Origin of the sequence: Streptomyces sp. NPDC016309, assembly GCF_043077235.1 — a bacterium.
Lineage (GTDB): Bacteria > Actinomycetota > Actinomycetes > Streptomycetales > Streptomycetaceae > Streptomyces.
In genome coordinates, this window is the sequence record NZ_JBIBSG010000002.1 from 509587 (window position 1) to 552617 (window position 43031).

The 43031-nt window shown below is 72.8% G+C and carries 46 protein-coding genes and 1 pseudogene (1 of these 47 running past the window's edge); 22 read left to right on the forward strand and 25 right to left on the reverse strand.

Translation table 11 applies throughout. The annotated features are described in order from the left end of the window. On the reverse strand, positions 1-907 hold the 5' portion of the coding sequence (locus ACF068_RS06970) for a hypothetical protein (protein ID WP_392273110.1). Its footprint begins 605 nt before the window's first position; only the first 907 of its 1512 coding nucleotides appear in the window; the start codon lies at positions 905-907; the stop codon falls past the left edge of the window. Between the two features lie 548 nt (positions 908-1455). Here ACF068_RS06970 and ACF068_RS06975 point away from each other — a divergent pair. Both ACF068_RS06975 and ACF068_RS06980 read left to right on the forward strand, forming a co-directional pair. After that, positions 1456-2046 carry a lytic polysaccharide monooxygenase gene (locus ACF068_RS06975; protein WP_392273111.1) on the forward strand — a complete coding sequence of 197 codons (591 nt, stop codon included), beginning with the start codon at positions 1456-1458 and terminating at the stop codon, positions 2044-2046. Between the two features lie 49 nt (positions 2047-2095). Beyond that, complete coding sequence (locus ACF068_RS06980; RefSeq protein ID WP_392273112.1) at positions 2096-3280, forward strand: chitinase; 1185 nt, start codon at positions 2096-2098, stop codon at positions 3278-3280. 84 nt (positions 3281-3364) lie between these two features. Here ACF068_RS06980 and ACF068_RS06985 read toward each other — a convergent pair whose 3' ends face one another. Next, positions 3365-4246: an NAD(P)-dependent oxidoreductase gene (locus tag ACF068_RS06985; protein ID WP_392273113.1), complete on the reverse strand. Its 882-nt coding sequence runs from the start codon at positions 4244-4246 to the stop codon at positions 3365-3367. Positions 4247-4342: 96 nt separating this feature from the next. Between ACF068_RS06985 and ACF068_RS06990 the strand changes: the two genes are divergently transcribed. Next, positions 4343-4705 (forward strand): winged helix-turn-helix transcriptional regulator, encoded by a 363-nt coding sequence (locus tag ACF068_RS06990; RefSeq protein ID WP_392273114.1) that lies wholly within the window; start codon positions 4343-4345, stop codon positions 4703-4705. An 84-nt stretch (positions 4706-4789) separates the two neighbouring features. On the opposite strand, the gene tap is transcribed toward ACF068_RS06990, so the two are convergent. From tap to ACF068_RS07005, 3 genes and pseudogenes are all read right to left on the reverse strand, one after another. Further along, positions 4790-7081, reverse strand: a complete 2292-nt coding sequence (gene tap / locus ACF068_RS06995; RefSeq protein WP_392273115.1) for a telomere-associated protein Tap — start codon at positions 7079-7081, stop codon at positions 4790-4792. Between the two features lie 159 nt (positions 7082-7240). Further along, positions 7241-7351, reverse strand: a pseudogene (locus ACF068_RS07000) (DUF4287 domain-containing protein); the annotation flags it as partial. A 2-nt stretch (positions 7352-7353) separates the two neighbouring features. Next, on the reverse strand, positions 7354-8160 hold the full coding sequence (locus tag ACF068_RS07005; RefSeq protein ID WP_392273116.1) for an alpha/beta fold hydrolase: 807 nt from the start codon (positions 8158-8160) through the stop codon (positions 7354-7356). Positions 8161-8303: 143 nt separating this feature from the next. Here ACF068_RS07005 and ACF068_RS07010 point away from each other — a divergent pair, with 143 nt between their 5' ends. After that, entirely contained in the window at positions 8304-8915 is a 612-nt protein-coding gene (locus ACF068_RS07010) for a TetR/AcrR family transcriptional regulator (protein ID WP_392273117.1), read from the forward strand. On the opposite strand, the gene ACF068_RS07015 is transcribed toward ACF068_RS07010, so the two are convergent. The 5 genes from ACF068_RS07015 to ACF068_RS07035 all read right to left on the reverse strand — a co-directional run bounded on the left by ACF068_RS07015 (position 8906) and on the right by ACF068_RS07035 (position 12583). Then, positions 8906-9919, reverse strand: a complete 1014-nt coding sequence (locus tag ACF068_RS07015) for a hypothetical protein (RefSeq protein WP_392273118.1) — start codon at positions 9917-9919, stop codon at positions 8906-8908. The two genes, ACF068_RS07010 and ACF068_RS07015, sit on opposite strands and share 10 nt — an antisense overlap. Continuing rightward, complete coding sequence (locus ACF068_RS07020; RefSeq protein ID WP_392273119.1) at positions 9916-10248, reverse strand: hypothetical protein; 333 nt, start codon at positions 10246-10248, stop codon at positions 9916-9918. Before ACF068_RS07020 ends, ACF068_RS07015 begins: the two co-directional genes overlap by 4 nt. Positions 10249-10954: 706 nt before the next feature. After that, positions 10955-11596 carry a DUF3618 domain-containing protein gene (locus tag ACF068_RS07025; protein ID WP_392273120.1) on the reverse strand — a complete coding sequence of 214 codons (642 nt, stop codon included), beginning with the start codon at positions 11594-11596 and terminating at the stop codon, positions 10955-10957. Continuing rightward, positions 11572-11979, reverse strand: coding sequence for a phage holin family protein (locus tag ACF068_RS07030; protein ID WP_392273121.1), 408 nt, complete (start codon positions 11977-11979; stop codon positions 11572-11574). Before ACF068_RS07030 ends, ACF068_RS07025 begins: the two co-directional genes overlap by 25 nt. A gap of 25 nt (positions 11980-12004) precedes the next feature. Beyond that, positions 12005-12583 carry a hypothetical protein gene (locus ACF068_RS07035; RefSeq protein WP_392273122.1) on the reverse strand — a complete coding sequence of 193 codons (579 nt, stop codon included), beginning with the start codon at positions 12581-12583 and terminating at the stop codon, positions 12005-12007. A gap of 437 nt (positions 12584-13020) precedes the next feature. On the opposite strand from ACF068_RS07035, the gene ACF068_RS07040 reads away from it, so the two are divergent. Beyond that, complete coding sequence (locus tag ACF068_RS07040; protein WP_392273123.1) at positions 13021-13557, forward strand: hypothetical protein; 537 nt, start codon at positions 13021-13023, stop codon at positions 13555-13557. Between the two features lie 86 nt (positions 13558-13643). Then, complete coding sequence (locus ACF068_RS07045; RefSeq protein ID WP_392273124.1) at positions 13644-14309, forward strand: response regulator; 666 nt, start codon at positions 13644-13646, stop codon at positions 14307-14309. A gap of 7 nt (positions 14310-14316) precedes the next feature. On the opposite strand, the gene ACF068_RS07050 is transcribed toward ACF068_RS07045, so the two are convergent. Genes ACF068_RS07050 through ACF068_RS07065 form a run of 4 tightly spaced genes read right to left on the reverse strand, consistent with a single transcriptional unit; the run spans position 14317 to position 18723 of the window. Next, complete coding sequence (locus tag ACF068_RS07050) at positions 14317-15696, reverse strand: sensor histidine kinase (protein ID WP_392273125.1); 1380 nt, start codon at positions 15694-15696, stop codon at positions 14317-14319. After that, positions 15689-17059 (reverse strand): FtsX-like permease family protein, encoded by a 1371-nt coding sequence (locus tag ACF068_RS07055; RefSeq protein ID WP_392273126.1) that lies wholly within the window; start codon positions 17057-17059, stop codon positions 15689-15691. The genes ACF068_RS07050 and ACF068_RS07055 overlap by 8 nt, the downstream gene beginning before the upstream one ends. Before the next feature lie 5 nt (positions 17060-17064). After that, entirely contained in the window at positions 17065-17817 is a 753-nt protein-coding gene (locus ACF068_RS07060) for an ABC transporter ATP-binding protein (RefSeq protein WP_392273127.1), read from the reverse strand. Positions 17818-17841: 24 nt separating this feature from the next. Further along, positions 17842-18723 carry a phytanoyl-CoA dioxygenase family protein gene (locus ACF068_RS07065; RefSeq protein WP_392273128.1) on the reverse strand — a complete coding sequence of 294 codons (882 nt, stop codon included), beginning with the start codon at positions 18721-18723 and terminating at the stop codon, positions 17842-17844. Positions 18724-18876: 153 nt separating this feature from the next. Here ACF068_RS07065 and ACF068_RS07070 point away from each other — a divergent pair, with 153 nt between their 5' ends. Next, the gene (locus ACF068_RS07070; protein ID WP_392273129.1) at positions 18877-19422 is read left to right on the forward strand and encodes a GNAT family N-acetyltransferase; all 546 of its coding nucleotides are present in this window, start codon (positions 18877-18879) and stop codon (positions 19420-19422) included. Here ACF068_RS07070 and ACF068_RS07075 read toward each other — a convergent pair. Continuing rightward, positions 19419-20069 carry a MazG-like family protein gene (locus tag ACF068_RS07075; protein ID WP_392273130.1) on the reverse strand — a complete coding sequence of 217 codons (651 nt, stop codon included), beginning with the start codon at positions 20067-20069 and terminating at the stop codon, positions 19419-19421. The two genes, ACF068_RS07070 and ACF068_RS07075, sit on opposite strands and share 4 nt — an antisense overlap. Before the next feature lie 126 nt (positions 20070-20195). Between ACF068_RS07075 and ACF068_RS07080 the strand changes: the two genes are divergently transcribed. Further along, complete coding sequence (locus tag ACF068_RS07080; RefSeq protein ID WP_392273131.1) at positions 20196-20843, forward strand: class I SAM-dependent methyltransferase; 648 nt, start codon at positions 20196-20198, stop codon at positions 20841-20843. Positions 20844-20855: 12 nt separating this feature from the next. On the opposite strand, the gene ACF068_RS07085 is transcribed toward ACF068_RS07080, so the two are convergent. The 4 genes from ACF068_RS07085 to ACF068_RS07100 form a co-directional block, all read right to left on the reverse strand. Continuing rightward, entirely contained in the window at positions 20856-21551 is a 696-nt protein-coding gene (locus ACF068_RS07085) for an alpha/beta fold hydrolase (RefSeq protein WP_392273132.1), read from the reverse strand. 137 nt (positions 21552-21688) lie between these two features. After that, on the reverse strand, positions 21689-22411 hold the full coding sequence (locus ACF068_RS07090; RefSeq protein ID WP_392273133.1) for a dienelactone hydrolase family protein: 723 nt from the start codon (positions 22409-22411) through the stop codon (positions 21689-21691). Between the two features lie 266 nt (positions 22412-22677). Beyond that, on the reverse strand, positions 22678-23061 hold the full coding sequence (locus ACF068_RS07095) for a hypothetical protein (RefSeq protein WP_392273134.1): 384 nt from the start codon (positions 23059-23061) through the stop codon (positions 22678-22680). A gap of 145 nt (positions 23062-23206) precedes the next feature. Beyond that, positions 23207-23968, reverse strand: coding sequence for a TetR/AcrR family transcriptional regulator (locus ACF068_RS07100; RefSeq protein ID WP_392273135.1), 762 nt, complete (start codon positions 23966-23968; stop codon positions 23207-23209). Positions 23969-24096: 128 nt separating this feature from the next. On the opposite strand from ACF068_RS07100, the gene ACF068_RS07105 reads away from it, so the two are divergent. The 4 genes from ACF068_RS07105 to ACF068_RS07120 all read left to right on the forward strand — a co-directional run bounded on the left by ACF068_RS07105 (position 24097) and on the right by ACF068_RS07120 (position 27739). Continuing rightward, positions 24097-25335 carry a DUF418 domain-containing protein gene (locus ACF068_RS07105; RefSeq protein WP_392273136.1) on the forward strand — a complete coding sequence of 413 codons (1239 nt, stop codon included), beginning with the start codon at positions 24097-24099 and terminating at the stop codon, positions 25333-25335. Positions 25336-25497: 162 nt separating this feature from the next. Continuing rightward, a complete protein-coding gene (locus ACF068_RS07110) occupies positions 25498-25902 on the forward strand; it encodes a nuclear transport factor 2 family protein (protein WP_392273137.1) in 405 nt (134 codons plus the stop codon). Positions 25903-25994: 92 nt separating this feature from the next. Continuing rightward, on the forward strand, positions 25995-26903 hold the full coding sequence (locus tag ACF068_RS07115) for an alpha/beta hydrolase (protein ID WP_392273138.1): 909 nt from the start codon (positions 25995-25997) through the stop codon (positions 26901-26903). After that, complete coding sequence (locus ACF068_RS07120; RefSeq protein ID WP_392273139.1) at positions 26900-27739, forward strand: NAD(P)H-binding protein; 840 nt, start codon at positions 26900-26902, stop codon at positions 27737-27739. The genes ACF068_RS07115 and ACF068_RS07120 overlap by 4 nt, the downstream gene beginning before the upstream one ends. A 162-nt stretch (positions 27740-27901) precedes the next feature. Here ACF068_RS07120 and ACF068_RS07125 read toward each other — a convergent pair whose 3' ends face one another. Beyond that, positions 27902-28906 carry an AraC family transcriptional regulator gene (locus ACF068_RS07125; protein ID WP_392273140.1) on the reverse strand — a complete coding sequence of 335 codons (1005 nt, stop codon included), beginning with the start codon at positions 28904-28906 and terminating at the stop codon, positions 27902-27904. Between the two features lie 655 nt (positions 28907-29561). Further along, on the reverse strand, positions 29562-29972 hold the full coding sequence (locus ACF068_RS07130) for a RidA family protein (RefSeq protein ID WP_392273141.1): 411 nt from the start codon (positions 29970-29972) through the stop codon (positions 29562-29564). A 348-nt stretch (positions 29973-30320) separates the two neighbouring features. On the opposite strand from ACF068_RS07130, the gene ACF068_RS07135 reads away from it, so the two are divergent. The 3 genes from ACF068_RS07135 to ACF068_RS07145 all read left to right on the forward strand — a co-directional run bounded on the left by ACF068_RS07135 (position 30321) and on the right by ACF068_RS07145 (position 33576). Further along, positions 30321-32633, forward strand: coding sequence for a FlgD immunoglobulin-like domain containing protein (locus tag ACF068_RS07135; protein WP_392273142.1), 2313 nt, complete (start codon positions 30321-30323; stop codon positions 32631-32633). A gap of 152 nt (positions 32634-32785) precedes the next feature. After that, complete coding sequence (locus ACF068_RS07140) at positions 32786-32944, forward strand: hypothetical protein (RefSeq protein WP_392273143.1); 159 nt, start codon at positions 32786-32788, stop codon at positions 32942-32944. A 17-nt stretch (positions 32945-32961) separates the two neighbouring features. Continuing rightward, positions 32962-33576 carry a DUF4865 family protein gene (locus ACF068_RS07145; RefSeq protein WP_392273144.1) on the forward strand — a complete coding sequence of 205 codons (615 nt, stop codon included), beginning with the start codon at positions 32962-32964 and terminating at the stop codon, positions 33574-33576. A 3-nt stretch (positions 33577-33579) separates the two neighbouring features. Here ACF068_RS07145 and ACF068_RS07150 read toward each other — a convergent pair whose 3' ends face one another. Beyond that, the gene (locus tag ACF068_RS07150; protein ID WP_392273145.1) at positions 33580-34773 is read right to left on the reverse strand and encodes an alpha/beta fold hydrolase; all 1194 of its coding nucleotides are present in this window, start codon (positions 34771-34773) and stop codon (positions 33580-33582) included. Positions 34774-34885: 112 nt separating this feature from the next. Between ACF068_RS07150 and ACF068_RS07155 the strand changes: the two genes are divergently transcribed. Next, positions 34886-35482, forward strand: coding sequence for a TetR/AcrR family transcriptional regulator (locus ACF068_RS07155; protein WP_392273146.1), 597 nt, complete (start codon positions 34886-34888; stop codon positions 35480-35482). Positions 35483-35537: 55 nt separating this feature from the next. Here ACF068_RS07155 and ACF068_RS07160 read toward each other — a convergent pair whose 3' ends face one another. Then, positions 35538-35945 carry an SMI1/KNR4 family protein gene (locus ACF068_RS07160; RefSeq protein WP_392273147.1) on the reverse strand — a complete coding sequence of 136 codons (408 nt, stop codon included), beginning with the start codon at positions 35943-35945 and terminating at the stop codon, positions 35538-35540. Positions 35946-36148: 203 nt separating this feature from the next. Beyond that, positions 36149-36757, reverse strand: coding sequence for a hypothetical protein (locus tag ACF068_RS07165; RefSeq protein WP_392273148.1), 609 nt, complete (start codon positions 36755-36757; stop codon positions 36149-36151). A 333-nt stretch (positions 36758-37090) separates the two neighbouring features. On the opposite strand from ACF068_RS07165, the gene ACF068_RS07170 reads away from it, so the two are divergent. From ACF068_RS07170 to ACF068_RS07195, 6 genes are all read left to right on the forward strand, one after another. Further along, on the forward strand, positions 37091-37975 hold the full coding sequence (locus tag ACF068_RS07170) for a LysR family transcriptional regulator (protein WP_392273149.1): 885 nt from the start codon (positions 37091-37093) through the stop codon (positions 37973-37975). Between the two features lie 132 nt (positions 37976-38107). Beyond that, a complete protein-coding gene (locus ACF068_RS07175) occupies positions 38108-38842 on the forward strand; it encodes an ArsR/SmtB family transcription factor (RefSeq protein WP_392273150.1) in 735 nt (244 codons plus the stop codon). An 86-nt stretch (positions 38843-38928) separates the two neighbouring features. Beyond that, positions 38929-39888, forward strand: a complete 960-nt coding sequence (locus tag ACF068_RS07180; protein ID WP_392273151.1) for a DMT family transporter — start codon at positions 38929-38931, stop codon at positions 39886-39888. Positions 39889-40114: 226 nt separating this feature from the next. Beyond that, positions 40115-41071: a hypothetical protein gene (locus ACF068_RS07185; RefSeq protein WP_392273152.1), complete on the forward strand. Its 957-nt coding sequence runs from the start codon at positions 40115-40117 to the stop codon at positions 41069-41071. Positions 41072-41421: 350 nt separating this feature from the next. Next, positions 41422-41700: a nuclear transport factor 2 family protein gene (locus ACF068_RS07190; RefSeq protein ID WP_392273153.1), complete on the forward strand. Its 279-nt coding sequence runs from the start codon at positions 41422-41424 to the stop codon at positions 41698-41700. Positions 41701-41870: 170 nt separating this feature from the next. Continuing rightward, positions 41871-42458: a hypothetical protein gene (locus tag ACF068_RS07195; protein ID WP_392273154.1), complete on the forward strand. Its 588-nt coding sequence runs from the start codon at positions 41871-41873 to the stop codon at positions 42456-42458. Between the two features lie 224 nt (positions 42459-42682). Here ACF068_RS07195 and ACF068_RS07200 read toward each other — a convergent pair. Then, the coding region (locus tag ACF068_RS07200) for an ArsR/SmtB family transcription factor (RefSeq protein ID WP_392273155.1) at positions 42683-43031 on the reverse strand (349 nt) is incomplete at its 5' end.

A 43031-nucleotide genomic window follows, 5' to 3' on the forward strand; every position in this document is an offset into this window, starting at 1 on the left:
CCCCTCCCCAGCCGGCGACCCGCACCGCCAGGTACGGCCGCGCGCGGCCCCTGCCGTCCTCGCGGAGCCCGCGCAGGAGGACCTCCGATACATGCGCCGCGGGCGGTCCGGCATCGTGGGGGAGCAGTTCGCCGCGTGTGCGGTCGTCCACTCCGAGCAGCAGGTCGGAGCCGTTGACCAGCAGTACCTCGGCCACGTCCAGGCCGGGCAGGCCGAGAGCCCTGACCCTGGCGGAAAGGTGCTGGTTCAGCTCGTGGACGGTGAACGGGAGGATCTCCTTGCCCTGCTCGGCGCGGGCGGTGTTCAGAGCGAAGGACCAGGTGCTGTACGTGTCGCCGTGCCCGACGAAGGGCGGGAAGAAGGAGGACGTCAGGACGTTGCCACGGTCACGGAGCTCGATGGTGTCCACGCGCGCGGCGTCCTTGGGGTTCGAGGGCCGGGGCGCCTGGTGGGGGTCGAAGTTCTCCCTCTTGAGCTGGTGGGAGACGACGCCGTAGTGCACCGAGACCAGTTCGGTGGCCACCACCGCCCAGGCCACGAGGAAGCCCGCGATGGCCACGGTGTAGCCCAGGCCCCGGCCCATGGCGAACGCGACCAACAGGGCGACCAGCCACGCGACCGCCAGGAACGAGAGCAGGACGTCCCGGCGCCGCTGGCGGCGGCGCGCCGCCACCGCGTGCCGGAGCACGCAACCCATGCTCACGCCGGGGGAGGACGCCACGGCGCGCCGCGGCTCCTTGATGATGCGGTCCACGGCGCTGCGGGCGAGCGTGACATCGGTGTACATGGCGGCACACAGGTACCGGGTGACGTCGTAACCGGCATACAGGGACGCCGATGCGGGCGGCGTCGGTGGAACGGGCGGGCCGAAGGACGGGCTGCCGCGCGGGTCGTTGGGAGGGGACATCGTGTCTCTGCCTCTGCATTCCACGGCTGCCGCGGTGGAGGGGCGCCGTAGAGGAAGTACGGAGTGGCGGTCGTGGCGGTCGTGCCATGCCGTCCCGCGGCGGCGACAGCCGCCCGGCCGCCGGGTGGTCCGAAGGGGACGCGTGCTCCGCGAGGGATCGCGTCCCTCCCGGCCGTGAGAAGAAGGGATGCAGCCCTTCCGGCAGGATCCGTCGGATCGTCGATACCGGTTTCCATTTTAGCTCGCATTCCGTTTGCTGGTACGGCGCAATGCACCCCTGGTAGCCCCGAATTCCTCGTAGCGGCCCACGCCTTGTTGACCCTTCAGTTACCGGCAGGTCATGTCTCCCCAGCGGCCGTATTGGTATGGACATGACCAAGCTTCCGGAGCTAGCCTCACACTTGGTCTAGACCGCAGCGGACGACCGTCCTCCGGACACCCCCTGCCCTGCCGCCCCCCACCCCCGCCGCTCCACCACCCGGCAGCGCACCCGAGGACGGACCACGTCCGTCCCCCTCCGAACCCAGGACAGGACCACGGGAGCGCACATGCAGCGCAAGCTCACCTCCTTACTCCTCGGCCTCGGGCTGCTCGGCGGCACCTTCCTCGCCACCGCCGGCACCGCCCAGGGCCACGGCTACACCGATTCGCCCGTCAGCCGGCAGCAACTCTGCGGCAACGGCACCGTCCGCGGCTGCGGGCAGATCCAGTGGGAGCCGCCCAGCGTAGAAGGGCCCAAGGGCTTCCCCACCCGGGGACCGGCCGACGGACGCATCTGCGCGGGCGGCAACGGCCGTTTCTCCGAACTGGACGACCCACGCGGCGGAGCATGGCCCGCCACCGCCCTGACCGGGGGCCGCGCCCACACCTTCGTCTGGCGGATCACCGCACGCCACGCCACCACCGACTTCCGGTACTACATCACCAGGGACGGCTGGGACCCCACCAAGCCGCTCACCCGGGCCGACCTCGACCCCCAGCCCTTCCTTATGGTTCCCTTCGGCGGCCGGCTCCCCGGGTCGACGGTCAGCCACACCGGTGTACTGCCGCACAAGACCGGCCGTCACCTCATCCTCGGCGTCTGGACCATCGCCGATACCGGCAACGCCTTCTACGCCTGCTCCGACGTGCGTTTCTGAACCGGACCCTGCGCACCCATCCCGCAGACCGCATTTCGGAAGGAGACCCATGTCCGGACCCCGACGCACCAGGCGGACACCGTCCCCGACGCCACGCACCGGTGGCACGGGCGGGCACACGGGCACCGCACGGCGGGCGGCCGCCGTGCTGGTGACCGCCCTGATCGCCCTCGGGTTGCTCGGCGCCGCCCCGGCCGAACCGACCGCCCCGACCACTCCGGCCGCCCCCACCGACCCGGCCGCCGCCGGGGCTCCGCCCGCCCCGGCCCCCACCGCCGCCACCTGCGCGACCAAGCCCCGTCCTCAGGGCAAGGTGCTCCAGGGATACTGGGAGAACTGGGACGGCGCCGCCAACGGCGTCCACCCGCCTTTCGGATGGACCCCGATCACCGACGCCCGCATCCGCACCCACGGCTACAACGTCGTCACCGCGGCCTTCCCGGTCATCCGGTCCGACGGCACCGTGCTGTGGGAGGACGGCATGGACGCCACCGTACGGGTCCCCACTCCGGCCGAGGTGTGCGAGGCCAAGGCGGCCGGACTGACCGTGCTGCTGTCCATCGGCGGGGCCACCGCCGGCATCGACCTCGGCTCGACCGCCGTCGCGGACCGGTTCGTGCAGACCGTCGTCCCCATCCTCGAGGCGCACAACTTCGACGGCATCGACATCGACATCGAGACCGGCCTGGTCGGCAGCGGCGACATCAAGCGGCTCTCGGCGTCCCAGACCAACCTGATCCGGATCATCGACGGCGTACTCGCCGCCATGCCCCCCGGCTTCGGCCTGACCATGGCTCCCGAGACGGCGTACGTGACCGGCGGCAGTGTCGTCTACGGCTCCATCTGGGGTGCCTACCTGCCCGTCATCAAGAAGTACGCCGACAACGGCCGGCTGTGGTGGCTCAACATGCAGTACTACAACGGCAGCATGTACGGGTGCTCCGGCGACTCCTACGAGGCGGGCACCGTACGGGGATTCACCGCCCAGACCGACTGCCTGGACCGTGGCCTCACCGTGCAAGGCACCACCATCAAGGTGCCCCTCGACAAACAGGTCCCCGGCCTGCCCGCTCAACCGGGGGCCGGCGGCGGGCACATGGCACCGTCCCAGGTCGCACAGGCCTGGAACACCTACGGCGGCAGGCTGAAGGGCCTGATGGCCTGGTCGATCAACTGGGACGGCTCCCGCGCCTGGACCTTCGGCGACAACGTCAAGGCGCTCCAGCACCGCTGAGCCCCCGCCCCGCCCCGCCCCGGGCCGGCCGGCGCGGTCGGCCCGGCGCGGTCGGCCCGGGGACGCAGCGGGTCACCGGGCCGGTCAGCGCACCAGCAGGTCCACCACGCCCGTGAGGTCCTCCTCGCCGCTGCCCTCGGCCAGGCGCCGGCGCATCAACGCGAAGTACGGCCCGAGCAGTTCCGGGCTGACACCCTGCTGCTCGGCGGTGCTCAGGAAGGTCGGCGTGCCGGCCACCTGCATCGCCAGGTTCGACGCGACCCCCTTGGTGTAGTCGCCGGTCCGCAACTGCTCGGCGGTCCGGTGGACCGACGGTGCCATCGCGACGAGCCAGTCGGCGAGGAGGGGGGCCAGCGACGCCGGGTCGATGTCCTCCTTGCGGATCAGGGCGAAGGCGTGCGCCACCCCCGCGAACATCCCGTACATGGCGCTGAGCAGGGCCACGTCGTGCAGGGCCGCGAAGCCCGCGTCCTCGCCGACGTAGGTGGTGCCGGCCGGAACGCCCAGCGTCTCCCGGTGCCGCTCGAACAGCTCGCGCGAGCCGCTGTAGAAGACGTAGCCACCGGCCTCGGGGACACCGATCATCGGAGGGACGGCCATGACGCCGCCGTCGAGGTAGCGGGCGCCGCGTTCACGGGCCCACGCGGCGCGCGTACGCGCCTGGGCGGGGGTACTGGTGGTCAGGTTGACCAGGTCCTTCCCCTCGAGTTCGGTGCCGGCCAGCACCTCCTCGACCGAGGCGTCGTCCAGCAGGCAGACCACGACCAGGGAGTGCGCCGCCACGGCCGCGGCGGCACTGTCCGCGACCCGCGCCCCTTCGGCGGCGAGCGCCGCGGCGCGGGCCGGGGTGCGGTTCCATACGGTGAGCGGGTGGCCGGCGGCGAGCCAGGCACGGGCCAGCGCGGCGCCCATCGCGCCGAGGCCCAGCAAGGTAACGGAGGTCTTCACAAGAGCGTCGTTCGTCATGCCGATTAGGCTGGCCGCAGGTGGAGCGGTGATCAAGTACGCACTTGCGAGTGGGTGGTTACCCCGGGGTGAGTGAGCAGGTGGGAGGGGTGGGGCATGACGACGCTGAACCGGCCGGGCACACCGGACGGGCACGTCTGCGGGATCGACACCGCGATGGAGGTGATCGGCGGCAAGTGGAAGGTGCTCATCCTCTGGGCGCTCCATGAGCACCCCTGCCGCCGCTTCGGCGAACTGCGGCGACTGCTTCCGGGCATCACCGAGAAGGTGCTGGCTTCCCACCTGCGCGAGATGGAGGCGGACGGCGTCGTGGACCGCGTGTCCTACGAGGAGGTGCCGCCCCGTGTCGAGTACACGCTGACCGAGGACGGCAGACGGCTCAACGACGCACTCCAGCCGCTGGCCGCCTGGGGCCGCGAACGGTCGAGCACCCGAGGAGTGCGGGAGGACGCGGGCTGAGGGCGCTCCTCGACGATCCCGGCGGACCGGCGGGGCGGTCCGCCGGCGCCTTGCCATTCCGGAGGCGTACGGGACGGGGGCGGCCTACTCGCCGGTGTCCTGCGCGCTGACGGCGCCGTCCTTGATGTAGCGGGCGAGGTTCAGGTCGGGGGCGTCGAACTGCTCCCGTACACCTTCCGCCCACAGGACGGTCTGGGTGCCTTCGTGCTTGACCAGGCCGGGGTTGACGCCCAGCTTGAAACCGCCGGGCAGCGGCTTGCCCGCGCGGTAGGGCAGGAAGTCCAGCGGTGAGGGCCCGTCGGAGGCGTAGACCGCGCAGTCGGACAGAATCGCCACCGGGTACTGACCGGTGAACGCGGCGTGCTTGACGACCTTGCGGTGCATGTTGATCCGGGTACGGGAGATGACCGCGGCCCTGATGTCCGGCCGCCAGGTGGGGCGGGACAGCGCCCGCCACGGCCGGCCGGGCTTCCACCCCTCGCCCCGGGGGCGTTCCCGCAGCTTGCCGATCCCGCCCTTGACGGTCGCCTTGACCGCCGAGACCACGATCGCCATCTCGGGGTCGCGCTCCCGGTAGCCGTCCATCGCCGCCAGGAACTCCTCCGGCCCCAGATCGGCACTCACTCCTAGGTCGGCCATCGTCGCCAGGTAGGCGTCACGGAGCCGGTTGTACCAGGCGTCCAGATAACGGCCGTTGTCATGGCGGACGTACGCCTCCGACGGCGCGACCTCGTAGCCCAGTTCCACGGCGTAGGCGACGGTCCGCGTCTCGTACCAGGCGGGCCCCTCCGGCCGCTCGCCGGAGGGGGTGAAGGGGTTGGGCAACAGCTCGGCGTCCAGACCCACCCACTCCTTGCCCGACCGGACCCTCGACAGGTCGACGTGGGAGAGGTCGACCAGCCACGAGCCGGGCAGCTTCGCGTCGAACGCGGGCTCCTTCACGTGCGTCGGCGCTCCCAGGCCCACGACCAGGCCGTTGGCTCCGGCGGCGAAGGCCATGTTGACGTCGATGCCGACCAGGAACCGCTTGGCGCACTCGTCGTCCGTCAGCGGCCGGGCCCAGTCGAAGGCCTCCTCGAACAGCTTTTCGTCCGGGCCGCGCACATGGAAGCGCGGCAGGCCGGCGAGCAGCGGGTGCCCGTCGGGTGCCTCGCACGGCGCACAGTCCACCGGGTCCTTCCCCAGCGAACCGGGGTTGTGCTCGGAATGCCGTTTCCCCTCCGCGTCGGGCTCGGAGGCGCGGGTCGGCGGACGCAGCGCGGTCATCAGCTCCAGACCGGTGACGGCCGTCGACCCGCGGGGCGTCATCACCCGTTCCGCGTACACGCCGAGCACCCGGGCCAGTGCCGCCGGCGGGAACGCCCCGGCCTCGCCCCAGTGGCGGGCGTCGAGCGCGTGCCACGACGGGACGCACAACTGGACGCACGCGCGCTCCGCACCCTGCGCGGGCCGGTAGATCCGCGCCCACGGGCCCAGACCCCGCTTGGTCAGCTTCCAGTCCGCGCGCGCCAGTTGCCTGACGACCCTGTGGTCCTCCGGCAGCCGTCCGGCGCGCCGCTCCTGGTCGGTGAGGCCGGCGGGGAGGCCGTAACGCTCCAGCGCGGACTCGGTGAGCACGAGGAGCGGGTCGCCGTCCTTGCCCGGTCCGGACAGCCTGGGCTGCCCCAGCCGGGCCTCCGTGAGCGTCCACTCCACCAGAGCCGGCAGGGACTTGGCCGGTACGTCCAGGACCAGGCCGCCCGTGCAGTACGCCAGCACCTGGCCGTCGGCGTCGGCGTCGACGACCGCGAGCGGCCCGTTCACGAAGCGCGGGTCGGCGCCCCCCGCCGGGGCCCCGGCCTGCCCTGCCCGCTCCGCGCCCGGCCGCCGCGCCGGGGAAGCGGCGGCGCGGCCGGCCGTGGGGCGGGACGCGGGGCTGGCCGCGGGGCGCGACCGCGGGGTGTCCTCGACCGGTCCGGGCGCGGCCTCCGCCGCTCCCGCCGCCTCGGCCGCCCCGGCCGTCGCCTCCGGGGCGGCGCCGGACCCGCCGGGGAGCCCGCCCGGCTCGACGTGGGCCGGTCCGGAGACGTCCGGGCCGGAGACGTCCGGGCCGGAGACGTCCGGGCCGGGAGCCGGGGCGGGTGCGGGGGAGTGGGGTGCGGGGTAGAGCTCCGCGAGCCGCTTGAGCAGCCGTGCGTACGCGTCGCGCTCCGGAGGCCGGGGCTCGGTCTTGCCGGCCTCCCACCCGCTGACCGTGGCCCGGCGCACCTGGAGGGCCGACGCCACCTCGTCCACGGTCAGCCCGTGTGCCTTGCGCAGCCGCCTGCGCTCCTCGGGCGGCGGCAGCACGGAACGGGACGCGACCAGGGCATCCACCGCGTCGAACAACTCGGACATGGCACACCTCCGGGCCCCATCCTATGCACGCCACCGTACGGATCCCGTACATCCACCGTACGTCGGCGCGGGGCGAACGTAGGAAGGTCCGCCGCGGAAGTGAAGCCCGAAGCCGGTCCGGCCCGGCGAGTAGTCGAAGCGGGCCCCGTGGGCCTGCGGTCAGGGGCGACTGTCCTCGGCCCGCGTGTGTGCGATGAGGGCGTTGGCATCCCCGTGGCCCAGACCGTGGGCGGTCTTGAGGTGGGCAACGAGTTCCATGGGTGTGGTCAGGCTCATGCCGTGTGCGCCCCGGTGAAGAACTCGGCGAGGGCCGGGGCCAGCACCTGCGCGTCGATGCTGTGCTCTTCACCCGGGAAGATCCGCAGGGTGAAGTTGTCGCCCGCGGCGGCGAGTTCCCGTGCGCCGGCCTCCATGTGCGGCGCGCCCGCGTCACCGCTGGCGACGAGGACGGGAACGGTCACGGAAGCCCACCGTTCGACCGGGAGGGGGCGGCCGGACATGGTGTCGCCCATGATGCGGCCGTCATAGGGCAGCGTGCGGGCGACGGCCTCCATGTCCGCCCAGAACGGGGCCTGTCGCATGCCCGCCACGGCCTCGTCCGGCAGGGCGATCGCTGCCGTCAGGAAGTAGGCGGCCGCGTCGCCGTACGCCTCGCGGGCCACGAGCTCCGTCAGGTGGTCCACGTAGTCGGCGGGCAGCGGCGGCCGGCTGTCGTCGGTGATGAACGGGGGCTCGTACAGCGCGAGACGCGAGACGGCGCTGCCGTGGGCGGTGGCCTCCAGGGCGAGGACCGCGCCCGACGACATGCCGAAGACCATGGCAGATCCGCCCCCGGGTCCGCCGATCAGTGCGTCGAGGTCCTCGATCTCGCGTCGCACCTCGTAGGCCGGTGCGTCCCCGCTGTCACCGCGGCCCCGACGGTCGTACGTGAGCACCGTGAACCGATCGGCCAGCAGCTCGGCGAGCTCGGCCGAGGCGCCGCGGGTCATGAACGCCCCGCCCACCAGGACGACCACCGGACCCGAGCCCCGACGCTCGAAGGCGATGGCCGTGCCGTCGGCGGAGAACACCTTCTCCATGCGTAACCCCCCAGTTGTCGCACGGCACAGGGCGGGTGCCCTGCCCGTGGATGTACGAACTCTGGAACTGGACGGTACAGTACTCATCTGAGTACTGGTCAGTCCAGTACGCGCCGGAAGGTGGAGAGGGAGGAAGGAAGCGGATGACGGACAGCCGGTCGGCACGCAAGCACCAGGCAATTCTTGACGCGGCGACCACCGTGTTCCTGAACAAGGGTTACGCCGGCACGAGCATGGACGACATCGCGAAGCTGGCCGCGGTGTCGAAGCAGACCGTCTACAAGCACTTCGCGGACAAGGAGAAGCTGTTCGCCGAGATCGTGCTGGCCACCACCGACGGCATCGACGCGATGGTGGACCTGGTGGCCGACGTCCCCGCCGACGCCGAAGCCCTGCACGAGAACCTGACCCGCCTCGCCCGCCGGCTGCTGGGCGCCCTCACCCGGCCCCAGGTGATCCAGCTCCGCCGTCTGGTCATCGCCAACGCCGATGCCTTCCCCGAACTGGGCGCGGCCTGGTACGAGCAGGGCTTCGAACGGGTCCTGGACACCCTGGCGGCCACCTTCCGGCGCCTTACCGGCCACGGACTGCTCAAGGCCGACGACCCGCTGCTGGCCGCCCACCACTTCGCCGGCCTGCTGCTGTGGATCCCGGTGAACCGGTCCATGTTCCACGGCACGTCCCGGCACGACGAGGCGGAACTCGACCGCTACGCCGAAGCCGGCACCCGTACGTTCCTCGCCGCCTACGGCTGACCCAGGGTGCCGGGCGCCAGCTCCACGCGGACTCCGTCGCGGACGTCGATCACGTACGTGGTACCGGTCTCGGGCGTCCAGCCCAGCGGCAGCAGGTAGTAACGGCCGCCCCGCTCGATGAGCCGCCGAAGGCCGGTGTAGCGGTAGCGGAAGTGCGTGTCCTTGCCGAGGTCTTCGACGCGTACGCCCGGCCCCGCCAGGCTGAGGCGGTCGGTGGTCAGGACGACGACGGCCGTACGGCTGACGACGTGGCGGCCCGTCAGACGTGCCTCCGCCACCCCCAGGCCGTCGGCGGCCAGCGTCACCGCCCACAGGACGAGGAGGCCGGTCACGGACGCGGCCGCCGCCCTGCCGGCGGCGGTGGCGGCAGGGCCGTCCCGGCGGGCGGCGGCGCGCCGGTGGGCGAGGGCGACACCCAGCGCCAGTGCCAGGGCCGCCGCCCAGCCGTACGGGTGGGTCCACCGCCAGAGGACCAGGGCGAGGAGGCCCGAGGGCACCAGGAGCAGATCGGCGCTGCGGGCCCATACGCCCGCGCGGCGCACGAACCGGGCGACGGGCCCGGGCCAGGCGCGTCCGCTCAGGAGGTCCGGGCGGAGGGCGGCGTACCCCATGACCGTGAGGGCGATGACGACGGGCCTGCGGACCAGGTTCAGTGCCTGGATGGCCAGTTCGGGGAAGCCGATGCCGAGCGTGAAGACGTCGAGACGGAAGTAGTGGTAGAAGGCGGTCAGGTAGACCGCGCCGAGGTAGAACATGACGGCCGCGACCAGGGATGCCTGCGCGGCCACCGCTCCGGCCAGCCCCGGTGCGGAGCGGTCGTCCGCTGCCGGTGTGGCCGCGGCGGGGGACCCCACCGGGTGCCGGAGGAGGGCGGCTCGCCGGGCGGTGGTGACGCGGGCGCGCCGGAGCCGTTCGAGGCGGGCGGCGCTGCGGGCGGTGCTGCGGGCGGCGCGGGGGTCGCGGCGCCGGGCGGGGACGGGACGGACCGCCGGGCGACCGGTCACGTTCCGCCCGTGCCCGCGCCGTCCGTTCCGCCCATGCCCGCGCCGTCCGCGCCCGTGGTGTCGCCGGGGCCGGGGTCGGGGCAGGGCGTGCCCGACGGGCTGGGCGAGGGTGAGGGGGAGGGGGAGGAGGGGGCGGTGCCGTCCGGCGCGGAGGGCCCGGGGGACGCGCCGGTGGCGGGAGGGCAGCCGGGCGCCGGCCCGTCGCCACCGCCCTCGCTCGTGCCCCCCACGTCACCGCCGCCGCCGTCGCCCCCACCGGTGGGGTCGATGCCGCCGCCCGGAGCGGGGTGCTGCCCGCCCAGGGTCGGGGGCGGCGGGGCGGGAGGCACGGGGTCGCCGCCGTACGGTGGGCTGCCCGTCCCCCCGCTCGCCGGGGCGTCGCCGGCCGGGGCGCCCGTCCGTGCGCCGGATCCGCCGCCGGTCACCGCGCCGAGGGCGTCGGACGAGCCGGAGCTCCGCGACGGCCCCGTACCGGACCCTCCGCCCCTGTCCGGGTCCGCCGCCGACGGGTCGCTCCCGGTCGCCGCAGCCCTGTCGCTCGACGGGGGTGCCGTCACCCGCGACCCGGAGGGACCGGGACCGGAGGTCGGTCGGGAGGCGCTCTCGCTCGCCCGGCCGCAGGCCACGACGAGCAGCAGGACCCCGCAGCAGAGGGCCCCCGACCCGGCGTACCGCCGTACAGCCCTCGCCAAGTTCCGTTCCCCCATGCGCCGTTCCCCCATCCGGCGATGGTAGGAGCACGACGAGCCCGCCGTCCCGCCCAGGACCGGCCAATGTGCGGCGGCTTCGTCCCGTGCACCTCCCGAAGCGACCTCCCCCGAAGCGGCCGCGCCGCCCGCTCGCAACGGGCTGTCATGCCCAGCGCCGTGGAGGTGGTCCGGGCCCGGCACGAGAGTCACCCCCCGCTGGGCTCCGGGCCGATTTCAGGGCCGGTCACGCCTGTCGCGCCGGCCGGGGACGAACCCGGTCGGCGCGACGACGGTTGCGGACCTTCCCGGCGCCGGGCATCGCGCCGGTTGCCGAGGAAGGGTGGGGCTACCGGCCGCCGGGGCTCTGCCGGCGGACCTCGCCGGCCACCTGCTGCCCGGATTCGCGGGCCTGCTCGGTGACCTGCGTGGTCTGGTCGCGTGCTTCGTCCTGCGTGGTGCGGGCGGCGTCGGCGGCGGTTTCCTTCACCTGCTGCGCGGCCTGCTTCGCCGTCTCGGTGGCCTCCTCCTTCAGGTGCTGAGCGGACTCCAGCGCGGCCTGCTTCACCGGCTCGATGGCGTCGCTCCCGGCCACGCGGCTCGCCGCCCGCTGCTCGGCACCGGACTCCGGCAGGAGGGAGGCGGCCAGCAGGCCGGCACCGAAGGCGATCAGACCGGCCGCTAGCGGATTGCCCTGGGTCTGCCGTATCGCCTGCTCGGGAGCCTGCTTGACGGCTTCGCCCACCTGGCCGGCGCTCTCCTGGGCGGACCGGGTGGCATGCCGCGTCCGGTCCGCGGCCTGGCTGCCGGCGTCGGACGCGGTCCCCATGATCCGCTCCCGCAGGTCCGACGCCCGCGAGCGCGCCCGGTTGGTGCGCCGGCGCATCATCCGCTTGGGGCTGGTGCGATCGGTCAGGGCGTCGACGTTCTGCGAGAGCCTGTCGCGCGTGGCCTCGATGTCGGCCTTCACTTGGTCGGGTGACGTGCCCACTGTGCGTCCTCCTTGAGGGTCTGAACCGTCTTTTCCGGCTTGGGCGACACCTCTCGCATCCGAGAGCGACCCATCACGAACAACACGGCGGCGACGACCGCCCACACGGCGGTGACGATCAATGCCGCCCAGCCGGCGTCCATCACGTTGGCCAGCCCGAACACAGCGGCCAGCGACAGGAAGAGGGCCACCATGTAACCGGCGAAACCCGCCCCGCCGAACATCCCGGCCGCCTTGCCCGCCTTGGCCGCCTCCTCGCGGACCTCCGCCTTGGCGAGCTCCACCTCCTGCCGGAACAGCGTCTGCACGTCCGCGGTCACGGCGGACAGCAGCTCACCGGCCGAACGCTCCCGCCCGTGGCGGTCCATCTCCGTCGAACCCACGGACTGCTGTGAACCCGCCGTCATCTCACACCCCCGGGTAGCCGGGCAGCTCCGGCGGGGCCTGGCCGGCCGGGGGCAGGGCGTCGTCCCCGCCGCTCGTGGCCGGGCGCCCACTGTCCCCGCTCCGGACCGCCTTACCGGCCTTGGCGAGACGGCCGACCGCCAGACCTGCCAGTACCGCGCCGCCCAGGAACGCGCCCGGCCGCCGGCGTGCGAACTTCTGGAGGTCGCCCAGCAGGCCGTCGACACCGTTCTTGTCGAGGTAGTCGGCGGCCCGGTGCCCGCCGTCGGCGGCCTGGGTCACCAGGGTGCGTGCCGGGGACTCCCCGGGCGCGTTCTGCGCCATTCCCGCGAAGTCGTCCGCCCACTGCCGGACGGTGCCCGCCAGACGCTGCGCCTGCCCATGGCCCTCGTCCAGCACACGCTGCCTGAGGTCGCGCGCGGCGTTCCCGGCCTGCTGCCGAGCCTCGCCCGCCACCGCCCTGGCCTGCTCCGCGGCGGTCCCCGCCACATCACCGGCCGACTGCGCGGCTCGGGAGGCCGTCGCCGACGCCTGTTCCTTCGCCGCCTGCCCCGCTTGCTGAGCACGCCCGGCATCACTCATGAGCCACTCCTCCTTGGAACGCCGGATCCGACGGAACCAGCTCCTCCGGTTGTTGTCCGGCTGCGGGTACCACCGCATACCTGGGCGAAACGGGGCGTATGCGCCGCCGTCGATCCCGGCATGTGTGAGCGAGCGAAGGTCCGGGGGAGGGGCGGTCTCCCATCGGGGCGCACCGCCGGGACGCCGTGACGAGACGCTGCCGAGCCGTCGCTGTTGTGACACGGTGGAATCAGTCGGCAACCCGTTGTGGTGGACGCCGGGGCTGCCGGTTTTCCAGGGTTGCGGGTTTTGAGGGGAGCAGGCGGCCGCCGACACTGTCGGACCCGATGACCCCCACCGGGCGGAGGCACCGGTTTCGCTCGACTGCACCGTTTCCGGCGTCTGTTGCGTGCGGTGTCCGGGTGTCACACCGGTCGGGAGCGGCCTAGAGTGTCGCCATGTTCAAGTCAGGGGTGGGGTTCCTCGCGCTGTTCGGGGTCGGTTGGTGGCTGCTGGGCACGAGTGGCTTCGAGGCGCCGCTCCGGTGGGTCGCGGTCGCGGCGGGGTGTGTCCTCGCGCTCGGCTTGATGCTGGCGGCGCGCAGGTTCCTGCCCGCGTCGGAGGGCGGCCCTTTCCCTCCCGAACGCCGACGGCGCTTCAACCAGATCAACCTGCTCCAGTGGCTCCTCATCATCGCCACGGTGATCGTGTGCGCTCGCACCGGGCACCCCGTGCTGGTTCCGCCGCTGGTCGCGCTGATCGTCGGACTGCACTTCGTACCGCTCGCAGCGGTGTTCGCACAGCCACGCCTCCGCGTCCCGGCCGCCGCGCTCGTGCTGGCGGGTGCCACCGGTCTGGCGGTACGGATGAACGAGGGCGCGGACACGACCGTACGGCTCGTGGTCGGCATCATCGCCGCTCTGTCCCTCTGGGGCACGGCCGCATGGACCGTCGTCCGTCTCGGGTCCCTCTCCCGCAAGGCCCCGGCGGCCTGAACACCGAACGCCGCCCTCACGCAGGCGCGGGCCATCGCTGAACGGACCGTGGCGGCGCGGTACCGGCCCGGCCCGATAATGGTCTGGTGATCAACAGGGACCTGTGCGTGGTGCTGGCCGAGGACTCCGTCGTTCTGCGGGACGGGATGGTCGAGTTGCTCCGGGCCCGCGGATGCACGGTGGCGGCGACGGCCGGAACGGCACCCGAGCTGCTCGCCGCGGTGGCCGAGCATCGGCCGGACGTCGCCGTGGTGGACATCCGGATGCCGCCCACCCACACCGACGAAGGCATTCGCGCGGCCGTCGAGATCCGTGCGACCACACCCGAGGTCGGTGTGCTGGTCTTCTCCCAGCATGTCGAGACCGCCTGGGCCTCCCGGCTGCTGGCGGACGGCGCGGCGGGGATCGGGTACCTGCTGAAGGAACGCGTCGCCCGTACCTCCGAGTTCGTGGACGCGCTGCACCGGGTGGCCGACGGCGGCACCGCGCTCGACCCTGAGGTCGTCGGCCGGCTGCTGCGGGGTGGCAGGCACCGCCGCTTGGACACGCTGACGCCGCGCGAGCGCGAGGTGCTGGAGCTGGTGGCACAGGGCCACTCCAACCGTTCCGTCGCCGCGCTGCTCGCGGTGTCGGAGCGTGCGGTCGAGAAGCACGTCGCCGGCGTCTTCACCAAGTTCGGCCTGCGAGCGACGGACGCCGACAACCGGCGGGTGAAGGCCGTGCTGGCCTACTTGGAGGAGGGCGGCGGCTGACCGGTCGTCACAGGCGGTTCGGGAGCTCGGCGGTGACCGTCGTGGGCCCGCCCGGTGGGCTGTCGACGCGCAGGACACCGTCCACCGCTGCGAGCCGTTCGGCCAGACCGGTCAAGCCGGTGCCGACTCCGAGCGCCGCGCCGCCCCGGCCGTCGTCGCGCACGCTCAGGACGGTGCGGCCGTCGGCCACGCGCGCCGTGAGCGTCGCCGAGTGGGCACCGCTGTGCTTGGCGACGTTGGTGAGGAGCTCGGCGGCGCAGAAGTAGACGGCCCGTTCGACCACCGCGTGCGGGCGCTCCCGCACGTCCAGGTGCACCGTGACCGGTACCGGCGAGGTGGCGGTCAGGCCCGGCAGTGCCTCACCGAGGCCGCCGTCCAGGGCCACCGGGTGAATGCCCCGGGTGAGCCGCCGGAGCTCGGTGATGGTGTCGTCGGTCTGGCCGCGGGCGCGGTCCACCAGCGTACGCAGTCGTACGACATCGGGACCGGCGCCGGGATCGAGCGCGTCCTCGGCCAGGGAGAGGGTGATGGCCAGGGCGACCAGCCGGGCCTGGGTGCCGTCGTGCAGGTCCCGCTCCAGGCGGCGCAGTTGATCGGTGTTGTCCGTGATCAGGGTGGCGCGGGCCGCCTCCAGCTCCTGGACCCGCCGCTGGGCACGGGCCGGGCCGAGCAGCAGCCGGGCGAGCCGGCGGTTCGCCGCGCTCAGCGCCCGGACCGCCCCGGGCACCGCGGCCGGCAGGACCAGCCCCAGCGGGGCGGAGCCGGCGTCCAGCCAGGTGACCGGCTGGGGACCTTCGAGGAGGCGCCGCCAGAGCGGGAAACCTAGCAACCAGCCGCAGCCGAGGGGAAGGGCCACGGCGGCGACGAACCCGAGCACCCCCAGGGGCAACCGCAGCACCAGATAGAGCAGCGCCCGCCAGGCGACCGGATCGGTCAGCACCGCACGACCACGGGCGACCGCACCCGCCGGGAGGGCCGGCCTGACCGGTGCCTCGACCCGCTCGCCCAGCAACCGGCCCACCAGCCACCGGTGCAGCACACCGAACCCACGCGCGCCCAGCAGCGCGGCGACCACGAACGGCAGACCGAGCACGGTGAGCGAAAGCAGTGCCCCCGCGTACAGGACGGCGAGCGCGTAGACCCCGCCGGCCAGGGCGAGCGGCAGCCCGACGACGGCGAACGCCCAGTCGCCGCCCCGGACGGAGAAGTACCGCCTCGACCCGGCCGGCTTCGCACCCGGTCGCCCCGGCCCGCCTCCCGCGCCGGCCTCCCGCGCCGTCCCGGCGAGTGGCGCGGACGCCCCCACGCCGGCCGGCGGGCCCGTACGGGCCGGCACGCGCCCGGGGGACGTACGCCCGGCCACGGGGCCGTCGCCGCGCTCAGCCACGGCCACCGCCCACCAGCTCCGCCGCCGGGCCACGAACCGCGCGCAGGCCCGTGAGCAGGATGCCGGGGACGGTCAGCACCACCGCGCCCGCGACGATCCACCCACACGCGGCCACCGGGACGGACGGCACCGGCGAACCGGTCACCGCCGTACTGAACGCGGCCGACGCGGCACCCGCGACCACCGCACCGAGCAGGACACCGACCACTGTGGTCAGCACGGCCTCCACGGCCAGCATGCGCATCAGGTGCGACCGGGTCGCGCCGACCAGCCGCAGCAGCGCGAACTCACGGCGCCGTTCCGCGGTCACGGCGACCAGGGTGTTGACGGTGGAGACGGCGGCGAAGCAGGCCAGCATCGCCAGTTCGGCCTGGCGCAGCCACACGTCCGTGGGGGACGTGACACTGGTCGCCGTCGCGCCTCCGGCGTGTCCGGCGGTGCTTGTCATGATCACCATGGTGCCCGAGAGCCCCACCAGCAGCGCGACCGGGACCACGGCGGACGACAACCGCCGCGCGTACCCGCGCAGATTGGCGTCGGCCAGCCAGCCCGCACGGGGTGCCACCACCCGCACCGGCGCTCCCAGGGCCGCCGCCAGAAGACGCGCCAGCAGCGGCCCCATCAGAGCGACGGCGATCAGCAGCACCAGCGAACCGAGCAACGCCGCCTGCCCCGCCTTGTCCTCCTGCCCGGGCGGGCGCGTCGCCGCCAGTCGCAGCAGCAGACCACCGCCCACCAGCACACCGATGCCGGCGAGCAGACGCGGCGCACCCGCCCGCCCGTGCTCGGTCGCACTCGCGGTCAGCGCGGCGGCGGGCGCGATACGGGAGATCCGCCGGGCCGCGACGGCGGTGGCCGCCAGACCGACGGCGAGCGCGGCCACCAGCGCCACCAGAACCGGCACCGGAGTCAGCGGCACCCGCATCCCCGGCGGCGCCATCCCCAGGCGCTGGAGCTCGACCAGGAACCGGCGGGCCGCGGCCACCCCGAGGACCCAGCCCGGCACCGCCACCAGCACAGTGGTCCATGCCACCTGCGCACGGACCAGCCTTCGCGTCTGCCGGGGCGTCGCCGCGATCGTCCGCAGCAGCGCCAGCTCCTGGTGCTGCTGCCGGAGAGCGAAGCCCAGGGCGTTGACCACGACGAAGAACGCGACCAGCACGGCGATCTCCCCGAAGGCGCCGGCGATCACCACCAGTCCGGGCCCCTCGACCGTCCCGCGAGCGGCCGGAGGCGCGGTGACCTCGGCGGCGAGCAGCGAGCCGAACAGCGTCACGGTGGCGACGGCGAGAAAGAGCGCGACAGCCAGACCGGTGAAGGCGGCCGGACGCCGGCGCATCGGTCCCAGAGCGAGAGCGACCATCGCACTCACCGGCCCAGCCGGCTCAGACGCTCGCCGATCCGGCCGACGGTGGGCCGGTCGAGCTCGTCCACCACCAGACCGTCCGCGAGCAGCAGCACCCGGTCCGCGTACCCGGCGGCGACCGGGTCGTGGGTCACCATCACGCACGTCCGGCCGTCGTGGTCCACACCGGCACGCAGCAGCGCGAGGATCTCATGGCCGGTGGCCCGGTCGAGCGCGCCGGTCGGCTCGTCGGCGAACAGGACCTGCGGCCGGGACACCAGCGCCCGCGCTATCGCCACCCGCTGCTGCTGCCCGCCGGACAACTGCCCGGGCCGGTGGCGCTCACGCCCGGCCAGCCCCACCCGGGCCAGCGCGTCCAGCACCCGGCCCCGGTCGGGCCGCCGCCCGGCCAGCCGGCCGGGAAGCTCGACGTTCTGCGCCACCGTCATCGCCGGCATCAGGTTGAACGCCTGGAACACGAACCCGACCCGGCTGCGCCGCAGTTCCGCCAACCGCCGCTCGGACAGCCGGGACACCTCGGTGCCGCCCCACCACACGGAGCCCCGGGTGGGCCGGTCCATCCCCGCCAGACAATGCAGCAGGGTCGTCTTGCCGGAGCCGGACGGCCCCATCACCGCCGTGAACGTCCCCGGTGCCAGGGCCACCGACACCCCGCGCAACGCCCGTACGGTGGCGGCGCCGCGCCCGTACTCACGGTGCAGCCCCTCGGCCCGGGCGGCTGTTTCCGGCCCGGCATCACTCGTCATCTCGACCATGCCCTCATCCTCGGCGGACGGAGCTCAGCAATCGATCATGCCAGCCCCCGCTTCCGGGGTGGGGAAAACCGAACCGTCTGCCGTACGGCCCGTCTCCCGAGCGTCGCTCGCACCTTCTCCAAGGGCCGATGACGGGGCGTCCTCTCCCAGACCCCGGAGGATCGCGGTCTCGACGGGGGAGTGGGTGCCGTCGGCCCGCTCCAGGTCGTACGGCACGGCCGGCAGCAGCGGCGGCTGGGACATGAACCGCGGCCGCACCCCGTGGTGGGGTTGCGCGGCGTGCACCAGGAACGGGTGGCACAGGAAGACGTCCCCCGCGGACCCGGTGGCGAGGGCCTGTGGCCGGTGCGCGGAAGCCGCCTCCACATCGGGCGCGAGGTCCAGCCCGCTTGCTCCGTCCTCCCCGTACTTCGCCAGGACCCTGGGCACATCGAGGTGTGAACCGACCCGGATCCGGGTGGGGGCGTCCCGCTCACCGACCTCGCTGAACAGGAACAGCATCAACAACGCCCGGCCCCGGGAGCGCAGATTGGTGAAGTACCAGCTCTCGCCCTCGGGCAGAAAGCTTCCCTCGATGTGCCAGCCCGCGTCGTCCGGCTCCTCCTCGTGCGGGAAGCGCAGGGGGAAGGTGCCCAGCGAATAGCGTGGCTCCCAGCGCCCCGGCCCCACGAGCAGGTCGTAGGCGCGATGCAATGAGGGCGAGTTGGGCGCGGCCGCGAACGGCCCCTGCGCCATGCCGCCCACCCAGTGCACGGGCCGCGTCCATGTCGCCGGATCGTCCGGGTCACAGCCCGTCTCCCGCCACAGCAGCCGCGCACAGTCCGCGGCCACGCGCGGGGCGACGGCACCCTCCAACTTCACATAGCCGTCCCGGAGAAAGCTCGATACCAAGGTCGTGTCATCCATGCCCCCATCGTCCGGTGGCACCGCTCCCGCGCACCCGACAATCGCCGCACCGCCTTTGTCGGGTGCCCACGGGCCCTCCTCCGGGTCCGGCCGCGCCGATCAGCGCCGATCAGCGCCGATGAGCGCGCGTGCGAGCCGTGCGAGGATCGGACCGTGAACGATCTGCGCTTCCGCCGCGCCGAAGAGGCCGACCTCGCCACTCTCGTCCGGCTGCGTGACGATGCCGCCCACTGGATGCTCGCGCGGGGCATCACCGGTCAGTGGCAGCCCGGTCAGCTCGACGAGGACCACTTCCGCGGGGCCATGGCCGCCGGGGGAGAGGTCTGGCTCGCCGAGGCCGGTGGCCGCCCGGCCGGGGCCTGGGAACTGTGGTGGGAGGACGAGGACGCCTGGGGGCCTCAACCACCGGTGGCGGGCTACGTGCACCGGCTGATGGTGGACAGGGGCAACGCCCGGCCAGGGACGGGACGGCTCCTGCTGCACGCCGCGGAGCGCCGCATCGCCGCCACGGGACGGACGCTGGTCCGTCTGGACTGCCTGGCCGGCAATGCGCGCCTGACCTCCTACTACCTGGACGCCGGCTACCGGATCGTCGGCCACAAGGCGGGCAAACCACAGCCTGGTGGTGCTCCCAAGTCGTTCACCCTCCTGGAGAAGCCCTGCGGGCCGGGTCCCGAGGCCCAGCGGCCCCGGCCCTAAGGGCCAATCCGCTGAGGCGGAGCGCCGTCGGCCGTCTCCTCCGCCGCCGGTACGGCACCCAGTGCCCGCGCCACGAGGAAGCGGAGCCGGCCGTCCACCGTCTCCTGCGCGGCCCCGTTGACCGAGTCAAGGGCCTCCATCGCCGCCACGACGAGGTCGCCGAGCCCCCGCATCGCGTCGTCCCACGTGGACGTCGTGCCGGAGGCGTCGCCGCGCGGGTTCGCCCCGAGTGCGCCGAGGACCGTGACCGCGACGCCGCCCATGTCCCGGCTGATCCCCAACAGGCGCAGCAGCCGGGGGTCTCCGGCAGACGCCCCGTCGGCCGCCGCCCGGCCGGCGTTCGCCTCGGCCCGGGCCGTGAACCGGGAGGTGAGCACCGCGATCCCCTCCCCGCTGATGGTGTCCAGGGCGACCATCGCCGTCACGATGACGTCCGCCAGTTCCCGCGCCACGTCCTCCCAGGTGTGGGACGCGCCCTTCCTGGGGTTGGCCCCGAGCGCACCGTGCACCGCCTCCGCGACCTCCCCCAGCTCCTCGGACACCTTGATCACGCGCAGCAGCCGGGCATCGGCCGCGGTGGACGGTGCGGCCTCGGCGTCGAGCCATGCCCGCAGCCGCCGCACGTCGTGCCAGGTCCTGTCGTCCACGGTGTCCTCCTCGGGTGGTCGTGTCGTTCCCGGCGTACGAGCAGCCGGCGGGCCGCACGCACACTCACCCAGGGGCTTTCCCCGGCCCGGGACCCGCGAAGGGGCGTGAATGTTACCTTCGTTGCCGTGGTGGAGTACCAGGAGCAGACCAGGACGGCCTACGACGGGATCGTCGAGCTGTACGCGTCGATGTTCGCCGATCGGCTGGAGACGCAGCCCTTCTCGCGGAACATGATCAGCACCTTCGCCGAGCTGGTGCGCGCGACGGGTAACCCCCGCACGGCCGATGTCGGGTGCGGTCCCGGACACTTCACCGCCATGCTGCACGACCTGGGGCTGGACGCCTTCGGGCTCGACCTCTCCCCGGGCATGGTCGACCACGCCCGGCGGGCCCATCCCGCGCTGCGGTTCGACGTGGCGCGCATGGAGGCCCTGCCGGTCGGGGACGGTGCGCTCGGCGGACTGCTGGCCCACTACTCGATGATCCACACCCCGCCCGGGGAACTGCCCGAGCTGCTCGCCGAACAGGTGCGTGTCCTCGCGCCAGGAGGTCTGCTCCTGGTGTCGTTCTTCGCGACCGACGGTCCGGAGCCGGTCCGCTTCGACCACAAGGTGACGCCCGCCTACAGCTGGCCCGTGGACCGGTTCGCCGAGTTGCTGACCGCGGCCGGGCTGGTCTCCTTCGCCCGGCTGGTCCATGACCCGGCCTCCGAACGGGGCTTCCTGGACGCCCACTTGCTGGCCCGCCTTCCCCAGGTCCCCTCCGAGGAGTGACGACCGGTACGGTCAGTCCCCAGCCGCGTCGAGCAGGATCTGCGCCAGTTCACGCGGTGCGGAGAACATCGGCCAGTGACCGGTATCCATCTCGACCAACCGCCAGCTCTCGCTCTCGAGCAGCCCCGCGACGTCGTCGCTCGGCTCGGCCCCGTCCAGCAGGCACTTGATGTACGTCGCCGGAAGCCGGTCCAGCGGTCGCTCCAGGACTGCCGGCTCCGTGAGCGTCGCGCCGGGATGCGGCGTAGCGCCATCGAGAAAACCGGTGATCCGCGGGTCGCTGAGCCCCTGCCCCTCGAGGTCGGACGCCGGCGGCGGTGGCCAGAACCCGTCATCGGTGAGCGCCGCCTCGAAGGCCGCCTTCCCCTGCCACCAGGCGGATGCGAAGGACTCACCGTGTGTCGGCACGTTGGAGTCGACGAAGACGATCCGCCGCAACCGGTCGCCGATCCGCTCGGCGGCCTGCCCGACAGGGATGCCCGAGTAACTGTGCCCGACGAGAACGACGTTGCTCAGCCCCAGCCGCTCGACCTGCCACGCGATGTCCCGCACATGAGTCCGCTGCCCGGCGGGCACACCTCGCCGCTCCGCGAGCCCGGACAACGTCAAGGGGTGCGCGCCGTGCCCGGCTGCCCGGAGGTCCGGGACGACGTCGTCCCACGCCCACGCGCCCAGCCACGCGCCCGCCACCAGTACGAAGTCGGCCATGCGCGTACCATAACAGAGCAAGTCGAATTTTCGTTCGATTGGCGGAGGCCTGGAGGCATCGTCAATGGGGCGCCGCTCCGATCGCGGCGGTACCGCCGGCGGCCGGCGCCGCCGCGACCGGGGCGGCCGGCCCGGCCTCACCTCAAGTGCCGGCCGAAGAAGTGGTTCCCGTCGTCCACCTCGAACCACGGGGTGCCGGTGTGCCCGCCCATGTTGGCGTGCAGCGTCTTCTCCTTGCTGCCGAAGGCGTCGAACAGGTCCAGGGCCCGTTGCCGGGGGTTCCCCTCGTCGTCCCACTGCACCAGGAACAGCAGGGGGATGGTGAGCCGCCGGGCCTCCGCGCGCTGGGCCCGGGGCACGTACCCCCCGGCGAAGAAACCGGCGGCCGCGATGCGCGGCTCCACCAGCGCCAGCCGGATGCCGACGGCGGTCCACCCCGAGTAGCCGACGGGGCCGCCGATCTTGGGCAAGGAAAGCAGGGCGTCCAGGGTGGCCCGCCATTCCGGGACCGCCCTTTCGACCAGCGGGGCGACGAAGGACTCGAAGATCTCGTCGGCCGGCTGATCGGCCCGCATCGCCCGGCGGAGGTCGGCCCGGGCACGCTCCTCCGCGGCGGAACGGGGCCGGTCTCCGCACCCGGCGGCGTCGATGGTGGCCACCGCGTAGCCGTACGCCGCGCAGTGCCGGGCCCGGGCCATCAGCCGGGCATCCCCCTTCGGCAGCCCGTTGTTGTGGGCCATCAGGACCAGCGGGACCGGTGCGGCGGACGCGGGCGTCCACAGAGTGCCGGGGATCCGGCCGAGGGTGAATTCGCGTTCGAGGACGCCGTCGTCGAGGCGGCGTTCGGAAGTGATCTGCATGGTCGTGCCTTTCGGGAGTGCTCCGAAACGGCGCTCCCGGGCGACCTATCGCCCGACCGTGACCCCGGAGGGGAGCACCCATGTCGATACTGCGTTCACGGGTACCACCTCCTCGTTCTCCGGCACGGCCTCCGGAAAGGTAGCAGTGGCCGCTGTGGTCCCCCAACGGGTTTTCCCCGAGGCCCACCGACGGGTGCCTGATGCCGGCGCCGCTTCCGTGCCGCTCGGCACGTGGGGTGCACGTCCGGCGGCGCCCGTCGCGGGCGCTACAGTCCCGCGTGGTCCAGCAGCAGTCGCAGGTCCGCGTCCTTCACCCGGGTGACGCCCTGCGGGTGCCGGTTGGACAGGACGTGGAGCGGGACGGGGTCCCGGTGCAGGCGGCGCGTCGCCGCCGGGTGCAGCGTCGCCGTGAACCGCCACGGCTGGCGGGGGCTGCCGGCCACCTCGTACGGCTCGTCCTCGATGCGGGCCACGGCGGCGACCTCCCGCACCGGCGCGGCGAAGTAGATCCACAAGCGGTCGCCGGGGACCATGCGCCGCCACCTCGACAGGCACCACGACCGACGCGGCGCGGTCTCGGCCAGGTGCAGCATCCGGTCCTTGTCCGAGGAGTCGCCGTCCGCTGGTTTCACGATGAACAGCCAGTCCAACAGAAATGCCTCCGCCCACGGGGTCGTACCCGAGCCGTGCCCGGCGCCGGTTATCTGTGTGCTTCCCCCGGCGAGAGCCGCCATGCCCGTTCCCGCCGGGACGACGGAAGCCTCGCCGGACGCTCCGTATCGACGGACCAGCGGATCATCGGGGGCCGGCCGATTCGACCCGGGCGGCGATGCCGTCGAGGATCAGTTCGAGTCCGACCGTGAAGTCGGCGTCACCGATCGCGGCGTCGGACGAGTGCGCCGGTCCTGTCTCGAAGAGTGCCGACGAGAACAGGCGCGCCGTCTCCGGAAAGCGCTCGGGGTCCACGAGTTTCGCCAGGGCGCGACCGTAGGCCCGTTCGGCGTCGGACTGTCGTTCTCCATCGGCCCGGCCCCGGGCGAGTTCGTGGTCCTGTCGCACCGTCTGGACGACGTAACCGCCGAGGAGCGAGAGGGCACCGATCTTGTGCGTCCAGTCCAGTGGGGTGGGAGCCAGAATCGCCAACGCGGCTTCCATCCAGGCGATCCGGTGCGGCCCGGAGGGCGGTCCGCTCACCGGCAGGTGGGCGAGCCACGGACGCTGCTGGTACACGGCGCGCTGAGCGCGGGCCCAGGCGTCCAGTCCCGTACGCCAGTCGCCGGCGTCGACGCGCGGTGGTGTACCGAGAGCCTGGTCGCCCATGAGGGTGAGGAGTTCGTCCTTCGAGCCGACGTGCCGGTAGAGCGACATCCCGGTGACCCCGAGGCTCTTGGCGACCTTGGGGAGCGTCACGCCGTCGAGGCCGTCGCGGTCGGCGGCCTCCACGGCTGCGGCGACCACACGATCGACGTCGAGGGCGGCGGGGCGGCCCAAGCGTGAGGACTCCGCGAGCCGCCAGAGCCGCCGCAGTGGTGCCGGAATGGTCTCTTCGCTGGTCATGGTCCCCTCAACGCCCCGAAGCGTGCGCTTTCATCATGCCAGAGCCCTAATTAGTTTGCCTGTGATAGTTTCTGGGATAAATTAAAGATGCGGGGGGTGTCCCCGCACCCTGAGGAGGGGACGATGTCATGCCTGTGGACACCACCGGTCGCCCACCGACCGGCCCGGTCCGACGTGCCGAACGCGCCCTGGCGCCGGACCTGGCACGCGGAGCGATGTTGCTGATCATCGCGCTGGCGAACTCCGCCGGCGTCGCATTCGCCGGCGAACCCGGCTTCAACAACGCGCCACAGGGCGGGGAAAGCGCCCTGACCTTCGGACTGTTCGAGCTGGCCCATGCGCGCGGATACCCGGTGTTCGCCTTGATGTTCGGCTACGGAATCGTGCAACTGGCCCGCCGTCAGGACGCGTCCGGCAGCTCACCCCGACAGGTCCGGGCCCTCCTGGTCCGGCGCGGCGCCTGGCTCACGGTTCTCGGCTTCGCGCACGCCCTGCTGCTGTACTACGGCGACTTCCTCGGTGCCTACGGGATCGTCTGCATCGCCATGACGTGGCTCCTGCTGCGCCGAGGTGACCGGTTTCACCGGATCGTGCTCGTGATCTGGGCGCTCTCGCTCGTCGAACTGCTCGTCGTCGGCGGCATGGTTGTCCGCGGACTTCTCACCGGCACGGGCCACGCGCCACTCCCCGTCGGCCACGTCGGCTCGCTCGCTGCCTCCTCCTACGCCGACTCGCTGGCCGACCGGCTCGCCGAGTGGCCAGGACACACACTGACCACGCTGCCCTTCGTGCTCATCGCCTGGCTGGGCATGTGGGCGGCCCGCCGACGCATCCTCGAGCGACCGGGCCGGCACCGGGCCCTGCTCGTCCGGACCGCGGTCGTCGGCATCGGCATCGCGGTCGTCGGAGGGCTGCCGGCCGCGCTGATCGGCGCCGGGTGGCTCCATGCCGACGAGCCCACGGCGCACATGGCCCTCCTGCTCCACGGCGGAGGCGGCATGTTCGCCGGACCCGGGTACGTGGCGGTCTTCGGGCTCGTCGCCGCCCGTGTCACCCGCCCCGGTGCCGTGGTCGTCCGCGCCCTCGTCGCGCTGGGACGCCGGTCGCTGTCGGGCTACCTGTTCCAGTCGGTGGCCTGGCTCGTCCTCCTCCTGCCCTTCACGCTCGACCTCGCCGGGCAGCACACCAGCCCCACGGCGGTCGTCCTCGTGATCGCCCTGGCGGTCTGGCTCGCCACGGTGCTGATCGCCCTTCGCCTGGACGACCGCGACCTGCCCGGCCCCGCCGAAACGGTCCTGCGCCGTCTCACCTACGGGCCCGGGGCCCGGCGCCGACCGCGGCGGGCCGCTCCCTCCGCGATCTCGTGAGACGCGGTGTCGACAAACCGTGGACGTGACGACAACACAGGACCGTGCCACGCGCGCCATCATCGAAAAGCACGCAGCGGGCTACAGCACACGCCCCACGGCGCGTCGTGCTCACCGCCCGGCCCACCCCCATGCCTCGGGCCCGAACCAAGGATCATCACCATGGACCGTCTGGACGTCATCGACACCTGCAACCGTATGGCCTGGTACGCGGACCAGCGCGCCTGGGACGCGCTGGCCGGGGTGTTCGCCGACGAGGCCATGCTGGACTACACCAGCCTCAACGGCGGCGAGCCCGTCGCCCTCACTCCGTCCCAGATCGTCGCAGGCTGGCAGGCGGGCCTCGGGGCGTACGCCGCCACCCAGCACCTCCTCGGCAACCACCTGGTCACCGTCGACGGCGACGACGCCGTGTGCGACGCCACCTTCCAGGCCACGCACCGCAAGGGGGACGGCTCCCTGTGGACGCTGGGCGGAACGTACCGCTTCGACCTGACCCGCTCGCCCGACGGGTGGCGCATCACCGGCGTGGTCATGACCCAGGTCTGGAGCGACGGAGCGCGATGAGGGGCCCTGCCGCCGGAGCCGGCCACTCACCCGGCCTCGACACCACCGACACACCGAACACGCTCACCCGAGCGACGTGGGAGTACGCACGCATGACACACACGAAGAAGGTCACCTTCGACAGCGAGGGCGTGACCCTGACCGGCAACCTGTTCCTTCCGGAGAGCACGGACCCCCGGGAGCCCGGAGCGGGCCCGCTGCCCGGGATCGTGGTCGCCGGCACGTGGACCAGCGTCAAGGAACTGATGGCCGACCGATACGCCGAACGGCTCGCCTCCCGCGGATTCGCCGCGCTGTCCTTCGACTTCAGCGGCTTCGGCGAGTCCGGGGGCGAGCCCCGGGACGTCGAGGACCCGGCCCGCAAGGTCCGCGACATCCACCACGCGCTCACCTTCCTGGCCGCTCATGAGGCGGTCGACGGCGACCGGCTGGGCGCACTCGGCATCTGCGCTGCCGCCATGTACATGTCCGGCAATGCCGCCGACGACCCCCGGGTCCGCTCGCTGGCTCTCGTGGCCCCATGGCTGCACGACGCCGACGTCTGCGAAGCCGCCTACGGCGGCGCGGAAGCCGTCGCCCGGCGCATCAAGACCGGCCGGGAGGCCCGCGGCCGCTACGACACGACCGGCGAGGTCGAGTACGTGCCCGTGGTCTCCGCCACCGACGAACGCGCGGCCATGCCGTACGCCATCGACTTCTACCTCAACCCCGATCGCGGCGGCATCCCCGCTTGGCCCAACCGGTTCGCCCTCATGTCCTGGGCGGACTGGCTCACTTACGACGCCATCGCCCTCGCCCCGCGGATCGACCGGCCCACCCTGCTCGTCCACAGCGAGGACGCCGCCATCCCCGAGGGCGCCCGCCGCTTCCACGCGGGTCTCGCCGGCCCCGGCGACCTCCTGTGGACGCGGGGTACCCAGTTCGACTTCTACGACTCCGAACCCCAGGTCACGATCGCCGTCGACACCGTGGCCGCCCACTTCGCCCGGACGCTGCGATGATCCTCGTCACCGGAGCCACCGGAAACGTCGGCGCCGAGGTCGTCCGGGCCCTGGCCCGCGCCGGAGAGCCGGTTCGCGCACTGGTCAGACGGCCGGCCGACGACGTACCGGCCGAACAGACCGTCGGAGACCTGAACGAACCCGACTCTCTCGCGCCGGCCCTCGACGGCGTACGGGGCGTGTTCCTGCTCCCCGGCTACCGCGACATGCCCGGGCTGCTGGCCCGTATGCGCCTGGCGGGGGTGCAACGGGTCGTCCTGCTCTCCAGCCTCGCGACCGTTGCCACCGACACCCGCAACATCCTGTCCGAGTACATGATCGGTTCGGAGACCGCGGTCCGGGAGTCGGGCCTCACCTGGACGTTCCTGCGGCCCAACGCCTTCATGTCCAACGCACTGCGATGGCTCCCTCAGCTCAACGCCGGCGATGTCGTGAGGGACGCCTTCGGCGCGGTGCCGGTCGCGTCGGTCGACCCGTACGACATCGCCGCCGTCGCCGTCCGTGCCCTGCTCGACCCCGGCCACGAGGAACGCGTCCTCCCTCTGAGCGGCCCCGAACCGCTGCTCCCCGCCCAGCGATTGGCCGTCCTGGCCGAAGTCCTCGGCCGCGACCTTCGCTTCCGTGCCCTCTCGGACGAGGAAGGCAGGGCCGACATGGCCGCGGCGGGCGTCCCGGAGCCGTACATCCGGGCGTTCTTCAGCTTCTACGGTGACGGCACCCTGGACGAGTCCCAGGTCTATCCGACGGTGCGGGAGGTGACCGGCAGGCCGCCCCGCACCTTCCGCCAGTGGGCCACGGCTCACCGCGCGGCGTTCACGCCGCCGGGGAAGGATTGAGCCGAAAGGACCGACGACGCCGTACCGTCCGGGGCGGACCGACGACCGAGCAACCCGTATGAGCCGCCCCCGGTCGGTGCGAGTGCTGCGCCCCGGCGCCACCGGCGCCTCCGTGGGGCGAGTGCGGGCGCCCGTCCGGGGTGGATGGGCGCCCGCCGCGTCTCAGTGCTGCTCGGACATCGCCTGCTGACGGTATTCGCGTGGGGAGAGGCCATAGGCGGCTCGGAAGGCCCGGGTGAACTGGGAGGCGTGGGGCATGCCCCACCGGGCGGCGAGAGCGTGGATGGGACAGGTCCGCAGCGCGGGGTCGGCCAGGTCGGCGCGGATCTTCTCCAGCCGCTGGGAGCGGATCCGGGCGGCGACCGTCTCGCCCGGGGATTGCTCACCGAAGACGCGATGCAGATGGCTGAGGGAGATGTGGTGGGCGGCGGCGATGGCACCGGGGGTCAGCTCCGGGTCGGGCAGGTGCTGGCTCATGTAGGTCCGGATGCGCCTGGCCAGCACCTCGTGCCGGCTCTCCGGCGGCAGGGCGGCCTCGGCGTCCAGGGCGTGGGCGAAGAAGGCCGCGACCAGGTCGAGCGTGACCGTGCCCAAGCGGGCCGCGTCGGCCGGCCGGAGGGTGTCGGCCTGCCGCTCCAGGCCGGTGAGGAAGTCCGCCAGGAGTGCCCCTGTGCCGTTCCGTACCGACAACCCGTGCCCCAGGAGCCGTTCCGCCTGGCGTGGGGGCAGGGGGAGCAGGCTCTTGGGAAGGTCCACCCCCACACCGGCCACGACACCCGGCCGTCCCTCGGCCGCCTGGCCCGAGGCGAACGCCGAGGCCTCGCACGCCTGCCAACTGGAGTCGACGATCAGGTCGTCGGCGCCCACCGTGGTCGTCCCTCCCCGCTCGCGGCTCTGCGTCAGCCGCCCGTGCGTCAGCAAGGACAGGTGATAGAACTCGGAGTCCGCCTGGCGCACCCTTCGCGCGCTCCGCCGGAAGCGCACGGGCGGGAAGGACGTCCGCCAGACCGTGACCGGTCCCAGCTCCGTCACCCGCAACTCCGCGCGGAAGTCGGCCGCGTGGTCGCTGCTTGCCTCGTTCGCGCGGGTGCGGTCGATGAGCTCCCGCCAGCGGTCGAACCGCTCGCCGGCGGGGACGTCCTCGCTGCGGAACACGGTCCCGATCACTGCTGCACTCTCCGTCCTGCCCAGGGAGATGATCACATCCTGGGGAGGGGGCGCATCCCCTCGTCTCCAGGACATCATGAGGTGCGGCCGATGCCGTACGGGACGCCGGGGGGACGGCAGCCCCGATACCCCGCTCCGTTCGGCGAGCGTCGCCGTGTGACCAACTACCGTACGTCAGCGCTGTTTCCGGCTCGTGGACGGGGGAGGACGTCGGATACGCGGCTGTGTCATCGCGTCACCCGCCACCCGGCCCACCGTTCCCCCAGGTCGGCCTGCCGTCAGGGAGGCCCCGCTCTTCGCACGTCGAGGGCCCGGTCCGGGGCGCGCATCCGTGAGGCATCGAACGCCGCCGCGGCGCGGTGAGGACCTCTAAGCGTCGGTCCGCCTCTCCAGGCGGCTCCCTCGCGGCTCCTCGTCCCCCGCCCGTTCCGGGCGGAAGCGGAGACGTATCCCACCCTTGAGGCAGGCCACGAGCTCGTCCGCGGCGGAGTGTTCGTCGGCCCCGGCGAGGACGGGATCCGCACGGCCCGTCCCTGGTCACCGTAAGACGGCCGGGGACGACATGGGGTTCGCGGCGGCCGGGGCGGCCCCGCCCGCCGGGAACCGTGGCCATGACGGGACGACGCGATCCGGATGCGGTGTCCCGGAGGGGAGGTCAGGCGGCGGGGCGCACCGCCACCGCGTCGATCTCGAAGAGCATTCCCGGCAGCGCGAGCGCGGCCACCCCGCTCAGCGTCTGCGCCGGCAGCCGCTCCCCGAACGCGGCGTGGAGTGCCTTCCCGAGGACCTCCAGCTTGCCGGGCTCGTGGTCGACGATGTAGGTGCCGAGCCGGACGACGTGCTCGAAGCCGAGCCCGACGCCCTCCAGGGCATTCCGCAGACGGGTGAGCGAGAGTTCGACCTGCGCGGCGAAGTCCCCGGGTACGGGTGCTCCGGTCGGGTCGGAGGCGTACTGGCCGGCGATGAAGACGAGGTCGCCCGGCGACGAGACGGCGTGGCTGTACCCGTACGGAGTCGGGTCGTGCAGGGTGCCCGGGTTGGTGATGGTGCGTCGATCGGTGGACATCGGGATTCCTTCCGCTGAGTACGGTTCGGAGGTGCCGGGCGCGGGTGAGAAGCCGACGTACCCACCGGCGCGTGGACGGGAACGACAGCGAGCCGCGCCGGAGCTGCTGCCTCATCCGCGATCCCCATGCCCGTCACCCCCGTCGGCTGCAACGTGCCGCACACGTCCCGCATTCCACGACCGCCCCGGCGGTTCGCCGGGCAAGTCGGCCTGGCCCGACCGCTGTTGCCACGGCCCTGCGACGAAAAGGAGTGCGGAAACCCGTGCACAACTCCCGCTCCCTTATGTATGGTTAACCGAGTTCACACCGCAAAGAGTAAGGTTATTGGTTAACAAGAGGGGGGTCAGGTGTCCCATCACCTGCGCGCAACCAGCCGTTCGAGCCGTACCCGGCGAACCCGCCGTACCGCCATCGCCGTCGTCCTGGCGGCGGGACTGACAACCGCCCTGCCGGTCACGGCCGAAGCGGCCGAAGCGGCGGCGGCCGCCGTGACGTCCGGCGCGTCGGGACCGGCCGAGGTCGTCCTGCCCGCCCCCGACGCCTACGGCGAAGGCACGGAGACGGTGCTGGCGACCGGCAGCCAGGGCGTGCTGCACCGCGAGGGCGGCGGCTACCTCTGGACGACGACGTACAACCGCACCACCAAGCCCGTCCCGGCCCTCGACGGCGTCCCGGAGGACGCCATCGTGCGCGGACACGACGAGTACGACCGCGTCGTCTACACCCGGCCGCGCGAGGACGGCGGAACGGACGTCGTGCGGGTCGGCATCGAGGACCCGCGCTTCACCAACACCATCAGCGTGCCGACGGGCTATCTGAACCCGCGCGTGGCCAACGGCTGGGTGCTGGCCACCGTCGACCGGGGCGACGGAACGTACGAGCTGCGCGTGGCGCGCGGCGGGGACCCGGCCGCCGACCCCGTCGTGAAGCTGCCCGCCGGAGCCACCACCGGAGCCGAACCCGTACTGCTCGGCGCCCAGTACAACCAGCTCGTCATCGGCTACCGCAACGCCGACGGCACCCCCGGCTACGGCATCCTCACCGCCTACAACGGCAACGTGACCCCCCTGCCGGTCACCGGTTCCGCCCGCAGCTTCCGCATCACGCGCAGCACGGTCAGCTGGTTCTCCCGCGACGGCGAGACGGGTGTGCGGATCATGCCGCTCGGCAGCACGTCCGCCCCGCGCGTCGTGCCGCTGCCCGTCCGGTCGCCCGAGAGCGCGGTCACCACCTTCGTCGTGGGCGACAACGTGCTCTGGTATGAGGGCGGCGGCGGGCCGCTGCGCCTGACCCCCTTCGACGGCGCCGAGACCGAGCGGACCCTGCTGAGCGACGTCGAGCAGGCGTTCCTCCGCTCCGAGGGCACCGGTTCGCTGGTCGTGCTCGGGAAGGACGCCGACGGCAAGCGGGCCGTGCACCACTACAGCGTGGACGGCGCGGGGCTCGTCTTCGACCTCCCGCTGCGCCAAGTGCCCCGGGTCAAGACGGCGGACGGGGCGATCGAGGCACTCGGCCTCGACCGGGGGCGCCTCCGCTACCTCAACTCCCTCACCGGCGAGCGGACGTTGCACGGCGAGGACGTCGGCACCGGACTCGACCCGGCCGACGGCGCCGCACTCGCCGACTTCCCGGGCCTGAAGGCCGGCCGCTTCCGGGACGGCACCGACGAGGGACTCGCCAGGCTGGTCGCCGATGCCGGCACCGGCACCGATGTGCTGGTGACCGGCGACGACCCCGGCCATCCGGTGGACAGCCTGCCGCTGCCGGGCACGAACGGCCGGATCGTCGACGCGGCGCCGGAGTTCGTCCTGTACGAGGCGGGCGGACGGCAGTACGTCGTGGACACCGCCCGGGACCGTGTCGTCCGCGAACAACCCGTACAGGCCGCCGTCCTGGAGCAGAACACGTTGTTCAAGCCGGCGCCGAAGTCGCCCGGCACGGTGAAGGTCGTCAACCTGCGCTCCGGAAAGGTCGCGGGGAGCGTCACCCTCGGTTCCGGCTGCGTCCCCGACGAACTCCAGCACAGCGGCACCCTGCTGTACTGGAGCTGCGCCGGCAAGGGCACGGCAGGCGTACGCGACCTCGCCACCGGCCGCACCTACCCCGCCCCCGCGTCCGGCGTCCTCCTGGGCGACCGCTTCCTCGCCCACCGCACCCCGTCCGGCGACGTGCGCCTCACCGCCCTGGAGGCGGACGGCGGCACGGTCGACCTGGGCACCGTCACGGGCCTGAAGCAGCCCTCGGACGGGGGCGACGGACGCGGCACCACCTGGACCCTCGACGCGCGGGCCGGGAAGCTGGCCTGGGTCGGCACTGACGACGCCGTCCACGTCACCGCACCGCAGCAGGCGGTCTCCCCACTGGACGTCGTCCGTACCACCGCGCCCCGGACACCGGCCGGTGAATGGTCCGCCGCATGGTGGCTCAGCAAGCCCGCGGCGTCCTGGCAGGTGACGCTCACCCGCCGCGCGACCGGTGAGGTCGTCCGCACCTGGACCGGTACGGACGCCCGCAGCGCAGTACGGGTCACCTGGGACCGCACGTCCGAGTCGGGGACGCCGGTCGCTCCCGGCGCGTACACCTGGCGTCTCACCGCGGCGCCGGCGGACGGGAGGGGCGCGGACGCGACCGCGTCGGGCGTCGTGAAGGTCACCGGCTGAGTCCCGTACGGGACGCCGGCCGGCCCCTCTTCCACGCCGCCACCGTGGGGGTGGGGCCGCCGCCCGGGCTCAGGGCAGCGCCGCCTGGGGCGGGTGAACGCATTGCCCCCAGGCGAATCCCGAGACGCCTTCCAGGCGGACGGCCCCGGACGGTGGGCCGCCGGCGCGGCGCGCACGAGGCGGCGGGCGCGGAGCGCGCCGCGCTCGTCGCCGAGGAGGTGGATCTCCTGGTCGGCGGCCATGGCGACGCCCGCACCGCCACCGTCGTCACGGCGGCCTCCCCACCCGCCGCATCACCGACCAACCGGTAAGAAAGGCAGCACCCTTCGTGTACGCCAAGCAGTACGAGATCACCCTGCCCGCCGACTACGACATGGGCACCATCCGCAAGCGGGTGGCCGACGGCGGCCACGTCCTCGACGACCGCGCCGGCCTCGGGCTCAAGGCCTACGTCATCCGCGAACGCGGCATCGACGACTCGCCGGTCAACCAGTACGCCCCCTTCTACCTGTGGAACGACACGGGCGCGATGGCCCGCTTCCTCGTCGGCGGCGGCGGGTTCCAGAACATCGTCCGGGACTTCGGCCGGCCGGTCGCCCGCCACTGGACGGGCATCTCCTGCCACGCCGGACCCGCCCGCACGGCACCCGTCGCATCCGCCTCGCGCCGCCTCACTCCCGTACCGCTCGACGCCGACGCGGACGGTACCGGCACAGGTCTGTCCGCGCTCATCGACCGGGAGGCCGAGCAGGTGCGGCGGCTCTCCCGCCAGGACGGCGTCCACACCGCCGCGTTGGCGGTCGACCCGCACCACTGGCAGCTCCTGCGGTTCGTGCTGTGGGCGGACGCCTCCGCGCCGGACCAGGACGCGACCGAGCGCTACCAGGTCCTGCACCTGTCCGCCCCGGGCCTGGGAGACCTGCCGGACGGACGGACCTGGTAGACGTCACAGGGCCCGGTCGAGCCAGTCGTACATGTGCTGGTGGAGGGTGGAGCGGCCCCCGTAGGCGCAGTGTTGGCCCGCTCCGTCCGCCTCGGACAGGGCGACCAGGGTGCTCGGGCACCGCAACTCCCGGTGCAGCCGGGCGGGTTCCCCCTTGAAGACGAAGTCGTTGTCCGGGTCGAAGACGAGTGACGGGGTGGTGATGCGCCGGGCTACCCCGTCCAGGGTGTACGGGCGTGAGCGGCGTACGTAGTCGGGGATCGATGCGGCGCCGAAGGTCCACGCGCCGTTGCGCAGCGCCCACCGCAAGGACGTGTCGCCCGCCAGCGCGAGCGACAGGGCGTGTTCGGCCTCCTCGTCGCGGCCGTCGAGGGCCCACTGCAACAGCCACGCGGGAAGGAGGCGGGTGGTGGCCTCGTAGTAGCTGTAGATCCCGCCGTCGAGGACGAGGGCCGCCGCCCGGTGTTCGAAGGCGGCGGCGCGGGCGACCAGGTGGCCGCCGAAGCTGTAGCCGTGCAGCGCGATCCGGCCGGGGTGGATCTCGGGGCGGGTGAGGGCGAAGTCGACCACGGGGGTGAGGACCGCCTCCCAGTCGGGCCGGAAGAACAGGCGCTGGTCGCGCAGGGCGGCGCCCTGGCCGGGACCGTCGTAGGCCAGGCAGTTGTAGCCGCGGCGCAGTGCGGCCGCGGCGACGGCGAAGTAGGCCTCCTCGAGGATGGAGTCGTAGCCGCTGGTGAAGATCACGGTCGGTCGCGGGGTGCCGGAGTCGTCCACCAGGAAGAGGTAGCCGGGCAACGTCGTGTCCTCGTACGGGATCGCGACCGGCTCGACAGGGCTGTCCAGGAGCGAGGCGGCGACGCCGAACGTGCCGCGCGCCAGTGACGAGAGCTCCTTGGCGCGGTCGTCGGCGAACGGGTCGTCGCGCAGGTAGAACTCGGCGGTGCGGTAGTAGTTCGACGCCCGGAGGAGGGCTTCGCGGGCGCTGACGCGGTGCCCGGCGGCCAGCGCCTCGTCGCCCAGGGCGTGGACGCGGGCGGCGGTGGCGCGCCACTGCTCGTACCAGGCGTCCTCGTCGCCGTCGGGGATGGCGCGCGCGGTGACGATGACCTCACCGAGGTCGGCCCCGCCGTAGGGGGCGAAGCAGGCGGTGCGCAGGGTCTCGAAGTCGAAGGACTCGTCATGGAAAAGGAACGTCACTGCTGTCTCTCCAGCGCGCTAGACGAGACGGATCCGTTCCGTCTCGGTTGATCGTGACCGTACTCCTCGTCCAAGGCGAGACGCAACCGTTCCGTCTCGGTATGCTGGCGGCATGAGCCGACCACCCTCCGCCCGCCCCGCCGGCGGCCCCGTCCTCCAGGACACGGTCACCGACGCCCTCCGTACCGCCTTCTTCGAGGAACTCGCCGAAGTCGGGTACGGGAAACTGTCCTTGGAGGCCGTCGCCCGCCGGGCCGGCACGGGCAAGGCCGCCATCTACCGGCGCTGGCCGTCCAAGGAAGCCATGACCATCGACCTCGTCGTCCAGGTCTCGGTCACCGCCGCGGACACGCCCGACACCGGCAGTCTGCGCGGCGACGTGCTGGCCTACCTGACCGAGACCGACCAGGCGCTACGGCACCCGCTGGTCGCGCGGATCCTTCCCGACCTGCTGGCCGCCCGCTCCTACCACCCCGGCATCGCCACCACGCTCGGCGAGCGGATCGGCGAGGGCCGCCGCGCCAAGGTCGGTGCCCTCCTGGACCGGGCCGTCCAGCGCGGTGAACTGCCCGCCGACACCGACCTGGACCTGTGCCTCGACTTCCTGGCGGGCCCGCTGTACTGGGCCACCACCGTGCGCCGGGCGCCCGCCGACCCCGCACTCCTCGCCCGCATGACCGACAAGGTGGTCGCCGCCCTCGTCGCCTAGCGCCCGAGCAGCAGCCCCCGCGAACGCGGCCTCCACCGGCGGCGGCTCCCGGGCATCAGGGCCCGAGCCAGACGTCGCGCGCCCAGTGCCACACGGAGTCCCAGCGGTCCTCGGTCAAGCCGTACGTGTCGCACGACCAGACGACGACCGTGCTGTCCGGCGCGACCAGCCAGAAGAGACTCTCGTCCTGGCACAGGACCACCAGGTCGCGCGGGACCCCCTGCTCCCAGGCCAGGGCCGCGAGGTCCGGCAGGTGGGTTTCCAGCAACGGATCCGTGACGGTCACCGGTGACGGACCGTCACAGACGACATCGCTGACACGGAGCAGGAACTCCTTGAGGCCCGCGGGCAGCGTCATCCCGTGCTCCCGCTCGAACCGTGCGAGGAACGCCTCGTCGGGGAGATCCATCAGTGGCCAGTCGGGATAGTGGGCCGCCCGGATCCGCTCGATGACGTCTTCCATGTCTCTCCTCGCCTCGTGACAACGCCGGACCCTCCGTGCGCGAGCCCGGACAAGCCTGTCACCAGCCACTGACAGTCCGCCCGGCCTCGTCCGGGACCACGGTGGCCGCGCCGACCGGCGGCGCGATGCTGGTCCGCTCCTTCAGGGGCACGTTCCGGTCGGGCCCCCGGCGCCGCTGCAAACCGCGGAGGATCACCGGCGGGCTATTCGCTCAACCCCACGACGCACCACCCGCGTTCAGCCGCCTCGGTCAGCACATGGCCCCACTGCGTCAGCAGGTCCGAGAACCGGCCGAAGTCGTGCACCCACCCGTCGGGGAGGGCGGCATGCGCGCTGAAGGCCCCCTCCATACCGCTGAGAAGAGGGCGTACGCGACGCCAGACCGCGGCAAGGCCCCGCACGCTCTCCGGCGACAGTGCCAGCAGGACACCGTAGTCGTCCGCGCCGAAGAACCCCGTGTCGGTCTGCTCCGCTTCTCCGTCCAGCCCGATCCACACGAGCCCGAGCAAGAACGTGTCCAACACGTTTCGCAGCGTGGGGTCGACATGGTCACGGGCGGCTTCCCACCGCTGTCCGGCCCAGAAATGGGCTTTGAACGAACCAAGGGTGTCCCGGAACTCGTACAGGGCGAACACCGCGCTGTTCGGCCCTTGCGGCCAAACCCAGCCGCTGGTGACCGGCGGCGCTCCGTGGTCCCACAGTCGCGTCTCGTCCGCGTACCAGGCGTCCCTCAGCCGAGCCACTCGCCCCTGGGGCGGGACCTCCGCCAGCCATGAGGGGTCGGCGATCAACACGGTGAGGTCCAGTCCCATGGCTGTGAGCGTACCGACCCCGCTTCCAGGTGATCATCTCTTGCCGGGCAGGCGGCTCCGTCCCCGGCATCCCGCGCGGGCCCCGCCACCCCTTCGACGGCGCCGGCCCGCGCCAGGCGTCGTCGCGGCGTCCGACGGATCAGCCACCCGCCGGTTCCGTCACCGGCGGGTGGGGTCGGCACCCGCGCTCCCGCCGTGCTCCACCCCTCCGGACCGGGTACGTGAGCGCGGGAGGCGGGTTGCCGCCCTGTTGCGAACGATCGTGATCCCGTGCGCGGTCGCAGTCAATCCTGGGGTTTCATTGCCCTTACCCAAGCGATAACTTGGGCCCCTGTGACTCTTGATGATCTGCGTGTGTTCGTCGCGGTGTGCCGGGCCGGCAACCTGAGCGCCGTGGCCCGGGACCTGGGCTGCACCCAGTCGGCAGTCAGCCAGCATGTGAAACGGCTGGAGAAGGAGACCGGCATACGCCTCCTCGAACGCCATCCCCGTGGAGTGGCCCCCACGCCGGCAGGGCGGGTGCTGCAGGCGGCTGCGGCGGACGGCATCGCCGGCCTGGACTCGGCCCTGCGGAGCGTGGGGGAACTCGCACGCGGGGAAGCCGGTTCGGTACGGGTGACGACCGGTGCCACGACGGTGCGCCACTTCATGGCCGAAGCCGTCGTGGCCTTCCGGAGCCGGCACCCCAAGGTGACCCTGGAGTTCCGCACGGAGACCTCCAGCCACGATTGCTTCGCCGCACTGGCCTCCAACACCGTGGACCTCGCCTGGATCACCCTCGGCCGCCCGGTCCGCGGCATCGAGCAGCGCCCCGTCACCGAGTTGCCGTGGGTCCTCGCCGTACGGTCCGACGACCCCCTCGCCGACCGGTCCCACGTCCAGGTCGCCGATCTCGCCCACATCAGGCACATCCGGCTGCCGGAGAACTCCTCCTCCCGCGCCCATCTCGACACCGCCTTCGCGAGACTGGGCATCCACGTCACGTCCGACACCAGCGTCGCCGACTGGGACACGGCCATCCTGCTGGCCGAACTCGGCCTCGGCCACGCCATCGTGCCCGCCCTGCCCGGCCGGCAGGACCGGAACGGCCCCCACCCTCTGCGCCTCCTGCCCATTCCCGACCTGCCGAAGCTGTCGGTGGGCTGGGCCGTACGCCGCTGGGACGCCCTCTCCCCGCTCGCCCGCGCCTTCGCCGACACCGTCACCGCCACCCCCTAGAGGCCGACCGCGCGCCCCGCCTCGGCCGACGAAGGCACTCCGCCCGGGCCCGCCCGGCCTGCCGCCGCCCGGATGGGCACTCCTCGGCGATGCGTTTCGGCGCCTGCCGAAGTGATGGGGCATCCTGGAGTCATGGATCAGGTACCTCCTCCCAGACCGGCGGACGCTCCGGCCCCCGCCGCGAAGCTGGCCTCCTTCGCCGCCGCCCTGGCCGACGAGACGCGAGCCGCCATCTGCATGTGCCTGCTGGAAGGACGTGCCTGGACGGCAGGCGAACTGGCCCGCGCCACCGGGGTCGCCCCCTCCACCATCAGCGGGCACCTGACCCGGCTCCTCGACGCGGACATCTGCGTGATGGAGCGGCAGGGGCGGCACGCGTACGTGCGCATCGCCGATGCCGCCACCGCCCGTGTGGTGGATGAATTGGCCACCCACGCCGTCCCGGGCCGTGACGCGGCGCACGCCGTGCCGGTGGTCGCCGCACCGGACCCGATGGTGCGGGCCCGCACGTGCTACGACCACTTCGCCGGGCGGCTCGGTATGGCGGTGACGGACGCGATGGAGCACCGGGGTCTGCTGCGCACGGAGGGCGTGTTCGCACTGACGGAAGCGGGGCTCCACTGGTACGAGGAGGCGGGCATCGACGTGAGAGGTGCGGGGCGCCGACCACAGGCGAGTTCCTGCCTGGACTGGACGGAGCGCCGGCGCCACCTGGGCGGCCTGGCCGGGGCAAGGCTGTGCGCACGGGCCCTGGAGCAAGCGTGGGTCGTACGCCCGGAAGGCGGTGGACGGGCCCTGCTGGTGACGCCGGAGGGGGAGAAGGCCTTCGGCGAACTCCTGGGCCTCACCGCGCAGTCATGGCGCTAGAGGCCTTCCGGCAGTGCTGACCACCATTCCAGCCCTCGACAATATTTCGGTGCATGCCGAAGTGTGGGGAGGTAAGGTCAGGAGGCATGAAGACCCCACCGCGTGCCCTTCCGCCCGGCCTGCTCACCGGCGGCGCCGTCTGCTTCACCGTGTTCGCCTGGGCCTCCGCCTTCGTCTCCATCCGCAGCGCCGCAGCCGCCTACTCCCCAGGGGCACTTGCCCTCGGCAGGCTGCTCGCCGCCTCGCTCGTCCTTGTGACGCTGCTCCTCCTGCGCCGTGAAGGCCTGCCTCCGCGCGGCGCCCGAAGGGGCATCCTGATTTCCGGACTCGTATGGTTCGCCGGCTACATGGTGGCGCTGAACTGGGGCGAACGCCTCGTCGACGCGGGCACCGCTTCCTTGCTCGTCAATACCGGGCCGATCCTCATGGCGCTCCTCGCCGCGCGCCTGCTCGGCGAGGCCCTGCCGCCGCGGCTGCTGATGGGCACAGCGATCTCCTTCGTCGGCGCCGTGGTCGTCGGCCTGTCGATGTCGGCAGGAGGAGACGGCTCGACGTCGGTGCTCGGGGTAGCACTGTGCCTGCTCGCGGCGGTGGCATACGCGACAGGGGTCATCGCGCAGAAGCCCGCCCTTTCCTACGGGACCCCGCTGCAGATCACCACGTTCAGTTGCCTCACCGGGACCGTGGCGTGCCTGCCGTTCACCGGTCAACTGGTCGCGGAAATCCCCCGGGCCCCGCTCTCCGCCACCCTCAACATGGTCTACCTGGGCGTGGTCCCCACCGCCCTGGCCTTCACCACCTGGACCTACGCTCTCGCACGGACGCCGGCCGGGAAACTCGGCGCGACCACCTACGCCGTACCGGCCATCGTCGTGCTGCTGAGCTGGATCCTCCTGGGCGAGGTCCCGGCCTGGCTGAGCCTGCTGGGCGGCCTGCTCTGCCTGACCGGGGTGGCCATCTCCCGCTACCACGGCCGGCCCCGCAAGGACCCGGCGGTGCGCGCGGACACGGCCTCACCCCAACCCGCCGCCACACATCGGCGATAGCGCACGGCGCCGGCTTCGCGATTCACCGCCTGGTCCGCCGCCGGTGGGCCGGTCGCACCGCTACCCGACGACGGCGTCACACGTTGCTCACCCGACCGGGGGAGGCGGATCAACCGGGAGGCCGATGTGGGTGCGCCGAGATCAGTGCGATGTTCGGTGCATGGACGGTGCGACAGAGACGTCGAGGGCGCCTTGGCGCCGGGGGTGGCAACAGTGGCCGCGCTGGGTGGGCCGGGCCGCAATGGCGTGGGCGGTGGTGTACGCGTGCTTCGGCCTGGCCGGCGCACTGGGCGGGCGGCCGCTGTTCTACCTGGGCGACGTCCCGGGGCCCCCGGCACTGGGCTGGGGCGTCGTGGCGGTCGGGTCGCTGGCGGCGGTGGCCTGTGGCGCGGTGGCGCGGTGGGGACCGCGGCCGGCGTTACGAGCGGTGCTGTGGGTGGCGTGCGTACTGGTCGCGATCGCCGCGTTCGGGCTCCTGATGGACGTCATCACCGTCCTGTTCGGTCAGGGCGTGGACAGCCGACTGGCCGCTACGCACCACCTATGGGCGGCGGCCGGGGTGCTGCTGCTCGCGGCCACCGTCCGGTCCACGCACCGCTCACCGGCCGTGGCCGTCGCACCACCGCCGTCCGCCGGCTCCGGGACGGCGCAGCTTGCCGCCTCCGCCGGGACGCTGGCCTTTGTTCCGTACGCGGTGATGAAACTGACCTGGGTATCCGGGGGCACATTCGCCGGGATCACCGGTGAAGAGATGCTCGCGATTTCCCGGCGCAACGGTGCTTCCGGTATCTGGCTCACCCTGGAGTCGTGGGGCCTGGACGCCACCGTGCTGCTGGCAGCCCTCGGCGTGTTCCTGCTGTGGGGCCTGGTACGCCCGTGGGGCCAGGTCTTCCCCCGCTGGACGCCGTGGCTGCGAGGTCGGCGTGTGCCCCGCTGGCTCCCGCTGGCTCCCGCTGCGATCGGTGCTGCCACCCTGGCTCCGTACGGGGTGTTCGGAGTCGCCTATGCCGCCCTGTCCTCGGCCGGCGTGGTCACGATGCGGCGCGGCGACTTCCCTTCCTCGAGCGACGCGCTGTTGGTGACCTGGGTCGGCATGACAGCGTTCGCCGTCTACGGGGCGGCCCTGATCGTCGCCATCCGCTCGTACTGGCTCCGGACTTCCGGCCACAGCCCCGACGCATGACCTCCCTTTCCTGACGGGCAGGTGAGCGATGTCCTCGGGCGGAGGCCGGCAGCCACCCCCGGTCCGGGGGGCACCTTTTCGGGTTCCCCGCCAAGGCGCCACGACGACCGTGCGGAACCGCTCCTCGACGTCCGAATGCCGCCGGCGAGATCCTCCATCGGTGATCAAGCTGGTGCCATGGCAATGTCATCGCCCACGGATTGAGTGACCGTCCTGACCGGCATGGACGCGGCCGAGGCGGAGTATTTGGCGGCGGGCGGCCCCGGCGAGGCTTCGTTCAGCCTGCTGGCCCCCTTCTTCTCGCCGGATGTCGAGTTCCATCAAGCGGACGCCCTGCCCTATGGAGGCACATGGCGTGGGCACAGCGGCCTGATGCGGTTCTTCCGCAGGATGGGGGAGGTGTGGGAGTCGTTCGACATGGTGAAGCAGGAGTCGCCACCGGCGAGACCTCGGTCGTACTCACACAGGTCCATGCCCGCGCTCGGGCGACCGGCCGTGAACTCGGCTTCCCGATCCTGCAAACGATCACGGTCAAGGACGGGCGGATCACCGAGGTCCGCCCCGTCTACTGGGACACACGGGCGATCGCCGACGTCTGCACCGTGCCGACATCGGCCCCGCCGGACTGACGACCGACACCGGCGTAGCCGGGCGATCGCCGCCCACTGGCGTGACGCCTCCCGCGTCCCCTTGTCCTCCATTCGCAGCAGTTGCGATGGCCCGCCCCCACGCTCTGGGCGACGGTGGGCAAGGCGTCGGCCGCCATTGCCGACGCGTGGACGACAGCCGAGGAGACAGCGTGTCCGACCGTCATACGATGCTGCGTGGATTGCACGATGTGGGGCTGGCCGCCTGGTTCGGCGGCTCCCTGATGGGCGCGGTCGGATTGAACGGCGCCGCCCGCGACGAGGGCGGAACCTGGGCGACGACGGCGCGTATCGCCAGTTCCGGCTGGGGCAAGTGGACACCGGTCAACGCCGCGGCGATCGCCGCCCACCTTTTCGGCTCGGGCGGCTTGCTCGCGGTGAACGCGCCCCGCGTGGCCGCCCAGCAGGGCGTGGCCGCCTCCACCCTCGCCAAGACCGTCCTGACCGGAGCCGCACTCGCGGCCACCGCCTACAGCCGCGTGCTGGGCAAGAAGATCGAACTCGCCTCCTCTGCCGACCCGGAGGACGCCCACAAGGCCGCCAAGCACCCCATCGACACCGACAAGGCCCAGCAACACCTGACCTTCATGCAGTGGGCCGTCCCGGCGCTGACCGGCGGTCTGCTCGTCCTCAACGCCCTGCACGGAGAGCAGCAGCGCCCCGCCGAACAGGCCCAGGGCATGTGGCAGCGCGCCCTGTCCATGACACCCGACATGCCGCACTGGCACTTCTCCCACTGAGGGAAGGCGGCACGGGCTCGACCACCGCGGTCCAGCGTGAACGGCGCGCTGCCCCGGGACCGGGGGCCGGGCCCGCTCGCCCAAGTCGTCCCGTATGCGGCCGGACATGCCGGACACGGTCGCCCGAATCCGCGGGCACCCCGTCGAGGGCGGCGGCCGTCCGCGACCGTCGGGGAACCTGCGGGCTGTGCACCTCCGCGACCGTACGGTGCGGGGCCCTGCCGTCACAGACCACCGCACTCGGAGGACTGTGCCGCCACCAGGCCCTGACCTGCCGCGGTGCGGAAGTAGAGGACCGAGCGGCCGGCGCGCCGGCGCTGAGCCAGACGAGCCTCACGCAGGATCCGCAGGTGCCGGCCGACCGAACCCAGAGGCAGGCCGGTGAGAGCCACCAGCTGGGTGGTGGACTTCGGGGTGTCGAGCAGGGTGAGGAGTTCCGCTCGGGCGGTCCCGAGAAGGGCGGCCAGAGCCCTCGGTGCCGCGCGGAGGCCGTCGCCGGCCAGAACCCCTGAGCACGGGTAGACGACCGCGTACCGCCGCACGGAACGCGAGCACCGATCGTCGGCGGACGGG

Bases quoted from the DNA above. Each gene is read 5' to 3' on its own strand.
- ACF068_RS07160 (WP_392273147.1), bottom strand. From the start codon at position 35,945: ATGGAAGACGTCATCGAGCGGATCCGGGCGGCCCACTATCCCGACTGG.
- ACF068_RS07115 (WP_392273138.1), top strand. From the start codon at position 25,995: ATGACACACACGAAGAAGGTCACCTTCGACAGCGAGGGCGTGACCCTG.
- ACF068_RS07040 (WP_392273123.1), top strand. From the start codon at position 13,021: ATGTTCAAGTCAGGGGTGGGGTTCCTCGCGCTGTTCGGGGTCGGTTGG.
- tap (WP_392273115.1), bottom strand. From the start codon at position 7,081: ATGTCCGAGTTGTTCGACGCGGTGGATGCCCTGGTCGCGTCCCGTTCC.
- ACF068_RS07055 (WP_392273126.1), bottom strand. From the start codon at position 17,059: ATGGTCGCTCTCGCTCTGGGACCGATGCGCCGGCGTCCGGCCGCCTTC.
- ACF068_RS07165 (WP_392273148.1), bottom strand. From the start codon at position 36,757: ATGGGACTGGACCTCACCGTGTTGATCGCCGACCCCTCATGGCTGGCG.
- ACF068_RS07190 (WP_392273153.1), top strand. From the start codon at position 41,422: ATGGCGTGGGCACAGCGGCCTGATGCGGTTCTTCCGCAGGATGGGGGA.
- ACF068_RS07120 (WP_392273139.1), top strand. From the start codon at position 26,900: ATGATCCTCGTCACCGGAGCCACCGGAAACGTCGGCGCCGAGGTCGTC.
- ACF068_RS07105 (WP_392273136.1), top strand. From the start codon at position 24,097: ATGCCTGTGGACACCACCGGTCGCCCACCGACCGGCCCGGTCCGACGT.
- ACF068_RS06975 (WP_392273111.1), top strand. From the start codon at position 1,456: ATGCAGCGCAAGCTCACCTCCTTACTCCTCGGCCTCGGGCTGCTCGGC.
- ACF068_RS07085 (WP_392273132.1), bottom strand. From the start codon at position 21,551: ATGGCCGACTTCGTACTGGTGGCGGGCGCGTGGCTGGGCGCGTGGGCG.
- ACF068_RS07060 (WP_392273127.1), bottom strand. From the start codon at position 17,817: ATGGTCGAGATGACGAGTGATGCCGGGCCGGAAACAGCCGCCCGGGCC.
- ACF068_RS07110 (WP_392273137.1), top strand. From the start codon at position 25,498: ATGGACCGTCTGGACGTCATCGACACCTGCAACCGTATGGCCTGGTAC.
- ACF068_RS06980 (WP_392273112.1), top strand. From the start codon at position 2,096: ATGTCCGGACCCCGACGCACCAGGCGGACACCGTCCCCGACGCCACGC.
- ACF068_RS07035 (WP_392273122.1), bottom strand. From the start codon at position 12,583: ATGAGTGATGCCGGGCGTGCTCAGCAAGCGGGGCAGGCGGCGAAGGAA.
- ACF068_RS07155 (WP_392273146.1), top strand. From the start codon at position 34,886: ATGAGCCGACCACCCTCCGCCCGCCCCGCCGGCGGCCCCGTCCTCCAG.
- ACF068_RS06985 (WP_392273113.1), bottom strand. From the start codon at position 4,246: ATGACGAACGACGCTCTTGTGAAGACCTCCGTTACCTTGCTGGGCCTC.
- ACF068_RS06990 (WP_392273114.1), top strand. From the start codon at position 4,343: ATGACGACGCTGAACCGGCCGGGCACACCGGACGGGCACGTCTGCGGG.
- ACF068_RS07065 (WP_392273128.1), bottom strand. From the start codon at position 18,723: ATGGATGACACGACCTTGGTATCGAGCTTTCTCCGGGACGGCTATGTG.
- ACF068_RS07175 (WP_392273150.1), top strand. From the start codon at position 38,108: ATGGATCAGGTACCTCCTCCCAGACCGGCGGACGCTCCGGCCCCCGCC.
- ACF068_RS07130 (WP_392273141.1), bottom strand. From the start codon at position 29,972: ATGTCCACCGATCGACGCACCATCACCAACCCGGGCACCCTGCACGAC.
- ACF068_RS07180 (WP_392273151.1), top strand. From the start codon at position 38,929: ATGAAGACCCCACCGCGTGCCCTTCCGCCCGGCCTGCTCACCGGCGGC.
- ACF068_RS07005 (WP_392273116.1), bottom strand. From the start codon at position 8,160: ATGGAGAAGGTGTTCTCCGCCGACGGCACGGCCATCGCCTTCGAGCGT.
- ACF068_RS07090 (WP_392273133.1), bottom strand. From the start codon at position 22,411: ATGCAGATCACTTCCGAACGCCGCCTCGACGACGGCGTCCTCGAACGC.
- ACF068_RS07010 (WP_392273117.1), top strand. From the start codon at position 8,304: ATGACGGACAGCCGGTCGGCACGCAAGCACCAGGCAATTCTTGACGCG.
- ACF068_RS07100 (WP_392273135.1), bottom strand. From the start codon at position 23,968: ATGACCAGCGAAGAGACCATTCCGGCACCACTGCGGCGGCTCTGGCGG.